The organism is Massilibacteroides vaginae (genome assembly GCF_900178525.1).
GTDB classification, from domain to species: Bacteria; Bacteroidota; Bacteroidia; order Bacteroidales; family Tannerellaceae; genus Massilibacteroides; species Massilibacteroides vaginae.
Map to the genome: position 1 here is coordinate 346,029 of NZ_FXDJ01000009.1, position 57,671 is coordinate 403,699.

The 57,671-nt window shown below is 40.0% G+C and carries 52 protein-coding genes (1 of these 52 only partly in view); 21 read left to right on the forward strand and 31 right to left on the reverse strand.

The window, feature by feature from the left end; all coding sequences use genetic code 11:
• On the reverse strand, nucleotides 1-58 hold the 5' portion of the coding sequence (locus tag B9Y81_RS09955) for a DUF3575 domain-containing protein (RefSeq protein ID WP_085536797.1). Its footprint begins 536 nt before the window's first position; the window shows 58 of its 594 coding nt (coding positions 1-58); it begins with the start codon at nucleotides 56-58; its stop codon lies off the left edge, out of view.
• Between the two features lie 428 nt (nucleotides 59-486).
• Between B9Y81_RS09955 and B9Y81_RS09960 the strand changes: the two genes are divergently transcribed.
• The 5 genes from B9Y81_RS09960 (at nucleotide 487) to B9Y81_RS09980 (ending at nucleotide 6,212) form a co-directional block, all read left to right on the forward strand.
• Entirely contained in the window at nucleotides 487-2,088 is a 1,602-nt protein-coding gene (locus B9Y81_RS09960; protein ID WP_139822913.1) for a DUF6377 domain-containing protein, read from the forward strand.
• A gap of 585 nt (nucleotides 2,089-2,673) precedes the next feature.
• Nucleotides 2,674-3,231 (forward strand): dTDP-4-dehydrorhamnose 3,5-epimerase, encoded by a 558-nt coding sequence (gene rfbC / locus B9Y81_RS09965; protein WP_085537743.1) that lies wholly within the window; start codon nucleotides 2,674-2,676, stop codon nucleotides 3,229-3,231.
• Nucleotides 3,232-3,242: 11 nt separating this feature from the next.
• The gene (rfbB, locus tag B9Y81_RS09970; RefSeq protein WP_085536799.1) at nucleotides 3,243-4,382 is read left to right on the forward strand and encodes a dTDP-glucose 4,6-dehydratase; all 1,140 of its coding nucleotides are present in this window, start codon (nucleotides 3,243-3,245) and stop codon (nucleotides 4,380-4,382) included.
• 3 nt (nucleotides 4,383-4,385) lie between these two features.
• Nucleotides 4,386-4,856 (forward strand): alanyl-tRNA editing protein, encoded by a 471-nt coding sequence (locus tag B9Y81_RS09975; RefSeq protein WP_085536800.1) that lies wholly within the window; start codon nucleotides 4,386-4,388, stop codon nucleotides 4,854-4,856.
• Between the two features lie 93 nt (nucleotides 4,857-4,949).
• On the forward strand, nucleotides 4,950-6,212 hold the full coding sequence (locus B9Y81_RS09980) for a phosphoglycerate kinase (protein ID WP_085536801.1): 1,263 nt from the start codon (nucleotides 4,950-4,952) through the stop codon (nucleotides 6,210-6,212).
• A 70-nt stretch (nucleotides 6,213-6,282) separates the two neighbouring features.
• On the opposite strand, the gene mnmA is transcribed toward B9Y81_RS09980, so the two are convergent.
• From mnmA to B9Y81_RS10060, 16 genes are all read right to left on the reverse strand, one after another.
• Nucleotides 6,283-7,359 carry a tRNA 2-thiouridine(34) synthase MnmA gene (gene mnmA, locus B9Y81_RS09985; RefSeq protein ID WP_085536802.1) on the reverse strand — a complete coding sequence of 359 codons (1,077 nt, stop codon included), beginning with the start codon at nucleotides 7,357-7,359 and terminating at the stop codon, nucleotides 6,283-6,285.
• 75 nt (nucleotides 7,360-7,434) lie between these two features.
• A complete protein-coding gene (gene folE, locus B9Y81_RS09990; protein ID WP_085536803.1) occupies nucleotides 7,435-8,025 on the reverse strand; it encodes a GTP cyclohydrolase I FolE in 591 nt (196 codons plus the stop codon).
• 17 nt (nucleotides 8,026-8,042) lie between these two features.
• Nucleotides 8,043-8,531: a cell division protein gene (locus B9Y81_RS09995; protein WP_085536804.1), complete on the reverse strand. Its 489-nt coding sequence runs from the start codon at nucleotides 8,529-8,531 to the stop codon at nucleotides 8,043-8,045.
• A gap of 94 nt (nucleotides 8,532-8,625) precedes the next feature.
• Entirely contained in the window at nucleotides 8,626-9,381 is a 756-nt protein-coding gene (gene tpiA / locus B9Y81_RS10000) for a triose-phosphate isomerase (protein ID WP_085536805.1), read from the reverse strand.
• A 37-nt stretch (nucleotides 9,382-9,418) separates the two neighbouring features.
• Entirely contained in the window at nucleotides 9,419-10,690 is a 1,272-nt protein-coding gene (locus B9Y81_RS10005; RefSeq protein WP_085536806.1) for a BT_3928 family protein, read from the reverse strand.
• A gap of 2 nt (nucleotides 10,691-10,692) precedes the next feature.
• Entirely contained in the window at nucleotides 10,693-11,238 is a 546-nt protein-coding gene (locus tag B9Y81_RS10010; protein ID WP_085537744.1) for a DUF1599 domain-containing protein, read from the reverse strand.
• A gap of 386 nt (nucleotides 11,239-11,624) precedes the next feature.
• Nucleotides 11,625-12,857: a peptidoglycan DD-metalloendopeptidase family protein gene (locus B9Y81_RS10015; protein WP_085536807.1), complete on the reverse strand. Its 1,233-nt coding sequence runs from the start codon at nucleotides 12,855-12,857 to the stop codon at nucleotides 11,625-11,627.
• 208 nt (nucleotides 12,858-13,065) lie between these two features.
• Complete coding sequence (recG, locus tag B9Y81_RS10020; protein WP_085536808.1) at nucleotides 13,066-15,162, reverse strand: ATP-dependent DNA helicase RecG; 2,097 nt, start codon at nucleotides 15,160-15,162, stop codon at nucleotides 13,066-13,068.
• Between the two features lie 27 nt (nucleotides 15,163-15,189).
• On the reverse strand, nucleotides 15,190-15,855 hold the full coding sequence (locus B9Y81_RS10025) for a 2-C-methyl-D-erythritol 4-phosphate cytidylyltransferase (RefSeq protein WP_085536809.1): 666 nt from the start codon (nucleotides 15,853-15,855) through the stop codon (nucleotides 15,190-15,192).
• Nucleotides 15,855-16,052 carry an exodeoxyribonuclease VII small subunit gene (gene xseB, locus B9Y81_RS10030; protein ID WP_085536810.1) on the reverse strand — a complete coding sequence of 66 codons (198 nt, stop codon included), beginning with the start codon at nucleotides 16,050-16,052 and terminating at the stop codon, nucleotides 15,855-15,857. The genes B9Y81_RS10025 and xseB overlap by 1 nt, the downstream gene beginning before the upstream one ends.
• Before the next feature lie 8 nt (nucleotides 16,053-16,060).
• Nucleotides 16,061-17,338, reverse strand: coding sequence for an exodeoxyribonuclease VII large subunit (gene xseA, locus B9Y81_RS10035; protein WP_085536811.1), 1,278 nt, complete (start codon nucleotides 17,336-17,338; stop codon nucleotides 16,061-16,063).
• Nucleotides 17,319-18,707: a S8 family peptidase gene (locus B9Y81_RS10040; protein WP_085536812.1), complete on the reverse strand. Its 1,389-nt coding sequence runs from the start codon at nucleotides 18,705-18,707 to the stop codon at nucleotides 17,319-17,321. The genes xseA and B9Y81_RS10040 overlap by 20 nt, the downstream gene beginning before the upstream one ends.
• A 152-nt stretch (nucleotides 18,708-18,859) precedes the next feature.
• Nucleotides 18,860-19,327, reverse strand: a complete 468-nt coding sequence (locus tag B9Y81_RS10045) for an Lrp/AsnC family transcriptional regulator (protein ID WP_085536813.1) — start codon at nucleotides 19,325-19,327, stop codon at nucleotides 18,860-18,862.
• A gap of 183 nt (nucleotides 19,328-19,510) precedes the next feature.
• Nucleotides 19,511-20,209 carry a BamJ family beta-barrel-assembly machinery protein gene (locus B9Y81_RS10050; protein WP_085536814.1) on the reverse strand — a complete coding sequence of 233 codons (699 nt, stop codon included), beginning with the start codon at nucleotides 20,207-20,209 and terminating at the stop codon, nucleotides 19,511-19,513.
• 18 nt (nucleotides 20,210-20,227) lie between these two features.
• Nucleotides 20,228-20,815: a BamJ family beta-barrel-assembly machinery protein gene (locus B9Y81_RS10055; protein ID WP_085536815.1), complete on the reverse strand. Its 588-nt coding sequence runs from the start codon at nucleotides 20,813-20,815 to the stop codon at nucleotides 20,228-20,230.
• Nucleotides 20,816-21,148: 333 nt separating this feature from the next.
• Nucleotides 21,149-22,453 carry an alpha-L-fucosidase gene (locus B9Y81_RS10060; protein ID WP_085536816.1) on the reverse strand — a complete coding sequence of 435 codons (1,305 nt, stop codon included), beginning with the start codon at nucleotides 22,451-22,453 and terminating at the stop codon, nucleotides 21,149-21,151.
• 451 nt (nucleotides 22,454-22,904) lie between these two features.
• Between B9Y81_RS10060 and B9Y81_RS10065 the strand changes: the two genes are divergently transcribed.
• From B9Y81_RS10065 to B9Y81_RS10100, 8 genes are all read left to right on the forward strand, one after another.
• Nucleotides 22,905-23,495 (forward strand): RnfABCDGE type electron transport complex subunit E, encoded by a 591-nt coding sequence (locus B9Y81_RS10065; protein WP_085536817.1) that lies wholly within the window; start codon nucleotides 22,905-22,907, stop codon nucleotides 23,493-23,495.
• Between the two features lie 13 nt (nucleotides 23,496-23,508).
• Entirely contained in the window at nucleotides 23,509-24,666 is a 1,158-nt protein-coding gene (locus B9Y81_RS10070; protein ID WP_085536818.1) for a sodium ion-translocating decarboxylase subunit beta, read from the forward strand.
• Nucleotides 24,667-24,699: 33 nt separating this feature from the next.
• Nucleotides 24,700-25,317: an NADH:ubiquinone reductase (Na(+)-transporting) subunit E gene (gene nqrE / locus B9Y81_RS10075; RefSeq protein ID WP_085536819.1), complete on the forward strand. Its 618-nt coding sequence runs from the start codon at nucleotides 24,700-24,702 to the stop codon at nucleotides 25,315-25,317.
• A gap of 7 nt (nucleotides 25,318-25,324) precedes the next feature.
• The gene (gene nhaA / locus B9Y81_RS10080) at nucleotides 25,325-26,656 is read left to right on the forward strand and encodes a Na+/H+ antiporter NhaA (protein WP_095996273.1); all 1,332 of its coding nucleotides are present in this window, start codon (nucleotides 25,325-25,327) and stop codon (nucleotides 26,654-26,656) included.
• Nucleotides 26,657-26,743: 87 nt separating this feature from the next.
• Complete coding sequence (locus B9Y81_RS10085) at nucleotides 26,744-27,403, forward strand: RNA polymerase sigma-70 factor (RefSeq protein ID WP_245832431.1); 660 nt, start codon at nucleotides 26,744-26,746, stop codon at nucleotides 27,401-27,403.
• Nucleotides 27,404-27,497: 94 nt separating this feature from the next.
• On the forward strand, nucleotides 27,498-28,433 hold the full coding sequence (locus B9Y81_RS10090; protein ID WP_176221478.1) for a FecR family protein: 936 nt from the start codon (nucleotides 27,498-27,500) through the stop codon (nucleotides 28,431-28,433).
• A gap of 210 nt (nucleotides 28,434-28,643) precedes the next feature.
• Nucleotides 28,644-31,973: a TonB-dependent receptor gene (locus B9Y81_RS10095; protein WP_085536822.1), complete on the forward strand. Its 3,330-nt coding sequence runs from the start codon at nucleotides 28,644-28,646 to the stop codon at nucleotides 31,971-31,973.
• A 22-nt stretch (nucleotides 31,974-31,995) separates the two neighbouring features.
• On the forward strand, nucleotides 31,996-33,633 hold the full coding sequence (locus tag B9Y81_RS10100) for a RagB/SusD family nutrient uptake outer membrane protein (RefSeq protein WP_085536823.1): 1,638 nt from the start codon (nucleotides 31,996-31,998) through the stop codon (nucleotides 33,631-33,633).
• An 89-nt stretch (nucleotides 33,634-33,722) separates the two neighbouring features.
• Here the strand turns inward: B9Y81_RS10100 and B9Y81_RS10105 are convergent, their stop codons facing one another.
• Entirely contained in the window at nucleotides 33,723-33,983 is a 261-nt protein-coding gene (locus tag B9Y81_RS10105) for a DUF488 domain-containing protein (protein ID WP_317043277.1), read from the reverse strand.
• Between the two features lie 327 nt (nucleotides 33,984-34,310).
• On the opposite strand from B9Y81_RS10105, the gene B9Y81_RS10110 reads away from it, so the two are divergent.
• Nucleotides 34,311-35,504 carry an exo-beta-N-acetylmuramidase NamZ family protein gene (locus B9Y81_RS10110; protein WP_085536824.1) on the forward strand — a complete coding sequence of 398 codons (1,194 nt, stop codon included), beginning with the start codon at nucleotides 34,311-34,313 and terminating at the stop codon, nucleotides 35,502-35,504.
• 56 nt (nucleotides 35,505-35,560) lie between these two features.
• Here B9Y81_RS10110 and B9Y81_RS10115 read toward each other — a convergent pair whose 3' ends face one another.
• Nucleotides 35,561-35,986: an META domain-containing protein gene (locus tag B9Y81_RS10115; protein ID WP_176221479.1), complete on the reverse strand. Its 426-nt coding sequence runs from the start codon at nucleotides 35,984-35,986 to the stop codon at nucleotides 35,561-35,563.
• Nucleotides 35,987-36,473: 487 nt separating this feature from the next.
• Here B9Y81_RS10115 and B9Y81_RS10125 point away from each other — a divergent pair, with 487 nt between their 5' ends.
• Both B9Y81_RS10125 and B9Y81_RS10130 read left to right on the forward strand, forming a co-directional pair.
• Nucleotides 36,474-37,769: a M23 family metallopeptidase gene (locus B9Y81_RS10125; RefSeq protein ID WP_085536827.1), complete on the forward strand. Its 1,296-nt coding sequence runs from the start codon at nucleotides 36,474-36,476 to the stop codon at nucleotides 37,767-37,769.
• On the forward strand, nucleotides 37,753-38,121 hold the full coding sequence (locus B9Y81_RS10130; protein ID WP_085536828.1) for a YccF domain-containing protein: 369 nt from the start codon (nucleotides 37,753-37,755) through the stop codon (nucleotides 38,119-38,121). The genes B9Y81_RS10125 and B9Y81_RS10130 overlap by 17 nt, the downstream gene beginning before the upstream one ends.
• 2 nt (nucleotides 38,122-38,123) lie before the next feature.
• Here the strand turns inward: B9Y81_RS10130 and B9Y81_RS10135 are convergent, their stop codons facing one another.
• The 8 genes from B9Y81_RS10135 to B9Y81_RS10170 all read right to left on the reverse strand — a co-directional run bounded on the left by B9Y81_RS10135 (nucleotide 38,124) and on the right by B9Y81_RS10170 (nucleotide 46,491).
• Nucleotides 38,124-38,786 (reverse strand): M15 family metallopeptidase, encoded by a 663-nt coding sequence (locus tag B9Y81_RS10135; RefSeq protein ID WP_085536829.1) that lies wholly within the window; start codon nucleotides 38,784-38,786, stop codon nucleotides 38,124-38,126.
• A 4-nt stretch (nucleotides 38,787-38,790) separates the two neighbouring features.
• Nucleotides 38,791-39,624: a glutamate racemase gene (gene murI / locus B9Y81_RS10140; protein ID WP_085537746.1), complete on the reverse strand. Its 834-nt coding sequence runs from the start codon at nucleotides 39,622-39,624 to the stop codon at nucleotides 38,791-38,793.
• Nucleotides 39,625-39,704: 80 nt separating this feature from the next.
• Nucleotides 39,705-40,202, reverse strand: a complete 498-nt coding sequence (locus B9Y81_RS10145; protein WP_085536830.1) for an OmpH/Skp family outer membrane protein — start codon at nucleotides 40,200-40,202, stop codon at nucleotides 39,705-39,707.
• Between the two features lie 67 nt (nucleotides 40,203-40,269).
• The gene (locus tag B9Y81_RS10150; RefSeq protein ID WP_085536831.1) at nucleotides 40,270-40,785 is read right to left on the reverse strand and encodes an OmpH/Skp family outer membrane protein; all 516 of its coding nucleotides are present in this window, start codon (nucleotides 40,783-40,785) and stop codon (nucleotides 40,270-40,272) included.
• Nucleotides 40,786-40,868: 83 nt separating this feature from the next.
• Entirely contained in the window at nucleotides 40,869-43,562 is a 2,694-nt protein-coding gene (gene bamA, locus B9Y81_RS10155) for an outer membrane protein assembly factor BamA (protein WP_085536832.1), read from the reverse strand.
• Nucleotides 43,563-43,570: 8 nt separating this feature from the next.
• On the reverse strand, nucleotides 43,571-44,320 hold the full coding sequence (locus tag B9Y81_RS10160; RefSeq protein ID WP_085536833.1) for an isoprenyl transferase: 750 nt from the start codon (nucleotides 44,318-44,320) through the stop codon (nucleotides 43,571-43,573).
• 19 nt (nucleotides 44,321-44,339) lie between these two features.
• Nucleotides 44,340-45,044, reverse strand: coding sequence for a type IX secretion system protein PorG (porG, locus tag B9Y81_RS10165; protein WP_085536834.1), 705 nt, complete (start codon nucleotides 45,042-45,044; stop codon nucleotides 44,340-44,342).
• 79 nt (nucleotides 45,045-45,123) lie between these two features.
• Nucleotides 45,124-46,491 carry a DUF6242 domain-containing protein gene (locus tag B9Y81_RS10170; RefSeq protein WP_139822914.1) on the reverse strand — a complete coding sequence of 456 codons (1,368 nt, stop codon included), beginning with the start codon at nucleotides 46,489-46,491 and terminating at the stop codon, nucleotides 45,124-45,126.
• A 792-nt stretch (nucleotides 46,492-47,283) separates the two neighbouring features.
• Between B9Y81_RS10170 and B9Y81_RS10175 the strand changes: the two genes are divergently transcribed.
• The 3 genes from B9Y81_RS10175 (at nucleotide 47,284) to B9Y81_RS10185 (ending at nucleotide 49,794) form a co-directional block, all read left to right on the forward strand.
• On the forward strand, nucleotides 47,284-48,207 hold the full coding sequence (locus tag B9Y81_RS10175) for an Rpn family recombination-promoting nuclease/putative transposase (RefSeq protein WP_085536836.1): 924 nt from the start codon (nucleotides 47,284-47,286) through the stop codon (nucleotides 48,205-48,207).
• 99 nt (nucleotides 48,208-48,306) lie between these two features.
• Nucleotides 48,307-49,230, forward strand: a complete 924-nt coding sequence (locus B9Y81_RS10180; protein ID WP_085536836.1) for an Rpn family recombination-promoting nuclease/putative transposase — start codon at nucleotides 48,307-48,309, stop codon at nucleotides 49,228-49,230.
• A 72-nt stretch (nucleotides 49,231-49,302) separates the two neighbouring features.
• The gene (locus tag B9Y81_RS10185) at nucleotides 49,303-49,794 is read left to right on the forward strand and encodes a low molecular weight protein-tyrosine-phosphatase (RefSeq protein ID WP_085536837.1); all 492 of its coding nucleotides are present in this window, start codon (nucleotides 49,303-49,305) and stop codon (nucleotides 49,792-49,794) included.
• Here the strand turns inward: B9Y81_RS10185 and B9Y81_RS10190 are convergent.
• Nucleotides 49,769-51,799: an HD family phosphohydrolase gene (locus B9Y81_RS10190; protein ID WP_085536838.1), complete on the reverse strand. Its 2,031-nt coding sequence runs from the start codon at nucleotides 51,797-51,799 to the stop codon at nucleotides 49,769-49,771. The two genes, B9Y81_RS10185 and B9Y81_RS10190, sit on opposite strands and share 26 nt — an antisense overlap.
• Before the next feature lie 94 nt (nucleotides 51,800-51,893).
• Between B9Y81_RS10190 and gltX the strand changes: the two genes are divergently transcribed.
• Nucleotides 51,894-53,411 carry a glutamate--tRNA ligase gene (gltX, locus tag B9Y81_RS10195; protein WP_085537747.1) on the forward strand — a complete coding sequence of 506 codons (1,518 nt, stop codon included), beginning with the start codon at nucleotides 51,894-51,896 and terminating at the stop codon, nucleotides 53,409-53,411.
• 15 nt (nucleotides 53,412-53,426) lie between these two features.
• Complete coding sequence (locus B9Y81_RS10200; protein ID WP_085537748.1) at nucleotides 53,427-54,662, forward strand: 3-deoxy-D-manno-octulosonic acid transferase; 1,236 nt, start codon at nucleotides 53,427-53,429, stop codon at nucleotides 54,660-54,662.
• A gap of 89 nt (nucleotides 54,663-54,751) precedes the next feature.
• Here the strand turns inward: B9Y81_RS10200 and B9Y81_RS10205 are convergent, their stop codons facing one another.
• The 3 genes from B9Y81_RS10205 to B9Y81_RS10215 all read right to left on the reverse strand — a co-directional run bounded on the left by B9Y81_RS10205 (nucleotide 54,752) and on the right by B9Y81_RS10215 (nucleotide 57,532).
• Entirely contained in the window at nucleotides 54,752-56,320 is a 1,569-nt protein-coding gene (locus B9Y81_RS10205; RefSeq protein WP_085537749.1) for a M81 family metallopeptidase, read from the reverse strand.
• A gap of 56 nt (nucleotides 56,321-56,376) precedes the next feature.
• A complete protein-coding gene (locus B9Y81_RS10210) occupies nucleotides 56,377-56,577 on the reverse strand; it encodes a hypothetical protein (protein ID WP_085536839.1) in 201 nt (66 codons plus the stop codon).
• Between the two features lie 409 nt (nucleotides 56,578-56,986).
• Nucleotides 56,987-57,532: an RNA polymerase sigma-70 factor gene (locus B9Y81_RS10215; RefSeq protein ID WP_085536840.1), complete on the reverse strand. Its 546-nt coding sequence runs from the start codon at nucleotides 57,530-57,532 to the stop codon at nucleotides 56,987-56,989.
• Nucleotides 57,533-57,671 lie beyond the last annotated feature (139 nt).

Genomic DNA, 57,671 nt, shown 5'->3' on the forward strand with positions numbered 1-57,671 from the left:
CCTGAGAATAAGCTTGGAAAATAGAAAGGATCGAAAAAACGAATATTAAATGTCGCATTCTATTATGGTTTATAATTAAATTGATAAAGTGTAAAATATTATTTTGCAAATATATCTGATATTTAAAACAAATAAACACCAAAAACACCTACCAAAAGGTCATAGTTATATAGCATATCTTTTTAAAGTCTGTTTATCAGCTATTTACAATACATATAGCATCGTTTTTATTATACTTTATCAGTTCATAAATTCGATGATGTATCTATATTGTATCCTAATATTTTGCTATATATATATTATTTACAACCTTGTTTTACAATTACTTATATATTTTAACACATAATTTATACCCTAACACCCCTTTTATGGATAAATAAAAACAGCTAATATAACTGTAAAAAAAGAATGATTATTAGTGCTTTTTCCCAATCAATCTCACTTAAAAAGTATTCAATTATTAAAAAAGAAAATCAATTATTTTTTATGAAAGAGATAATTTTAATATTTTCCCTCCTTTTTTTCATACCTTCCGTAAAAGCAGCAACTATCGACTCGTTATTATATGAGTTAGACCTTTCAATACAAGAAAGACCTGCTTCTTTTGAGCAAAAAGAGAATACAATCAAACAACTTAAGGAGGATTTATCTAATTCGTCCTCCGATGAGGATAGGTATACATTATTAAGAACGATTACAAATGAGTATAGTTTTTACAAGATAGACTCTGCTGTTTATTATTCAGACCAATGTATCAGCATGGCCACTAAATTAAACAAGGAAGACAATATTACTGAGTTACAGTTGGACAGGATCTATTACTACAGCTTCCTGCGTTTATTTCATGAATCTTTTGAAAAAATGGAAGCAATGGATTATGAGGCACTTCCGGTCTTTCTGAAAAAAAAATACCTGAAAACAATGATTCTTACCTATTATAATAAAGTAAGAGGATTGGAGAGTGCATATTCACGCGGATTTTACAATTCGGAAATCATGAAATACTGTGCCATGTATTTAGCTATCGAACCTAATGAAACAATTGATCGTTTAAGAATAAAGGCATATACCTATTATCTTCAAGAGGATTATGAAGCATCGGAAACATTTATAAAACAGATTCTGAAAAAAAAGGACTTGTCTATTTATGAACGGGTGGAGATGTTAAATCATTTGAACGAATTATATAATGAATTAGGTAAAGAGTATAATAATGAGGCAAAAAAGGTATTGGTAGAAGCGGCTATATTGTCTAACAAATACGCCATTACCAAAAATCCGCCTTTATTAGAGCTGGCTCTGCTAATTTCCGAAGACGATTACAATCGGGCGCACGACTATATCGATATCGCGATGAAAGATGCTTCTGTTTTCAGCATCGATCATAAAATTGGCGTAAGAGAGAAAACATACAATGAAATACAAGACATTTACTATAACAAAATAAATGAGCAAAGAAATGTTTTCCAAGTAGTTTTAGTTATCATCTGCATTTTAAGTATTATCACTTTGTTTTTCCTCGTTATAACGATCAAGTCTAACAATACGTTGCGAAAAACACGTGAAAAACTGGTTAATGCCAACGACAACCTGAAAGAATCCAACCGTATTAAAGAAGTTTACTTCAGTTATTATTTAAATCAGTACTCAAATTATATTGATAAAATAACAGAATATCAAAGACATATCGTGCGGTTGATCAATGCCGGACATTCAACCGATGTAATAAAAAAAGAAGCATTATCTTCGATGAACACCAAAAGTGACCTGAATGATTTTTATAGCGATTTCGATAAGTCCGTTTTAGAGCTATTCCCCTCTTTCATTCAAAAGGTGAACGAGCTACTGCGACCCGACGAAGCGTATAAAATCCGGAGCAACCCCAAAGACACGAATAGCAGGCTGAATACCGAATTAAGGATTTTAGCTCTTTTAAGATTGGGTATATGCGATAACAAAGAGATTGCTTCTTTCTTTAGATTTACGGTACAAACGGTATACAACTACAGAAGTAAAGCAAAAATGCGGGCAATCGATGATGCTTCTTTTGAAGAGAATATTAAAAACATTTGCAATGATGGGTTGTAAAAAAGGTGAATATTCGATCTTGACAACCATAAATATGGGTATACAACGCTATTACCAACGTTTGTTAGCCTAACAACAAAGTTTGCAAGAAGTTTGAATTTCAATACCTACAATCCCAAAAAGGCTAATTTCAAGGCTGAGGCGCCAATTAAAAGCAAAAGAAAACGATTGAATAAGATATCTTTGTAACAATTGAGAACAAGTGAGTAAAATTGAGACTGCGGTTGTCGCGAGACAATTTATCTCAGTAAATAGATTTCTTACAAATAAGAAATTTAATCAAGTCAAATAGTTTAATCAGAGTTTGAATTACGTTGGTTGTGAAACCGGCGTAATTTTTTTTTATCCCTCAAAAACAGCATTTTTTACCCCCAAAAAACAGCATTTCTACATCGCTGATAATCAGCCACATAAAAAGCCCAAAAACATAAAGGTTATTTTTCGAAAAATAAAGGATATATTTTGAAAAATAAAGGATATATTTTTTTTTATATAGTATTCAAAAAAAAGCTCGCCTTACATTTGCTTGCAGAAATCGCAAAAATGGGTTTACTTTGTTTATTGTACTATCCAAATTACAACTGTATGAATTTTATCAAAACAGAAATACCGGACGTCTGGATTTTAGAGCCTAACGTATTTAAGGATACCCGGGGTTATTTTATGGAGGCGTTCAAGATGGAAGCGTTCAGCGAGCATATCGGCAACGTGAATTTCATTCAAGATAATGAGTCGTGCTCCACCAAAGGAGTTCTACGGGGGTTACACTACCAGTTGGCTCCTTATTCGCAAGCGAAATTGGTGCGCGTGATAAAAGGGAATGTGCTGGATGTAGCCGTAGATATTAGAAAAGGCTCTCCTACCTTCGGCAAGCATATTGCTATTGAACTTTCCGACAAAAACAAAAAACAGTTGTTTGTGCCCCGTGGGTTTGCGCACGGTTTTCAGGTGTTGAGCGATGAAGCCATATTTATGTATAAGGTAGACAATCCCTATACGCCATCGAGTGATCGCTCCATTCGCTTTGACGATCCGGAAATAAACATCCAATGGAGGCAATTTGATGATCTGTTGCCCGTTCTATCAGATAAGGATAAGCATGCTCCTTTATTAAAAGAAGCTGAGATCAATTTCACGTATTAAATTTAGAATCTATGAAAACATACCTCGTAACCGGCGGAGCCGGATTTATCGGCGCTAATTTTGTAAAATATATGCTGTCTTCGTATAATGATGTAAAAATTGTTGTACTGGATTTGCTCACTTATGCAGGTAATTTAGGCACGATCGCTACAGATATTGATAACGACCGCTGCTTGTTTGTGAAAGGGGATATTTGCGACAAGGCACTGGCCGATCAGCTTTTTGAAACGCACAAGTTTGACTATGTGGTAAACTTCGCAGCCGAAAGCCATGTAGACAGGAGTATCGAAAATCCGCAATTGTTTTTAATTACCAATATCCTGGGCACACAAAATCTGCTGGACGCAGCGCGTAAAGCCTGGGTTACAGGGAAAGACGAAAACGGTTATCCTATCTGGCGTGAAGGGGTTCGCTTTCATCAGGTTTCGACCGACGAGGTATACGGCAGTCTGGGTGCGGAAGGATTCTTTCATGAAACTACCCCACTCGATCCGCGCAGCCCTTACAGTGCCTCTAAAACAAGCGCAGACTTGTTTGTTAAGGCTTATTTCGAAACCTACAAAATGCCGGTAACCACTACCCGTTGTTCAAATAATTACGGGCCTTTCCATTTCCCCGAAAAGTTAATCCCCCTGATTATAAAAAACATATTGGAAGGCAAACCCCTTCCGGTTTACGGAGATGGATCGAACGTAAGAGACTGGCTCTATGTGGAAGATCACTGCAAGGCAATCGACAAGGTGGTAAGAAACGGCAAAAACGGCGAAGTATATAATGTAGGCGGGCATAACGAAAAACAAAACATTGAGATCGTTAAACTCACCATTGCAACGATTCATAAAATGATGAGCGAAAAACCGGAGTTGCGAGCGGTGCTGAAAAAGAAAGAAACGGATAAAAACGGCGAAATAGCAATCGACTGGATCAATGACAGCTTAATCACATTCGTGAAAGACCGGCTCGGGCACGACCACCGTTACGCGATAGACCCGACAAAGATCAGCACGGAATTAGGCTGGCTGCCGGAAACGTCTTTCGAAGTTGGTATTGTAAAAACAATAGAATGGTATCTCGCCAATCAGCAATGGGTAGCCGACATCACCGGAGGCGACTATATGAAGTATTACGAACAAATGTACACCAATAGATAAACTATGATAGAAGCGGCAACAGGCCTTAGCGACAACATTAAAGATCACGCCAACCCGGCCATGCATACGGCCGAACATATTCTGAACCAAACCATGGTTCGTATGTTTGGCTGCCCTCGTTCCATGAACACGCATATCGAACGAAAGAAAAGCAAATGCGATTATCTCTTGTCCGAAGATCCGGGAGCAGCAAAGATGGCAGAAGTAGAACAAATCGTAAACGATGTGATAGATCGCCATCTACCCGTAACGGTTCATTTCATGACTAAAGAAGAAGCGGCAGCTATTGTTGATATGAACAAGCTGCCCGAAAATGTAGGTGATACATTAAGAATCATACGCGTGGGAGATTATGACGCTTGCGCATGTGTAGGCGCCCATGTAGAAAACACTTCTACCATCGGACATTTCAAGCTTCTAAACTGTGATTACACGCCGGGAAGGCTGCGTGTCCGATTCAAACTGGTGGAATAATTACCGGAAAAGGAATTTCGGATTGGATATTTTTATGTAATTTTGAAAGCATTTTCCAAGAAGATATTACTTCAAAACATAAATATAAAAGTTATGCAAACTATTGACAAGTTCAATTTTGCCAACAAAAAGGCATTCGTTAGAGTTGACTTTAACGTTCCGTTAGATGAAAACTTTAATATCACAGACGACACACGTATCCGTGCCGCTCTACCAACATTGAAAAAAATTCTCTCTGATGGTGGAAGTGTAATTATCGGTTCTCACTTAGGACGTCCGAAAGGAGTTACTGATAAGTTCTCATTAAAGCATATTTTGAATCACGTTTCTAAATTGTTAGGCGTAGACGTTCAGTTTGCCGGCGACTGTATCGGTGAAGAAGCAGGCTTGAAAGCAGCTGCCCTAAAACCGGGAGAAGCTTTATTACTGGAAAACCTTCGCTTCTATGCTGAAGAAGAAGGAAAACCAAGAGGTTTAGCTGAAGACGCTTCTGATGAAGAAAAGAAAGAAGCGAAGAAAGCGGTTAAAGAAAGCCAGAAAGGTTTCACCAAGAAGCTGGCTTCGTATGCAGACTGCTATGTAAATGACGCTTTCGGCACAGCACACCGTGCACATGCTTCGACCGCATTAATCGCGGCTTACTTCGACATCAATCACAAGATGTTCGGTTACCTGATGGAAAAAGAAGTAAAAGCCGTTGAAAAAATCCTGAACGACATTGCCCGTCCATTTACAGCAATCATGGGTGGATCAAAGGTTTCTTCTAAAATTGAAATCATTGAAAACTTATTGAATAAGGTAGACAACCTGATCGTAACAGGGGGTATGACGTATACTTTCACGAAAGCTCTTGGTGGAAAAATAGGTAATTCCATCTGCGAAGACGACAAGCTTGATCTTGCTCTGGAATTATTACAGAAGGCTAAAGACAAAGGCGTAAATCTGGTATTAGCTGTTGACACAAAAATAGCGGATAGCTTCAGCAACGACGCGAAAACCGCCTTTGCAGAAGTAAATGAAATCCCCGACGGATGGGAAGGCCTTGATATAGGTCCTAAAACGGAAGCAATCTACGCGGAAGTAATCAAGAAATCAAAAACAATTCTTTGGAATGGTCCTACAGGAGTATTCGAATTCGAAAACTTCACACACGGTTCTCGTGCAGTAGGCGAAGCAATAGTTGAAGCAACCAAAGAAGGTGCATTCTCATTAGTAGGTGGAGGTGACTCGGTTGCCTGTGTAAACAAATTCCGTCTTGCCGACGGTGTTTCTTACGTATCTACCGGTGGTGGAGCATTACTGGAAGCTATCGAAGGAAAAGTGCTTCCCGGTATTGAAGCGATCAGAGGATTCTAACAAATCCTTTAAACATAACAAAACGGGGTGAGTTCCTTTAATGAAACTCACCCCGTTTTTATTTTCCTGATCAGGTGTTTTCGTCAATAATCATTCCGCTACCGAGGCAGAGCCGGCTCTCTTTGTCATACACAACGCCATATTGACCCGGAGCTACGCCTTGTATCTTTTCGTCTGATTCAATACGGTACAGATCTCCGATTTTACGAAGTCGGCCGGTTGTAAACTCCGGTGTATGCCGTATCTTAAAGGTGATGTCTTTTGTTCCTTCAAAATCGCCCCAGGGATCTTCGGTTATAAAGTCAAACCCTTGCATATTCACCACTTTATTATACTGCGTTTCGGGATCGTATCCGTTAGAGACGTAGATAATATTCCGTTTAATATCTTTCTTGATTACAAACCAGGGGCCACCGCTCAGTCCGAGACCTTTACGCTGTCCGATAGTATGAAACCAGTAACCATTGTGTTTGCCAACGATCTTGCCGGTTTCTAACTCTACAATCTTGCCGGTTCTTTGTCCTAAGTAACGCCCGATAAAATCATTGTAGTTGATTTTACCAAGAAAACAAATTCCCTGACTGTCTTTTCTTTGTGCGCTCGGCAGCTTTTCTTCAGCCGCAATAGCGCGCACTTCGCTTTTCAGGAGATTCCCGATAGGGAACATCAGCTTTTGAATTTGCAAACGGGTTATTTGTGCCAAAAAATCTGTTTGATCCTTGTGTTTATCTTTTGCAGTAGAAAGCCAGACTTTTCCATCTATTTCGGTGGTAGTCGCGTAATGACCGGTTGCTATTTTATCGAAATCTTTTCCCCATTTATCTTCGAAGCAACCAAACTTAATGAATCTATTGCACATCATATCGGGGTTTGGGGTTAAGCCTCTCTTTACAGATTCGATCGTATAACTTACCACTTTTTCCCAATATTCTTCATGCAAAGAAACTATCTCCATCTTACAGCCGTATTTTCTGGCGATGTATGACGTGATTTCAATATCTTCTTCCGCAGGACAATCTATATAACCATCCTTATCTTCCATTCCTATCCGGATATAAAAGATCGTAGGATCATACCCCGCCTCTTTTAGCTGGTGTACGACTACGGAGCTATCTACTCCTCCCGATACCAATGCCGCTATGTTCATGCTTATTTCCTCTGTCTTAATACAGTGGCAAAGGTACGAAATATTGTCCGAAAAAATCAGGTTAAGGGGATGCGGTTACCTGGTATGCTTTATCAGGTTCATAAATTCTTCACGGGTTTTAGCTTGTTGGAAAAAGCCGGTAAAGTCTGAAGTTGTGGTTAACGAATTTTGTTTTTCTACCCCACGCATTTGCATACACATGTGTTGTGCTTCAATAACAACCATCACACCCAACGGATTCAATGTCTGCTGAATACAGTCTTTAATTTGTAGCGTCATGCGTTCCTGTATCTGCAGCCGGCGGGCAAAAATATCCACGATACGGGGAAGTTTACTAAGTCCCGTGATGTACTTATTGGGAATATATGCAATATGGGCTTTACCAAAGAAAGGCAGCATGTGGTGCTCACAAAGTGAAAAGAAATCGATATCCTTTACGATAACCATCTGCTTATAACCTTCTTCTGCAAACATAGCCGATCGCAGTATGGCTTCTGGATCTTCACGATAGCCTTTGGTTAGGAATTGCATCGCTTTAGCTACACGTTCGGGCGTGCGGATGAGTCCTTCACGGGAAGAATCTTCGCCCAACAGATTTATAATACTTTCATAATGAACTTTTAATTCTTCGCGAGCGGCCAATTGCTCTTCACTACTTTCTTTCATCTCTTTATCTGTGCATTTTAATACAACGGTATCTTTACATCTTCTCTCACGATATACATTTCTTTGGCATAAGACGGAAACGCGTCCATTAGCACACGCATTGTATGGTATGCCTCTTCATGCGAACGATAATCGCCTATACGCAATCTCCAGAATGGTGCCACATAAGTAACGTATGTTATCAATTCCGGGAAAAGGTCCTTGATTTCTTTTTCCTTCTTAAACGCTTCGTCTTTAGAGTTTTTCAGATTACCGGAAAAAACTTGCGCACGAAATCCCGGCATTTCCAGGTATTGCGTTTCATCGTTTACGGAAGATCTGCGCGTTCCCAACAGATTCCGTATTGCAACAGACTGGTTGATCTCCACTTCGCCCTTACCCGGTACGGATTCCTGCAACGCGTCAATAATTGAAAAAGCTTGTCCTCTAAATTGATCCTGAGCGTATACCGGATAAACTGCCAACAGCAATAAAAAGAGCGATGACCTTAAAAGTATTTTTCTCATGCCTTATATAAAAAAGAAAAGGGGAATACCCCGGATGATGATCTCCTTAAAACAGAAATCATCCCTTCAGGTATTCCCTTTTTTTGAGTTATTATCAAAATGCTTCAATAATCGGAAGGAATTTATCTACACCTAAAGATGCTCCGCCGATCAAACCGCCGTCAACATCCGGTTTTGAGAATAATTCTTTCGCGTTAGAAGCGTTACAGCTTCCACCGTAAAGGATAGAACAATCGTTAGCAACAGTTTCGCCGTATTTCGCGGCAACAACCTTACGGATATACGCGTGTATTTCCTGCGCCTGATCTGAAGTAGCAGTTTTACCGGTTCCGATAGCCCAAACCGGTTCGTAAGCCAATACTATTTTACCGAAATCTTCAACAGAAAGATCGAATAAAGAAGATTTGATTTGTTCTTCAACAACTTCAAAATGCTTTCCGGCTTCTCTTTCTTCCAACACTTCACCAATACAGAAAATAGGAGTTAATCCGTTAGCTAAAGCCAAAGTTACTTTTGTTTTCAGGATTTCAGCAGTTTCGTGGTAATACGCACGTCTTTCAGAGTGACCTAAAATTACATATTTAGCGCCTGTTGAAGCAACCATCGCTGCAGATACCTCACCTGTGTAAGCACCTTTATCCTGATCAGCGCAGTTTTCAGCAGCAACACCGATCTTTGCCGTATCAATAGCTGCGGCTACAGTAGCCAAATGTGTGAATGGCGTACCAATTACAACATCACAGTTTACTGTTTTACCTTTCAACGCTGCATCAAGTTCTTTCGCAAGAGCCAGACCTTCAGGAAGTGTGGTGTTCATTTTCCAGTTTCCTGCAACAATATTCTTTCTCATAAGTACAAATTATTTAATATGTTATACATAAATTATTTTACGCTTTTTTTCTTCGTCTGTAACGGAAAAAGTCATACAACCAAACGAACAACAAAGGTACGGCAAAAGAGATTAAGCAGATGGCTATTTTCCGATCTTCTTTGCGCGGTTCTATCGTATCTTTACTTAAAAGATCTGAAAGAACCTTTTCTAAATTCTCTTCTTCCGGCATATCGTTGTAATGCCATTTTGCGAAAACAACCCCATTTTTCAACAAAACCAGCCCTGGATTGGAACGGATTATTGTTTTGAGTATTGTTTCGTCACCCATCAAAAACGGATATTCAGCACCGGTTTTATCAATCCAGTCTTGCACCATATCATCCGATGAGGCAGTAACACAGTAGAAAGCTATCCCCTGTTCGTTTGCGTAATCGAAGAGTGCGTTTATCTCATCAATACGTTGGTCTTTAGATCGTTCCAACTTAGGAGCGATCAGCAGCAAAACCCCAGTATCGTTTGTCAGCAACTCGTCTGTTACGTTTTGATCCTCATCGTCAAACAAGACAAAGTCTTTTATTAACGGAACATATCCCTGCTTAACCAGTTCGGTTTTAGATTCCACAAAGCTCCACGACGGATCGTCGGCAGGGTAATCATTCAACGAGAACTCTTTCTGCACCCCGTCTTTCTCATAAATGAATGTGTATTTATATTCATCCTCTTCCGCACCTTCGGGCGTACTCATCAAAGCCGAAATATCGGCTCCTATCTTATACGGGCGAAAATCCTTAACCGGCAAATGCGAATAATTATGGTAGGAGAAAAACATACACATACAATAAGCATACACCACTACAAACCAAATGGATTTATACGTAAACAAAGGCTGTATCCGTTGGTTATAGATAAACAAAAAGACAGATGCCGCCAGCAACACAATGTTTTTATAGAAAGTATCCCAGTTTGAAATAACCAGCGCGTCGCCAAAACACCCGCAGTCGGATACCGGATCAAACAAGGCCAGATACAGGGTTAGCGGCGTCATGAAAACCATCATCAGCAATACGAAAAAACCTGAGTAGCGACGATAGGCTCCCAACAGCACACAAATGCCCAACGTAAATTCGATGGCAGCCAGATTGAAAGAGATAAGTCCTGAAAACAGTTTAAGCCCATCCCAGCCAAAGGCACCCAGGTATTCGTTTATCTTAATAACCCCACCAACCGGGTCGATCGCCTTAACAAAACCTGAAAACGCAAAAACCAATCCGATCAGCAACCTGCAGAGTTCGGCTAAAACCTTTATCGATGTTTTTTTGCAATCCATTTTTATTCGTCTCCGAATTCCATTTTGATCAATCCGAAAAGCGCATAATTCACCATATCCATATAGTTTGCGTCAATACCTTCGGAAACAAGCGTTTGCCCGGAGTTGCTTTCTATTTGTTTGGTTCTGTAAATCTTCATCAATATCAGGTCGGTATACGAACTAATACGCATACTACGCCACGCTTCATCATAGTCGTGATTCTTGGCATACATCAGTTCCTTCGTTTCAGTCATATACTTATCGTAAAGCGTCAACGCTTCTTCCGAAGAAAGATCGGTTGTATCTGAAAACCCCAATGATAATTGTATCAACCCTATGATACCATAGTTTACGATCGCTATAAACTCCGGTAGAATACCTTCGCCTACCAGGCTTACCCCCTTGGTTTCAAGACTTCGAATCCGGTTTGCCTTAATAAATATCTGGTCTGTAACTGATTGAGGACGCATAATACGCCAGGAAGGACCGTAGTCGTGAAGCTTCTTTTCAAACAAATCTCTACACAAAGAAATTACTTTCTCAAATTGTTCCTTAGTATCTACCATATTCTTAGCCATATAACGTGCTACAAACTTACTCAAAAACCTCCGATTATTTACCCCCTCGCATAGAAAATGGCAGAACTTTCTTGCTAATATCAAATTAACAATTCAAATTTCCCTAAAAAAAGAGTGTTGCTCCGGCTGCATCCTTTATGTTTTTAATTATATCCTTTATTTTTCGAAAAATAAAGGATATTTTCCGGAAAATAACCTTTATATTTTTCAACCTTAAAAACCTTTGATTTTCAAGGTCTTAAAACCGGCGGTTTTTCTGACCAATTTTACCCGATTTTAACTTAAAATTGAGAAATAATGACGTGCCGATTTACAAAAAAAACGGGGTTGCTCTTTGTAGAACAACCCCGTTTTTTTGTAATTTCTTAATTTTATTATGAGCAACGTATTTTACGTCCTAATTTCAAAACAGTTGTGCGGGAGATATTATTCAACTGACACAATTTGGTTACGGTTGTACCATATTTTATCGCGATAGCACCAAGCGTATCACCGGACTGAATATGATGATAAATCGGATCTGCATTACCGTTTACCGAAGCAACAGCCTGAGGGGTAGCTTCTACCGTAGTCTTCACCTGCTTAACAGCTTGTTTTACTTCCTGCGGTTTCACCTCTGCTTTAGCAGTATTCTTGGTTGGCTCTACGCCTGCACTTACACGGATAGATTGCCCGATTCTAAGAACAGAAGTTTTGCTTAGCCCGTTTAACCGGCAAAGCTCATTAACACTTGTACCATATCTGCGGGCAATTCCTCCAAGCGTTTGCCCTGAGGTTACTTTATGATAAACCATCTGCGCGTTTGAAGAGGTGTAGATATTGCTTTTACGCCCGTTTATCTTCATATTACGGAACACATACTGATCTTGATGAGGAACAGCATTTTCGAAGTCTATAATATCCGCCGGATTAATCGGCTGACCTAAAAAGCGGGTTTCAAAATGAAGGTGAGAACCTGTGGAACGTCCCGTATTACCTCCCAATCCGATAGGTTGGCCCGAACGTACTATTTCATTTTCCTCTACTAAATAACCGGATAAATGCCCGTAAACTGTTTCAAGTCCATTGGGATGACGCAAAACAAGGTACTTGCCATACCCTCTTCGTTCGGCGCTACGAATACGTACTTTTCCATCAAAAGCAGCGCGAATGGTGTCACCAATAAAAACTTTTAAATCAATACCGTTATGCATACGACGGCGACGAGGGCCGAATTTGGAAGTAATTTTTATATCATTATCTATAGGGATGGCGAAGCGGGAGCAGTCTATTGAAGCGGAATCGGGAAATTCTATCTTTGCGTTTCTATACGGGTTAACCCATTTATTTTCCCAGTGGGATCCGTAAAGTTCATCAGCCGGATACATCAGTTCCTCGAGTGCTAACTCTTCTTCAAGCATAATATCTTCTATGCTTTCCAGCTCTTTCAGAAGGATGTCTTTTTTAAAGCCTACCCGGTCTGCCATTAATTCAGACACGCGTATATCCATCAATTGAGTCTGTTCTTCAGTTTGTTTTTTTATTTTTGATTCTTTGTCTTTTGCCATCGTAGCTGATGCAAAAAACATAGAACAACCTATCAATAATACTGTTTTAATATTGTTCATCACAATAAAATTTGCTCCTTATAATGTTTCTGAAATGATTCGGAGAGGACCTCCCCAAATCCGAATTTTGCCAAAGTTCGTATTTTTGCCTAACGAGACAAAAATTATAACGAAAAAAATCCTTAATAAATAGGTATATGCGTTTAACGATTCCGCTGAAAATGATAGTATATCTCATCAGAAGAACGATGGTATGTTGTACAACACATCAGCTAATGAGTCCCCAGTTAGTCTTTTTTCTGAAGATTTTGCTCAAACGTTCGTTCAGTATACGGTTGGTTTCGTCCGTCAAATCGGGGTCTTTGTCCAATAATTCATTTGCTATATCCCGCGCGTATTGAAGTATCTGACCGTCTGTAGCCAAACTGGCAATTTTCAGATACACCCCTTCCCCGCTTTGCTGCGTTCCATCCAGATCACCGTGCCCTCTTAAGCGAAGATCGGCCTCGGCTATTTCAAAACCATCGTTAGTGCTAACCATGATTTCCAACCTTTTTCGGGTGTCATTGCTCAGTTTGTAAGAGGAAACCAACACACAATAAGACTGTTCGGCTCCTCGCCCAACCCGTCCGCGCAATTGATGTAACTGAGAAAGCCCGAAACGCTCGGCACTTTCTATTACCATAACCGAAGCGTTCGGCACATTTACGCCAACTTCAATAACCGTGGTAGCCAACAACATATTTGCTTCGCCTGATATAAACTTTTGCATTTCCGCGTCTTTATCCGCTGCCTTCATTTTGCCATGCACCATGCAAACCTTGTATTCAGGAAAAACTTCTTTAAAAATCTCGAAGCCCTCTTCCAGGTTTTTATAGTCTAATTTTTCACTGCCCTCAATCAAAGGATAAACAACATAAACCTGACGTCCTAACTGAATTTCCTTTCTCAGGAAATCATACAACTGCGCCTTTTTATTATCATATCGATGCAAGGTTTTAATCGGCTTTCGCCCGGGAGGCAGTTCGTCTATCACCGAAACATCCAGATCACCGTAAAGCGTCATGGCCAATGTGCGCGGAATAGGTGTTGCGGTCATCACCAACACATGGGGGATGACCGAATTCTTTGTCCACAAACGCGCGCGTTGTTCAACACCGAATCGATGTTGCTCATCGATTATGGACAGTCCCAACGATGAAAACACAACCGTCTCTTCAATCAAGGCATGTGTTCCTATCACAATTTGTATTTCTCCGGAAGCAATCGCGGGCAATATCTTTTCTCGTTCTTTTTTCTTTGTCGAGCCGGTCAACAAAGCAACTTTGATAGGCATATCCTTGAGAAACTCCATAATTGTGACATAATGCTGATTCGCCAGAATCTCGGTCGGAGCCATTATGCAAGCTTGATAGGCGTTGTCTACCGCCAGTAACATGGATAATAAAGCAACCAAGGTTTTTCCGCTTCCTACATCACCTTGTAACAAACGATTCATCTGCCTGCCACTCCCCATGTCCGCGCGTATCTCACGCACAACACGTTTTTGCGCACCAGTCAATTCAAACGGCAGATAGTCTTTATAAAAGGTATTGAACATCTCTCCCACATTGGGAAACACAATCCCTTTCAGTTTTCTTTTCCGCATCGTAGCCGTACGAAGCGTGTTTAATTGCACAAAGAAAAGCTCATCAAATTTCAGGCGGAGCTGAGCAGACTTTAAGGCTTCGGCCGAGTCAGGAAAATGAATATTACGTATAGCTTCCGGCAACGACATCATACCTACCCGATCGAGCAGATGCCGCGGAAGAGTTTCAGGAATATCCCAGTTCAACGATTTAAGCAGTGAGTATTGCAGGTTTTGAATCGCTTTGGAATTCAGAAAAGATTTCTTCATCTTTTCTGTTGTATTATAAAATGGAGTGAGCCCTCCTGCTACTTGTCCGCCTTGCTCTATCGGATCAATCTCGGGATGTGCTATGTTATAACTGCGTCCAAACTCGGTAGGCTTTCCAAAAACAATATACTCCTTATTCAGTACGTATTTATTCTTAACAAAGGCCACTCCTTTAAACCAAACCAGATCAATCACACCCGATCCGTCTGCAAAGCGAGCAACAAGCCTTCGTGTACGCCCTTCACCCAGTGTTTCAAACGAAAGAATACGTCCTTTCAATTGGATATAAGGCATTGATCCGTTAATCTCGGCCACCTGATAAAAACGACTACGATCTACATAGCGGTAGGGAAAGTAATACAACAAATCTTCATACGAAGATATGCCGGCCTCCTTTACCAGAATATCCGCTTTCTTAGGACCTACTCCCGGCAGATAGGAAATCGAACGTTTATCCAGATCAAGCATATAACATAATTCCCCTTTATTATCAGACTATATATCCAGTAACATTTTAGCGTATAACAGATCAGTCGCTGTTGTTATCTTAATGTTTTCACGATTACCTTCCACTAAACAGATTCGTCCTCCGGCAGCTTCTACAACTGAAGCGTCATCGGTAAACGTATCCACGTAAGGTTGCTTGTAAGCCGAATGTAAAAGCGCAGACACAAACACTTGCGGAGTCTGCACTGCGCAATAAGAATTCCTATCCACCGGAAAACTATTCTCTCCTTCCCGCTTACGGATAGAATCAACAAGAGGTACAACCGGTATGGCAGCACCTGAGGTAGCCGCTTCTGCAAAACAGGCCGATATGATTTCGGGCGTAACAAAAGGACGTACACCATCATGCACCGCGATCAAACCGGGTTCATGTATCTCCTTTAGTCCGTTCAACACAGAATGAAAACGGGTTTCTCCCCCAGTTACTACCCGATGAGGGACTGTAAAGTTTAATTCCGCGCACAACATCCTCCAATAGGCTTGATGCGATTCGGGCAATACCAACAACAATTCAACGGTGGCATCCCATGAATAAAACACATTCAGCGTATGCATCAACAAAGGCTTATCTTTTAGTGGGATAAACTGCTTAGGGAGGTCGGCGCCCATTCTAAGCCCTTTGCCACCGGCAACAATCAGCACATATTTTTTCATTACTCCAGCTCTTCCAGTATCTTTTTCACCTCTTCGTCCACTTTGAAAAGTTTTTCTTTGCAAAGTTTTATCAATCGGGCAGCCTCTTTTACGCGTTCGGCAAGAAGATCTACATCCAGCTCTCCTCTTTCTATATCGGCAACGATTTCACGTAATTTAGCAACTGCCTCATTATACGTTTCATTTCCTTTTCCCATATATTGTTTTATTTTTTATTTATCGTAGTAACCACTCCCTCTACTTCGCCATCGGCAAAGCGAGTAACAATTGTTTCGCCCGGAGCAAAGGCCGATGCGGATTTAAGTATTTTCCCCTCTTTCAACGTCAGCGTATATCCCCGTTTGAGAATATAATCGGGAGAAGCCATTGTAACAAACTGCTCCGTCAATTGCAAAAACTTTTTATTTTCCGCCAAATGCTCGTCTGCCAATCGCTGAATCTTTCTGAAACGGTCATTGGTCGCTGTTTTATGAGTTGCCAGAATATTCAATGCCATAACAGGCAATCTGGAAAACAAAAGCTGCATCAACGTTTTTTGTTCTGCAAGTTTCTTATCAGTACTATAGATCAATCGATCTTCCAAATCGCTCACTTCATCAGCGGCAAGCTTCATTTGTCCGATAAGAAATTCGGCCACGGCAGTAGGTGTTTTCATACGAGTATGCGCTACCATATCCAACACCGTTTCGTCGCGCTCATGTCCGATACCCGTAATAACAGGCAATGGAAATTGGGCGCAATTGGCGGCCAACAAGTAGGAATCAAAACAACTCAGGTCTGAGCTTGCTCCTCCTCCACGGATAATCGCGACCACATCGAAACAATCCGCATTGGCATAGATACGGTCTAATGCGGAAATAACAGATTCTTCGGTTTTATCGCCCTGCATCAAGGCCGGAAACAGCTTAATATAGAATGGAAACCCCGGCTTGTTGTTTGACAGCTGATTAAGAAAATCCTCATAACCGGCAGCAGTGGGCGAAGTAACCACCGCGATACGCCGCGGCAAAACGGGAAATTGCAATTCTTTATTTAAGGTAAATATACCATCCGCTTTCAGCTGATTGACAATTTCCATACGCTTGCGGGCCATATCACCCAAAGTATACGTCGGGTCGATATCATAAACCGTAAGACTAAAGCCATACAACTCATGAAACTCGACGGATACGTTGACCAACACGGTTAGTCCCGACACAAAAGCCTGACCCGTTTCCTTTTCAAAATAAGGCTTCAACATACCGAATGTTTTCGCCCAGATGGATCCCCGGGCTTTAGCTACGATCTGTCCGGTCTGCTCATTTTTTTCCACAAATTCCAGATAACAATGCCCTGAGGCATGATTAACCCGTACGTCACTCGTTTCTGCACGCAACCAGTAAGTTTCAGGGAAACTCTTCTGCACCACCAACTTGAGTTGCAAATTAAGTTCACGCAGCGTAAGAGGCTTACTTTCCGGCTGATTATCTGGATAAGGAAACATGATTATGTTCTATTTTATAGGCTTTAAACACATCCGGAATACCATATCCAAGTTCGGCGTCTGGACGTTTATATTGACTGGAAGATTCTCTTAACAGATCGATTATTTCATAATTGCTCAACCAAGGCAGCGCCTGCCACAGGCAAACACCCAACCCGGCAAGAATCGGTGTGGAAAAAGACGTTCCGTTCGCATATCGTATATCTCCCAAAGGACCAATCACACAGCTACCTGTTCCCAAAGCCACCACGTCGGGTTTCACACGATAGTCTGACGTAAAACCGATAGAACTGAAAACACTTCTTTTTTTATCCGAGGTAATCGACCCTACAGTAAGAATGCCCGCAGCATCCGATGGAAAAGTAATTTTACCCCAACTTCCGTTCCCTTCATTTCCGGCACTACAAAACAACAGGATACCTTTTTCAGACGCAAGTTGCGCCACACGACTTATCAATGCGGTGTTGCCATCCAATGCAGTCTGGCAATAGCCCATTCCTTCCGCATCATACGAAAAATACCCTAAAGAAGAAGAGATAACATCTACCCCTGCGCTATCTGCAAATTCAACAGCCGCTGCCCAATAATCCTCCTCAACAGGAAATTCGGATCTACTGTCTTCACTCTTTATTAACCAATACGACGCTTCGGGCGCGGTTCCGATCATTAATCCGGTTGTATTCGCTGCCATGCAAGACAGCACCTTTGTGCCGTGATCATCACCCACATAAACGCTCTCTTCGGGCAGAACAAAATTGCGGGTTCCCAAAATATTCAATGATTTAAAAACATCGATTGTATTTACATTCAGAAAGCCGGCATCTATAACAGCAACCATCATATTTTTTCCACGGTAACCTTTTTCATGCAGTTTGATTCCGTTCAGCATTTTTATCTGATTATAGGCATAGCCATAAGGTTCGTCCAGCAGTTCGTCTTTAGCCTCATTCCCTCCGGCCGGCGTTTCCGGAATTTCGCAAACTCCTCCGCCAATTTCGCCTTTCCACACCCATTTCACGGAGTCTACTATTGATAATTCTTTCACCTTTTCAACCGCAAGGCTATCCATACATTCTACCACAACCGTGGCCAACCAACGGCTGTGCACCACCGGAACTACTCCGGCAGACACTAAAGAGTCAATATATAGTTGTGAAACAGGCAGATCAACTTCTGTTACGGCAATATTCCGTTTCAAACGACGGGCAATCGCTTTTTCCGAAAGAAACTCTTCCGGCCGGTCAACTGAAAACTCGCTTGCACCTTTGTCTTTCAGATAAACCCGAAAACGATACATCTCATCCGCTCCGACTTCAAGTGTTAATAAAGTCAGAAGCAACAATAATCCCAAACCCCTTATACTACTCATCCTACCAGTTTAACTTATATGGTTTTCACGACAAAGATAAACATCCTCCTGAAATGAAACAATTTAAGAATCTCTTTTGATTTTTATTAGCATAAAAAAACCCGGACTCTCATCAAGCCCGGGTTTTTCTTTTTAAACAAAAAAGATGCCTTTTATTCCGGATTAACCACAATAGGTATCTCTCTTTTAACACTCTGGCGTAAAGAGATTAATGTTTCGGTAGCATTTACCCCATCTATTTCCTGGATTTTCGAATTCAACAACTCCATTAGATGCTCATTATCACGGGCATACAACTTAATCAACAAGGTATATGGGCCTGTAGTAAAATGACATTCCACTACTTCCGGTATTTTTTCAAACTCTGGAACTACATCTTTATACATAGAACCACGTTCCAATTTCACACCAATATAAGTACATGTGTTATAACCCAATATTTTCGGGTTGATATGATAACCAGAACCCGTAATCACATTCATGTCAACCATACGTTGAACACGCTGATGAATAGCGGCTCTCGAAACACCACAATCTTCAGCTACGTCCTTAAACGGGATACGGGCATTTTTAGATATAATATTTAATATCTGTCGGTCAAGCTTATCTACTTTTTCCATATAAAGAAAATTACAATTTAATATACTATTGGTTAATAGTATCAAAAGTATATATAAAATCCAAACTTCACAGCATTGTGTAAGAAAAAAAAGTTAATTAAACGATAAAAGCAGATAAAGCACCCCTTATTCGGCAACTTTATCTGCTTTTAAAATAGAACGTCCCGTTAGGGATATTCGTTTTTATTTTAAAATTTCAAGTAGTTCTACTTCAAACTTCAATGTGCTGTTTGGTTTGATATCGCCACCTGCACCACGTTCGCCATAAGCCAGATCAGAAGGGATCCAGAATGTATATTTAGAACCAACAGGCATAATCTGAAGTCCTTCAGTCCATCCGGCAATTACCTGAGTAACGCCAAATTCAGCAGGTTCACCACGTTCCAAAGAGCTGTCAAATTTTGTTCCGTCCAATAAAGTACCTGTATAATGAACTTTCACACGATCTTCGGCAGTTGGCTTCGCGCCTGTACCTTCTACTTCTACTTTATATTGCAATCCGCTTGGAGTAGTGATTACGCCATCTTTTGTTTTATTTTCTTCAAGGAAAGCAACTCCTTCTTCTTTCGTTTTAGCTGCTTCTTTTGCAGATGCCTCAACGAAATAAGTTTGCAGATAAGCTTGTGCGTCTGCCGGTGACATTTGTGTTGAATCCCCTTTAATTGCCTGAACAAATCCGGCGATCAATGCATCGATATTAGCTTCACCGCCAGGCAAAGTTTTTAGATTTTCTTTATAGCTTGCTCCGGTATTAACACCAATAGCATAGCTTGCGCTATCTGCTCCGGTTTTGAGGTTAGCACTCTTTTTAGAGTCGCATGATGTGGCCGAAACGCCCAATGCTACAACAGCAGTAGCAATTAATACACTCATTTTTTTCATGTTCTATCTTTATTCTTTTTATTTTATAATATCCAATAATTCTACATCGAAGATCAATGTGCTATTAGGACCGATCGAGCCACCGGCTCCTTGTTCTCCATAAGCCAGATCAGAAGGAATGAACAGTCTCCATTTCGAACCTACTTCCATTAATTGAAGCGCTTCAACCCAGCCGCGAATTACTTGCGAAACACCAAAAACAGCAGGTTCGCCACGTTCTACCGAACTATCAAACACTTCGCCGTTAATTAATGTACCATGGTAATGACACTTCACGCTATCTGTAGCAGTAGGCTTAGCTCCTGTTCCTTTTGTTAATATCTGATATTGTAATCCACTGGGCAGTGCTACAACTCCAGCTCTTCCTTTGTTAATTGTTAAAAATTCCTCTCCGGCCTTTTTATTGATTTCCAAACTCTCTTGTTGAAGTTTCACAAAAAAATCATTGATAACTTGTTTCGCTTCATCGTAACTGATTTCAGGTTTTTCATCCGATAAAATGTGTTTCAAACCTCTTACAAAATCTTCTACATTTAATTCTTTAATGCCGGAGTTTTGGAAATTATTCCCAATACTTAAGCCAAGAGCATAACTTACTTTATCCATTTTTATTATCCTACTAATTATAAGCCACAAAAGTAATGCTTTTAATCACATAACGTTACAATTAAGTATTCTTTTTTAGAACTTGGGTTGTTTAATAAATAAAATTTCACGGCTAATAATAAGAAAACGTGTCCTTTGTTATTTCATTTATATCCTTTCCTTTTTCACATATAACCTTTATTTTTCTTTTTCCACAGTTGTCGTCATGTTTTTCTATATCTGTGGTAAAGTTTTTCCACAACTGTAGAAAGCTTTTTCTATATATATGGAAAAAGGAAAATAAAGGTTATAAAAGTTATTTGGTTCTAATCATTTTCCTCACGGAAAGTATGTTCAGAAAGTCAGTTCCACAACACAATCGATTTCCGCAGGAACCGCGCCAAGCTTTAAAACCAATCCGTCTTTATCTTGTGTAAATTTAACGGCTGTTTTGTCCTTAAACAAAACCGCTTTTTTTATTTTTTTATCGGCTAAAGGGATAAACAACGCATTATCTTTCAGGTTCAGGATGTGAACATAGAGCTTATTTCCCTTCATTGTTGTTACACCCCAATCTCTTGGTGATACCAAACCTCCTCGCGTACCATAAATAGATTCACCGTAAACGTTCATCCACGCTCCTACTTCTTTTAACCGTTCGATGGCCACAGCCGGAATTCTACCATCGGGTTGTGGGCCTACGTTCATTAATAGATTGGCGTTTTTGCCGGCCGCTTTTACTAAGTAATGAATCAAATCCTTGGTAGACTTATAGTTTTGATCGGTCATTTTATACCCCCACATGCCATTCATGGTTTCGCAGGTTTCCAACGGAAGAGCACTAATTCCGGATTCGCCCGAATATCCGGCTTTGTTCTCGCCCGGAAGGTCGCGTTCAAAGATTTGAATATCTTCGCCATCAAAGGGAACCACATGATGATTATTGCCGATCAGACAGGCGGGCTGAAGCTTGTGTATCAATTTATACTGTTCGGGAAGTTCCCAGTCGAACCCCGGATTTTGATCCTGATCCCAAAGTCCGTCAAACCAGATCGCGCCCACAGGGCCATAATTGGTTAGCAGTTCGGTCAGCTGGTTGTTCATAAACTGATAGTAGGTTTTCCACTCTCCGGTTGTAGTCCGCTCGGTGCCCAGTCCGGTTCTTCCACGCGGCGCATAATCATCCCGATACCAATCAATATGAGAATAATAAAAATGGAGTTTGATTCCTTGTTTATGGCATTCGTCGGCCAACTCTTTCATCACATCACGTTTAAAAGGAGTTGCCTTTACTATATTATAATCCGAATATTTCGTGTCGAACATCGAAAAACCATCGTGATGCCGACTGGTGAAGCAAATATATTTAGCTCCGGAAGCCTTAATGGCAGCTACCCATTCTTTGGCATCAAATCCGGCAGGATAAAAACCTCCGGCTTGTTTTGCGTATTCCGCGAAATTCAAATTTTTATTATGCATAACCCATTCTCCATCAGCCATCATGCTGTAAAGCCCCCAATGAATGAAGATTCCGAATTTATTATCCCTGAATGTTTCTCTTGCCTTCAGATTTTCTTCGGCAGGTTGATACTCAGACTGTGCAAAGGTTGGCAACAAACAAATCATGCCGGCCAACATACTCCATATAAAACGTTTCATAGGCAATAGTTTAGAATTTATTATATAAAGGTAAACAGTATTCAGATGCCTTTTAGTTCACATTCAAACTAAAATTATTTTCACGAAAGAGATAATACGGATTAAAAAAACCACTATCTTTACCGCGAATATTATTCAAGAGCTTTGATGAAGAAAGTGAAAATAACAAAATTCCATGCTCACGACCTGGTTAATAAAAAAAGCAGGCGTATTATACATGGACCTACTTTTACTGAAGATTAGATCATACTCCTCCCTTTTAGTTAGAGGAATGTAGGTAATGTATGTCTGCTTCACACAAAAATGAGGTATGTCATATTCATTCCTTCACAGTCACTCTATATTTCTTATTTAATAATTATTTATTTACACCATATTTATTCTCACACAGAATTGATATTGTAAGTGCGCATGCATGGTGTACACAAACGTGTATAAATGTGTCTAAATCATGAGTAATCTCAGAATATTATTAAACGGAATCATTAAAGAAAATCCAATATTTGTTTTACTGTTGGGTATGTGCCCCACTTTGGGAACCACAACATCCGCAATAAATGGTTTAGCTATGGGAGTAGCGACCACTTTCGTTATTATTTGCTCAAATTTCACAATTTCGGCCCTTAAAAATTTGATTCCGGACCAGGTTCGTATTCCCGGTTACATTGTCATTATCGCAACCTTTGTTACAATGCTTCAATTGTGTATGCAGGCATTTTTGCCTTCGCTATACGCCAGTCTCGGTATATTCATCCCGTTGATTGTTGTAAACTGTATTGTACTTGGACGTGCGGAGTCTTTTGCCGCTAAAAATAAACTAATCCCTTCAATCTTTGATGGCATCGGCGTAGGATTGGGCTTTACTTTTGCCCTTACCCTTCTCGGAGCATTAAGAGAATTGCTTGGTACAGGCAAACTCTTAAATTTCAAAGTAATGCCGGAAGAATACGGTTCCCTTATTTTTGTTTTAGCACCGGGTGCATTTATTGCACTGGGCTACTTAATTGCCATTGTAAACAAAGTAAAAAACATAAAAGCTTAAAAGCCACACGAACATGGACACACACATTTTTGACTTTCTTTTAAAAAACTTAGGTGAATTCTACAGTTATACAGGTTTTGCAAATGCTACACCTGGGCACATAATCATGATCCTGATCGGGTTAGTTGCTCTGTATCTTGGTATCGGGAAAAAATTCGAGCCTATGCTGCTCGTACCCATTGGGTTTGGTATAATTGTAGGAAATATCCCCTTCTATCCCGGAATGCAAATCGGTATATACGAAGAGGGATCTGTGATGAACATTCTTTATTACGGTGTAATTTATGGTGTTTATCCTCCATTGATATTCTTAGGCATTGGTGCGATGACAGACTTTTCATCGCTTATTTCCAATCCGAAACTGATGCTAATCGGTGCTGCTGCCCAAGTAGGGATATTCGCAGCCTATATGATGGCCTTGCAGTTCGGATATACAGCTCCTGAAGCCGGAGCAATCGGTATTATTGGGGGAGCCGACGGACCTACCGCTATTTTCCTCTCGTCCAGACTTGCTCCGGACTTGATGGGTGCTATTGCCATCTCGGCTTATTCTTACATGGCACTTGTACCGGTAATTCAGCCTCCTATCATGAAAATGCTGACAACAAACAAAGAACGCTTGATAAAGATGAAACCTCCCAGAAGCGTTTCTCGGTTAGAAAAGATAACATTCCCTATTGTAGGTATTATAATTACTTGTTTCATTGTTCCTTCCGGTTTGCCGCTGTTGGGAATGCTATTCTTCGGAAACTTACTGAAAGAAAGTGGCGTTACGAAACGATTGGCTGTTACGGCAAGTAATTCATTGATCGACGTTGTAACGATACTTATCGGACTTACGGTAGGAGCTTCAACCCAAGCTACTACATTTTTAACGGCTAAGTCAATTACGATCTTTGGTCTTGGAGCCGCTTCGTTTGTGGTGGCTACATTCTCCGGAATCTTATTTGTCAAGTTTATTAATATCTTCTTGAAAGAAGGAAACAAAATAAATCCGCTTATTGGAAACTCGGGCGTGTCTGCTGTACCTGACGCTGCAAGGGTATCGAATGAAGTAGGACAACATTACGATAAATCAAACTATTTGTTGATGCATGCTATGGGACCAAATGTTGCCGGTGTGATTGGCTCTGCAGTAGCCGCCGGTATCTTGCTTGGATTCCTCGCATAAGGATATAAAACAAGTATTAATTTAATTATAAAAATGGAAGAGTTCTTAAGCACTTTTATCAGGGCGATTTTTATTGACAACATGATTTTTGCATACTATTTAGGTATGTGCTCCTTTTTTGCGATCTCAAAGAATGTAAAAACCTCTCTGGGATTAGGCCTAACGATAGTATTTATTCTTGGAGTTACTGTTCCGATCAACTATTTGTTAGAAAAATATGTTTTAGTTGAAGGTGCGTTAGTATGGTTGGATGAGAGTTTCGCGGATACCGATCTTAGCTTTCTCTCATTGATTTTATTTATCACCGTAATTGCCTCATTTGTTCAATTAGCAGAGATGGTTATCGAACGTTTTCTCCCTTCTTTATACGCATCGCTGGGGATCTTCCTTCCCTTACTTGCGGTAAACTGTGCTATTTTAGGGGGTTCACTGTTTATGCAACAACGTGCTTTCCCAAATATCGGTACAGCTACCGTATATGGTTTAGGTTGCGGTATAGGATGGTTATTAGCGATTCTGGGAATGGCTGCGATCAGCGAAAAGATAACTTACTCTAACATCCCAAAACCATTAAGAGGGCTTGGTATAGCCTTTGTCATTACCGGTTTAATGGGATTAGGATTTATGTGTTTTTCAGGTCTTAAAATTTAATTATTGAGTGAACGAACAAAAAAAGTATCCCATAGAAAAAGTTATTTATCCCGTCCAACGCTTTATGCAACAGCAAAAAGCGGGCGGGATAGTTCTGGGAGTAAGTGTTTTAATTGCATTTATACTGGCAAATTCCGCTTGGTCGGATGCGTATTTCTCTTTTTTCGATTATAAACTTGGTCTTCAGTTTAATGATGTTTCCTATTTGACTTACAGTATCCATCACTGGATAAACGACGGCTTAATGGCTGTATTTTTCTTTGTAGTAGGGCTTGAACTTAAACGAGAAATTATTGCAGGAGAATTATCAAATCCACGCAAAGCATTATTACCTATATCGGCAGCCATTGGTGGAATGCTTATGCCTGCCGCAATCTATTTGTTGCTAAATCCGACAGGAGCGGCCAGTACCGGCTGGGGTATTCCGATGGCAACAGATATTGCTTTCGCATTAGGTGTGCTGTATCTGTTTGGCGATAAAATACCTTTATCTCTTAAAGTTTTTTTAGCAGCATTGGCTATTGTGGATGACTTGGGAGCCGTTTTGGTTATCGCCTTCTTTTACACCTCTGAAATATCTATTTTCAACTTGTTTATCGGACTTGGATTTGTTGCCACAATGTATATCGGCAACAGATTAGGTATACGTAATGTCTTTTTTTATATGATCTTGGGGATTGTCGGTGTATGGACAGCATTCTTATTATCCGGTGTGCATTCAACAATCGCAGCTGTTTTAGCAGCATTTACAATACCGGCGGATGTTGCTCTGGATGAGAACAGTTATATTCGTAAAATCAGAACAAGCATTGACCAATTTAAAGAAATCCGTCCAAATGGAATGCCCACGTTGACTGATAAGCAAATGGCTCTATTGGAAAAGATAAAGGAAGATACAAGACTGGCAACGCCTCCACTTCAATTGTTAGAGCAGGCAATGCATAAATTCGTGATTTTTCTTGTCATCCCGATCTTCGCATTTGCTAATGCCGGCGTTTCATTCAAAGAGCTAAACTTAGAAACGCTATTCAACAACAATATTATGATTGGTGTAACGGCGGGATTGTTCTTAGGTAAAACAATCGGCGTCTTTTTCACTTCCATCATTTTAGTGAAACTGCGTATCGCTTCTTTTCCGGCAGGAATGAACACCCGAAACCTGTTTGGCGTAAGCTTATTATCATCAATAGGTTTCACAATGTCATTGTTCATAACCTCGCTTGCGTTTACGAATCCCGATTATATTATGCAATCCAAAATCGGTATTTTCGTTGCATCGCTAACCGGAGGATTCTTGGGCTATTTCGTTCTTAAAAAACAGAAGAACGCTACTCCTTAATACAATCAGTGGTTAGTTGTCCATTGAACAAACACAACTCGAAAAAGAATACTCATTAACCTCCACGCTTTGATAAACACGCAAAGCATGGAGGTTAATTATTTTCCGGCTTTTTATGTAAGTGCATCAAAAGAACAGTTACCTGATTTGTTTTTTTGTACATTTGCCGTGTATATGTCAATAAATTCCTCTAATAGAAAGTCGTTAGGTGCTCTATTTGAACAATACCGAGAACCTTTTATTTTATTTGCCAGGTCGTATGTAAAAGATATACCAACGGCAGAAGACATTTACATGGATGCTTTTATGTCTTATTGGGAAAAAAGAAATGAATTGCCTGAGGAGACCAATATTCCGGCTTATATTTTAACAAGCATCAAGAACAAAGCCTTAAACTTCATGCGCAACCAACAAACCAGAAACACGATACAGGAAGAAATTACGGAACATACTCAGCGAGAACTGGCTTTTCGAATCTCAACTCTTGAAGCCTGTCATCCGAATGATCTGTTCTCGAGCGAGATCAAACTAATTGTTCAAAAAACCTTACAGGAACTTCCGGAACAAACACGTAAAATATTCCTTAAAAGCAGAAAAGAAGCTAAAAGCAATAAAGAAATAGCTTCAGAATTGGGAATCAGCAGTAAAACGGTAGAATTCCATCTAACCAAAGCCTTGAAACTATTCCGTGCCCGACTAAAAGATTACCTACCATTTCTGGCGCTTATTATCCGTATCTATTGCTAAAAACAGTGTTGTTTAAAAAAAAAGAAAAATCACGCCAGGGTATATGCGCTGTCGCGTGTTATTATATTATAGAAAGAATGCATCAAGAAGAATAATGGATAAACATATATTAATAAAATATTTCTCTGGTAAAGCAACCCCGGAAGAAGAAGCCCTTATCATTGACTGGGCTGAAGCCTCTCCCGAAAACTATCGCCATTACTTAAACGAACGCAAATTGTGGGACGCATTAACTGTAAACAGTTTTGTTTCAATTCAGGATCCCAAAGACAAATCACTATTATTTTGGAAAATAATTGGGGTTGCTGCCTCTGCTTCTCTGATACTGCTCCTTTCCTGGCAGCAATATCAGAGAAGAGAGGTTTCTCTTTACTCAGGTATACAAACAATAACGGTTCCTCCGGGACAAAGAGCGCACCTAATGCTTGAGGATCATACAAGTATATGGCTCAACTCCAATACAACCCTTACTTATCCAAAAACATTTTCGGCAGAAAAAAGGGAAGTAACCCTCGACGGTGAAGCCTTTTTCGATGTTTCTCACAATAAGGAAATTCCTTTCATTGTTAAAACACACCGATATAACGTAGAAGTAACAGGTACTACATTTAATATATACGCCTACAACAAAGGAACTGAGTCGTTCGAAGCCGCACTACTCAATGGTTCAATCCATGTTCATAATTCAACGAATAATAACGAGCGTATTGTTTTAAGCCCGAATCAGAAAGTAACAGAAGTTGAGGGCGTTTTAATACAGTCGGAGATTGACTATCCGGATCATTTCCGTTGGAGAGAGGGCCTTATCTGTATGGACGATATGCCTTTTGATATTTTGATGCGGAAATTTGCCATTTATTATGACATGAACATAGTTATAGAAAACAAAGCGTTAAACAGCTATCGTTGTACAGGTAAGTTCAGACAGAGTGATGGAATTGAGTATGCATTGAAAGTCATTCAAAAAGATTTAAATTTTACCTACGAGCGTATTGGCACAGACAATAAAGAAACTATAATAATCCGTTAACCTAAAAATTAAATTTCATGAAAAAAGGACCTTGAAAGAAATCAAAAAAACCGGAAGATGTCCCCACATCTCCCGGTTTGTAACAGCTAATACTAATAAAATGTTAATAACTCAGTATTAACCATCAAGCTATACAAATTTATGACAAAAAAGTTATCCCGGATTTTATTCCAACGAAAAAAGAATAAAATCAATCATTTAATGCGATCTATGAGAATATCAGTAATTTTAGCATTTTGTGTTGTCGTGTGTGCATTTGCGAACAATGCTTCTTCCCAAAATGCCTCGGTCACAATCCTCAAACAAAACACGACTATCGGCGAGGTTCTGAATCTGATTGAAGAACAAACTGATTACCTGTTTTTGTATAACAAAAGCAATGTCGATATTAGCACACAAGTCAATATCACAACGAACAAGCAAGAGATTGAAGCTGTTTTAGACAATATTTTCAAAAACAGCAATATCTCTTATACCATTGAAGGCAAGCATATCGTGCTTACCACTAAAATCATGGCTGATAAAGCAAATAGCAGTCTACAACAACAAAAACGAACAATAACCGGAGTTGTTAAAGACGACCTTGGAGAGCCTATTATCGGAGCAAATGTTGTTATATCAGGTACAACCAACGGTACGATTACTGATTTTGATGGAAAATTCAGTCTTGCGGATGTTTCTGAAAAAGACTTGATCAATGTATCCTACATTGGTTATCTGACCAAAGAAATAAAGATTGCGGGAACTACCGTTTTTAACATAATCCTGAATGAGGACACACAAAAACTGGAAGAGGTGGTAGTTGTAGGTTACGGAACGCAACGTAAAGCAAACCTCTCCGGAGCCGTTGCGCAGGTGGATAGTAAAGAACTGGCTAACCGCCCCATCTCAAACGTGTCTTCAGGATTACAAGGACTTATGCCTGGTGTTACGATTACTTCAGGACAAGGTCGCCCCGGTCAGGACCAATCTACAATTCGAATTCGCGGAGTAGGTACGCTAAACTCTTCTAATCCATATATTCTGATTGATGGTATTGAAAGTGAATCAATGAACCAAATCGACCCGAATGATATCGAAACTATTTCCGTTTTGAAAGACGCCTCTTCTGCTGCTATATATGGTTCTAAAGCATCAAACGGGGTTATCCTTATCACCACCAAAAGAGGTAAAACGGGAGCAACAAAGGTTTCTTATAGTGGCAATGTAGGTATTCAGAATCCGACAAAAATGGTAGACCGTTTAAATTCTGCAGACTATGCTACATTATTTAACAGGGCATTAACCGAAAATGGGAAAGCCGCTCGTTTCAGCAATGAAGATATTCAAAAGTTCAGAGACGGTTCTTCTCCTTATACGCACCCCAACACAGACTGGTATGATGAAGCCTATAGAACAGGACTTCAACATCAGCACAATGTGAATGTAAATGGTGGAACAGAAAATGTAAAGTATATGGCTTCTCTTGGGTTCCTCGGACAAAACGGTATTCTGCCAAACTCCGAAAGACAACAAGTAAATGCCCGTACAAACTTAGACATGAAGTTTTCTGAACGCCTGTCCGGTCGTATGAGCTTGGCTTATATCAAAAATGACTACAAAGACCCGAACAGTTCTTATGCAGGAGGTAGTTCTGACCAAATTATCAGACAGCTGAATATTGTTGCTCCATGGATCGTTAACAAATACGAAGACGGAAGTTATGGAACAGTATCAGACGGAAATCCGATTGCCTGGTTGGATGTGGATCAGACGGTGAACCGCAACAATCAAAACTTCACAGGTATTGTGGCTTTGGATTATCAGATTTTTGATGCGCTAAAGGCAACCGTACAAGGATCATTTGTAAGTAATGGACAACATTATAAGGCTTTCCAAAAGTACATCAAGTACAATGAAAACAAGGAGTCTGAACCTAACAAGCTGGATGAAAGACATTACAACTGGAATCGTACAAATTTTGAGGCTTTATTAAACTATGACAAAACTTTTGGTAAGCATGGCTTTAAAGCTTTATTGGGTTGGCATACGGAAAAATACAATTACACTTACGAAAAACTTTCACGTACAAATTTCCCGAATAATGACCTGACAGATATGAACGCAGGTGACCCTGCAACACAGCAAAATGAAGGATTAACAAGAGAATTGGCCATGGTATCCTGGTTTGGACGTGTTAACTACGACTATGCCGGCAGATATTTACTGGAAGCTAATATTCGTTCGGATGCATCTTCTCGCTTTGCAGATGGGCATCGCTGGGGTTATTTCCCTTCTTTCTCCGGAGCTTGGAGAATAAGCGAGGAAGCTTTTATGGAAAATTCAAAAGATTGGTTGAACAACCTGAAGATTAGAGGTTCATGGGGACTTCTTGGTAATCAGGATGCATTGAGTGGAAGTGATAATAACAGCACCGACTATTATCCCTGGATGAACACCTATGAACCTTCCGGTTCCTATCCTTTCGGAGGATCTTTATCAAGCGGTTATTTTCAGAAATATTATAAGAAAAGAGAGATTTCCTGGGAAAAATCACGTACTTGGGGTGTTGGAGTAGACTTTAATGTATACAACAAGATCAGCGGGTCTATTGACTACTACGACCGTAAAACGACCGATATCATTATGGAAGTGGCAGTACCCGATGAATTCGCTTTGGAACCTTACAAAGACAATGTGGGTTCAATGTCAAACCGTGGTATAGAACTTAGCCTGGGATATGCGAACAAATGGAATGACTGGAGCCTCTCGGTTAACGGAAACTTCTCCTACAATAAGAATAAAATGCTGGAATTAGGAGGAGCTCAACATGTTCTCAACCCAAATAACGACAACAAACGTAGCGTATTGGGAGAAAGAGTTAACGCTTATTATGTATATAAAACAACAGGATTTTTCCAGTCTGATGCAGATGCACAAGCATTTATGGATAAATATGCCGGAAAGGAAGGATATCCTTTCTCAAGAAAATTTAAAGCCGGAGACTTAATTTATGCGGATGCAAACGGTGACGGTAAGATAACAAGTGACGACCGCGTTATTTGTAACTCTACAGATCCTGCGTTCACATTCGGTCTTAATATCAATACGGCTTATAAACAGTTCGATTTATCACTGATCTTTACCGGGGCAGCAAAAGTTAGTACACTACTTAACAATGGAGCCTTTGGTGATTTCACCGGAGATAATTCTCATCCTGCAACAATCTGGCTTGATGCATGGACACCGGAAAATCCCAACGCGAAGATGCCGCGTGTAGCAGAAAGTACTACTTCTCCGAGTCACCCGAATACAGCTTCTACATTCTGGCTACAGAACACAAGTTATCTGAGATTAAAGAACTTGCAGTTCGGATATACATTCCCGAAAAATTCGCTTAGTTCACTTGGCATTTCCAACCTGAGATTGTATTACTCAGTTGAAAATCTATTAACGTTTGATTCAATGCCAATAAAACTTGATCCGGAAGTAAGCAGCGAACGCGCCTCTTCCTATCCTTTAATTCAAACACATTCTTTCGGTGTTAACATCACTTTTTAATACGCATTAAATGAAAAAAGACATGAAACGTTTAGCATTATATATAACAACAGGGGTAATGATATTAGCCTCTTCGTGTTCAGATTTTCTGGATACCGCGCCTAAAGATGCCTTGTCTCCTGCAACAGCATGGTCGACCGAACTGGATGTCGAGAAATTCCTGGTAGGTTGTTACGACGAGTGGGTCAAAGGATCTGATCTTCTTTATTGGGATTGCGCGTCGGATTTTGGTTACAACAACTTCCCTTGGGAAGGATGGACAGTGATGGGAGACGGTAGTTTAACTCCGGCAAATTATGGTACAAAGTTCTATAATTTCAAAACAATACGCCGTTGTAACACATTGCTTGAGAATGTTGATAAAGTTGTATTCCTCGATGAAGCCAAGAAAAAAGACATCATAGCTCAAACACGTGCAATACGCGCTTACTCGTACGCTATATTGAACTTCTGGTATGGAGGTGTTCCTATCATTGATTCATACGAAAGCGCCCAGGAAGCACAAGTTCCCAGAGACACTGAAGAGAATGTGAAAAAGTTCATTTATGATGAGATTGATGCGGCAATAGTGGATATAAACACAACTCCTAAAGCAAGAGGTTATGTGGCTAAAGGAGCCGCGCTCGCTATTAAAATGAGAACGGCCCTTTACTGGGGAGATCACGAAAGAGCTGCTTCAGCATCTAAGGCAATCATGGATTTAGGTCAATACGATCTTAATCCGGACTATGCGAACTTATTTACGTTGTCCGGACAAACTTCTAATGAGATCATCCTTGCGTCGCAATACCTGGAAGTCTTAAAAAAATTAGGAACAATCGGACAAATGTATAATAACGCGGATGGCGGATGGTCATCTATCGTTCCTACTCAAAATTTAGTAGACGCGTATGAGATGATAGACGGCAAAACGAAGGAAGAATCTGACTTATACGACCCGAAATATCCTTTTAACCAAAGGGATCCACGTATGGAAATGACTGTTCTCTTCCCCGGACAAGACTGGCAACCTAAAGGTAAAGAGTCTCAGATACTGAATACATTAGATCAGGTATTGCCGGACGGAAGCAGCAACAGTAACTTTCCTACAGTTGCAGATAACGCTTCGAAAACAGCGCTGACGTGGGCTAAGTATTTAGCGCCTATGGATCAATATAGCGATATATGGAACACAAGTGCCAGCCCAATTATTTTCAGATACGCGGAAGTTCTTCTGTCTTACGCGGAAGCAAATAATGAAATGAACGGACCTGCAGCAGATGTTTATGAAGCATTAGACAAAGTACGTGTACGGGCAGGTATGCCGGTTGTAGACCGTGCAAAATATGCGACTAAAGAAACCCTTCGCGAACTGATTCGCCGTGAAAGAGGCGTTGAGTTGGCAGGAGAAGGTGTAAGAAGAGCAGACATTGTAAGATGGAAAGATGCAAACGGGAAAATGGTTGCCGAAACAGTAATGAATGGAGATTTACTTCGTGTTGTAGGACACATCGATTACAAAGAGACTAATCCATACAAACGTGCGGTTATCAACACGGCAGCTTCACAGACAGATCGTAAGATTGAAACAAGGAAGTTCGCCCCTTATAATCGTTATCTGCCAATTCCACAATCAAGCAAAGACAAAAACCCCAAAATAAATCAAAACCCGGGTTATTAATCAGGTGTTTATTAAATAATAAAGGTGTGTCAAAAAGCATAACTGCTATTGGCACACCTTTTTTGTTTGATCCGGCAAGGGAATCAACTTCAATACTTATTGATTAACCGATCGAGAAGCTGTTTTAACACCACTGTATAATTTCGGGTTTCATCTTTTGTTGCCGTAAGGAGTGTTATTGTTTTATGTTTCTTCACCGTTTCCACAAAATCTTCGAGAACAGCTGATTGCTTTAATTCCTCCTTATAAAGAACAACAAACTGCTCCCATCGCTGTTCCTTGTCTTCGTGAAACCATTTTCGAAGGTGATGGGAAGGAGCTAAATCTTTAATCCATAAGTCCGATTTCAGATTTTTTTTTCAAGCCTCTTGGCCATAACCGATCTACTAACACACGAAAGCAAACCAATGCTTCCATAACTGTATGCAGTAAAAACTTAAGTTATTATAATATAGAAAACACCCTCGAAAAGAACTATTCGAGAGCAAACGAAAGGACAATCTATAATAAACACAGATTGTTTACTTCACCAAATCCGTAGTAGGTACTGTTTTTAACATGCTGCAAAGATATATAAAATACTCATATCGTCTTGGAACTTTAAATAAATAACAGGAACGCAAAGGGATTCTTCTTCTAAATGGCTAAATTTGTCTATTATTTGAATTAATTGAGAAATGAGACTGTTTACTTGTTGGAGATGCCTGCTGTTTGTTTGTGTTGCGTCGTTTAGCTTGAATATTCAGGCTTCGCAAACAGAAAATCTGGTGCTTGGGGCACAACGGACTGATGTTATTTTGCGTAATATTGCGGATAAACGTGTTGCTCTTGTTGTAAATCAAACGTCTATTCTTGAAAATCAGGAAAAGCATTTGTTGGACGTGCTGTTGGCGCAAGGGGTTAATATCCGTAAAGTGTTTGCTCCCGAACATGGTTTTCGGGGAACGGCAGATGCCGGTGAGACTATAAAAGACAGCAAGGATCAGAAAACAGGACTTCCGATTATCTCATTATATGGAAAGAATAAAAAACCAACGGCCGATCAATTAGCTGATGTTGATGTTCTGATATTTGACATCCAGGATATTGGTGCGCGCTTTTATACTTTTATCAGTACGATGCATTATGTGATGGAGGCATGTGCGGAGAATGACAAGGAATTATTGGTGCTCGACAGGCCGAATCCGAACGACTTTGTAGATGGTCCGGTGCTTAAGCCCGGCTTTGAATCTTTTGTTGGTATGCATCCTATACCGGTATTGCATGGCCTCACGGTTGGCGAGTTGGCTTGGATGATTAATGGTGAAGGTTGGTTGAAAAGTGATCCGGATTCGTGTAAATTAAAAGTCATAAAGATGGAAAACTGGCGTCATGGTGATCCTTACTGGTTGCCGGTCAAGCCTTCTCCTAACCTACCGAACGACCAATCTGTTCGCCTCTATGCTTCACTTTGTTTTTTTGAAGCAACTAACGTTAGCGTAGGGCGTGGCACTTATTTCCCCTTTCAGGTTCTTGGCGTTCCTGATCCAAAATACGGTGAATTTACATTTACCCCCATATCGACTCCGGGGTTTGATCTGAACCCATTGCATAAGAATAAAACTTGCTATGGGGTAGATCTGCGTGAACTTCCTTTTGAAGGTGGGTTTACACTTCGTTTCTTTTTTGATTTCTACAAGAAGGCCGGAAAAGATCAGGCATTATTTTTTACGCGCGCCAATTGGTTCGATCTTTTGTCGGGCAGCAAGGAATTGCGAACCCAAATAATTAAGGGGCTGGGTGAAGAAGAAATAAAAGCCTCCTGGCAAAATGACCTGGAGGCGTATAAAAAGCTGCGTAAGAAGTATCTTTTGTACGAAGACTACCGTTGAGCCTAAATTACTTTTTTCTGATTGCTACACAGTCGGTTGGAATTTTTATCTTCCTTTTATAATGCTTTCTCTAAGAGATAAACCACAGCACCTTCTTTATCCAACAATTGAAGTGCGCTTCCGGCTTTTTTCACAGAAGATACACTTTCCAAAGCCCGCATTACCTTAGTTTCCGTATCCATATCGGGGCAAGCCATCATGGTGGAGGCAGCCGGCAATAACTTAAGAGATAGCGGTTTGGAAGGGTCTAATTTGAAGGCTGTGTTAAAATTATTACATCCTGCATTTCCATGCACTCTTCCTTCGGCAGTGTTAAATTCAATAAAAGGCGTTTTCTCACCGGTAACTTTCTCGCCGTTCACTTCGGCGATATTCCAACGTCCTGAGATTAAAGACGATAAACCTTGCTTTGAAGATCCGCAAGAAGCCATTAAAAGAACACTAACAAACATAGCCAAAATGCCAAATAATCCTTTTTCCATAAATCTTTTTATTTTAAACATGTAACTTTACAATAAGACGTGAAATCCGGCCTAAATGTTCCCCGAAGCCCATCTGTTTAGCAATTATTAACTATTGGCGGCAAGCTTGTGCGCAAGTGAAATAATCGGTTGAAAAATCTGATTTTCCGCTCTGAATTAACATTTCAATTTTAGCGCATAAAAAGGATGGGATTTTTATATCCTTTATCAAAAAAAATATGTCCTTTATAATTGAAAAAATATCCTTTATTTTCCGAGAAATAACCTTTATATTTTTCGCTTCATTAACGCCCTGATTATCAGACATCTTTTCAATGCTTATTTTTACACCGAATCCCCTTAATTTTAACATAAAAAAAGCAAAAACAACCTACTGAATAAAAACAGGCAATATGATAATCGGTCTGCCTGAACGCAAACCGGACTATGCTTTGGTTGTATTTATTTTTATCTTTGTTCGAAAGAATGATTCAACCTACTTTTAGATATGTCTATTTCAGTTTTTAAAACGTGTGTTTTGTATATTTTGCTATCCTCTTTCGTCGGGCTACTGTCATGTAATCCGCAGAAAAAATCACAAGAGGAAGACCTGACCACCGAGTTTACCGACACGATTCAATATGTATATCAATATGGTGTCTGTGTCGATACGTTGGACATAAGCGAGTATTTAATAAAGAATGGTGATAATCCGGCTTCTATTTTCGCTTCGCTTGGTTTTAGTGCGGCAAAAGCGGATTCTATCAGTCGTTCCGCAGCGTCTGTTTTAGACCCGACTAAAATTCGGGCAGGGCGTAATTACTTTACCTTCACTACGCAAGATAGTGTGGCGAATATTCGTTACATGGCTTTTGCTAAATCATTGACGGATTATGCGGTTATTGATCTGACGCAAGACACTGTTTGTGTTACCGAATTTTGCAAACCGGTAACCTACAAACGGGAGTATATAGAAGGCACATTGAATTCTTCCTTGTGGAATGCGATCAGTTCGCAGGGTGCTGATCCTCAATTGTCCATGAAAATAGCGGATGTATATGCCTGGCAAATTGATTTCTTCGATGTGAAAGAAGGAGATTCGTTCAAGGTTTTATATGATGTGGCTTATATCGATGATACAACAGCCCTGAATATCGATGCGGTTCATGCGGCGGTATTTACACATCAGGGAAAAGACTTTACCGCTATCCCTTTTGTGCAAGACAGTGTTTTTGAATACTTTGATCCCGAGGGGAATAGCTTGCGGAAGGCTTTCCTGAAGGCTCCGCTGGATTTCTTCAGAATAACTTCTCGCTTTACCAATGCCCGGTTCCATCCGATTCTGAAACGTTACCGAGCGCATCATGGTGTAGACTATGCTGCTCCTGTTGGTACGCCGGTTAAAAGTATTGGTGCCGGAACTGTGATTGCGAAAGGTTATGAAGGTGGAGGGGGAAACTTCCTGAAGGTAAAGCATAATTCGGCCTACACCACAACGTATATGCATTTAAGTAAGTTTGCGAAAGGAATAAAAATCGGCAGTCATGTTCAACAAGGTGAAGTGATTGCTTATGTCGGATCAACCGGCTTATCGACAGGACCGCATCTCGATTTTCGGGTTCATAAGCATGGGCAGCCAATCAACCCGTTACACATGGAGGCTCCTCCTTCTTTACCGGTAAAACCAGAACTGAAAGATAGCTTCTTAATTGTAAAAAACACTATCTTAGCAGCGTTAGACAGTTGTCATAACCTATCTAAAATAGAACCTGAAACAATAAACGAATATGAAACTTTTAGGTAACATCATTTGGCTCCTTTTCGGAGGTTTACTTACGTGCATAGAGTATTTGGTTGCCAGTTTTGTGCTGATGATCACCATAATCGGCATTCCATTCGGATTGCAGACGTTAAAGCTGGCGGCATTGGCACTTTCGCCTTTTGGCAGAGAAGTGACCAGCGACCCGTATTCCGGCGGTTGTCTTTCTCTTGTGATGAACGTGATCTGGATATTGATCGGAGGAATCTGGATTTGTCTTACGCATTTGGTGTTCGGCCTGTTTTTATGTATAACGATTATCGGTATACCTTTTGGCATGCAACACTTCAAAATGGCTGCACTTGCGCTTTCTCCTTTCGGTAAGAATATTTCGTAAAATCAGTCGATCAGCGGATAATTCCTTCTGGCCTCTTCGCGTGAACAAGCGTTGAAGTGCCACCATTCGTACATTATTGTGCGAAAGCCGGCCTGTCGCATCACTTTTCTAAGCAGCAAGCGATTGCTTAATTCTTGAGAGGTTATTTTCCCTTCCCGCACCAAGACTTCTTCTGCTGTTATATGCGCTTCTTCGCCTAAGAAATCGAAAGATGTTCCCATGGGAAGTTCTTTTCCCTGTGCATTAAGGATTGTTACATCCACTGCCATACCGTAATTATGGAGGCCGCCTCCTTTTGCGGGATTGCTTACATAGTTTGTTTTATCAGTACCCCGTACTATATTCCACATAATTCGTTGAACGGACATTGGACGTGCCGCGTCAAAAACTAAAAGAGAATAGGAAGGATGTTCTTTTTTGAGTAGTTCTTGCGCCTTAAGTAGTTTTTTCGCCGCATCAGGATGTAGCCAGATTCCTGTTATTCCCTCGTATACTGCCTTCCCCATCAGGTTATTGGGCGTTGCGTACTTCAGGCAAACGCGAATTGTTGAATCCACCTCAGCAACATTAACCATTCCAATCCGGGCTAAGTAAGCATCAAAATCTCCGGCATTGCTGTTAACTATACAGAATAAGAAACAAAGAATGGTTATTAGCTTTTTCATTAGCTCAATCAATGGAGATTTGTTCTACGCTGATTGATTCCGAAAGAAAAACAGCGGCAGCTTCAGAAAACTTATCGGCTGATTCTGTGGTAAGAAAGCGTGTGTTATGTCCTCTTGTTAAACGGTTTTCCATTTCCGGATGCCGTTGCAGATAGTCTTTCAGGCTTTCCGCTACCCGTTCGCCTTGCGAAAACAAATTTACCCCGGCAGGCAGATAGTGTCTGATCTTATCAATAAGCAGTGGATAGTGTGTACACCCAAGCACCAACGTGTCTATTTGCATATCCACACTAAACAGCTCATCTAAGTATTTACGAATAAAGTAGTCTGCTCCCGGTGAGTTAAATTCATTGTTTTCCACTAAGGGAACCCACATTGGGCAAGCTTTACCTGTAACCTTAATATGCGGAAACATTTTGGCTAATTCAAGCTCGTATGAACGGGATGTGATAGTGCCATTTGTGCCTACTACGCCGATATGCTTTGAGTGGCTTAAGCTATCCAGTACCTCCACCGTAGGACGTATAACTCCGAGCACACGTCTTTTCTCATCCCATTGGGCAAGATCATTTTGCTGGATTGTGCGTAACGCCTTTGCAGATGCCGTATTGCAGGCCAAAATCACTAAATGGCATCCCTCTTCAAATAAGCGGTAAACGGCCTGACGGGTAAACTTATATACAACCTCAAAAGAACGAGGCCCGTATGGCGCACGTGCGTTATCTCCTAAATAAATGTAGTCATATTCAGGTAATGCATTTCTGATTTCGTCCAGTATGGTAAGTCCTCCGTATCCGGAATCAAAAACGCCAATTGGTCCTGCCTTTTTCGAAAGCATAATATCTTGATTAAATAGAATAAAAAAAGGATGCCTGTCATGATCTGACCGACATCCTTTCATTTATAAATATCTTACGATTATTTCAATCCCAATTTCGTTTTCACGAAAGAAGTCGCGTCGATAGAACCATTACCAATATGCAGTATCGCAGCCGGGTCAATAATGTAAGTGTAACCTTTTTCATTACCTACAGCTTTAATCGCGTCTTGCAATTTCTGTTGGATTGGCATCATTAATTCTTGTTGTTTCTTTTGCACATCTTGTTGAGCTACCTGCACGAAGTTGTCCATACGTTCACGGATATCTTCTATTTCAGACATTCTTCTCAACTTAATGTTTTCAGTCAACGAATCTTGCTGAGCAATATAAGCTGAATATTTGTTTGTGTATTCATCCTGCATTTGCTTCAGTTCAACTTTGTATTTCTCATTCAGGTCAGCCATTTGTGTTTCCATAGCTGATACTTCAGGCATAGCCATAAATACTTCCTGGGTGTTTACAAATGCAATCTTAACTTCCTGAGCAAAGGCTCCCAATGGGAGGATTAAAAACAATAAGATAATAAGTTTCTTCATCTGTTTATTCTGTTACGTGTTATTATTCAGCTATATAAATGTATTAAAAGCGCACAAATGTAAGCAATTATTTTGAATATCCTAAACGAATCAATACTTCATTGCTTATATCAATTTTTGGCGAGGCAAAAATAATACTCATCGCAGAAGCTCTATCTATAATTAATTGATATCCTTTCTGTTCGGAGATTTCTTTTACCGCGTTATATACTTCATCCTGTATGGGTTTCATCAGGCTTTCTCTTTTCTTGTAAAGTTCTCCCTCTGCTCCGAAATATTTACGTTTTAGCTCCTGAGCTTCCTGTTCTTTCTTTACAATTTCCTCTTCGCGCTTTGTTTTCATTTCAGCAGAAAGGAAAACAAGATCGCTTTGGTATGTTTTGTACATATTCTGAGCCTCCTGTTGAATTGCTTCAACTTCGTTTTGCCATTTCTGAGAAACTTGACTCAACTGTTCGTTTGTCATTTCGTATGACGGAATATTTTTGAGAATATATTCCATATCAATCAATGCGAACTTCTGAGCCGAAGCTGCAAAAGTGCATAGCAAAATAACGCTGCATAAGGCAATAACTCTTTTCATATTCTTTCTCTTTTAATGATCGTTCTCTCTTATGACTACAAATATAAAGGAGCGTTTATTACTAACTCACTAAATTACGTTAATTAAAACTCCTGACCTATAATAAAGTGGAAATTACCTCCACTACGTTCAGTTCTATTCGTGTAATTAGGCGTGTCAAATCCATATGCCCAGTCAATACCCATCAATCCAATCATTGGAAGGAAGATACGAACACCTACTCCGGCAGAACGTTTCAGGTTGAACGGATTAAAGTCTTTCAACTCTGTCCATGCGTTACCTGCTTCAATAAATGCCAATCCGTAAATTGTAGATGAAGGCTCAAGTAGGAAAGGATAGCGCAGTTCCATAGCCAAACGTGAATAAGCATATCCGGGATTAGAGTAATCGGCAATACCTCCGTTTTCATAACCTCTTAGTCCAATAGTTTCTGTGGAGAAGCTACTTGAATAACCGCTCATTCCGTCTCCACCCATATAGAATGTTTCGAAAGGTGAGCGTTTATGTTTGTTGTATTCACCTAAAAATCCATATTCAACACGAGTCATTAATACCGGTGTACGCTTTACTGACGTTGGAGTTAATGGCGAGAATATCTTTGCTTTGAACTTCCATTTATGATACTCGATCAATCGATATTTGTTATCTGCTTCAGTTGTCATCGAAGCATAATCCTTTCCATCCCACAGTGAGTAAGGAGGAGTTGCTGCTACAGATAATGAGAATTGAGATCCGGAACGAGTATAGAGCGGATTATCAATAGAACTACGTTGCAATAGCAATTCCAAATTGATATTATGGCTTGTACCGTTACGCATATTCAGATAGTAGTTCAGATAATCCCAGTCTTTTAATATATAAACCTGATAGTTTAGCGTAGCCATGAACTGGAAATAGTCATCCGGCCAATTCAAACGCTTTCCGTAACCTACAGATGCTCCTAACATCATAATGTATTTATCCGGATTGTAAGCAGCTTCGTAGTTATAATAACCATTGTTATATCCACCACCATAACCGCCATAACCGCCGTAACCACCGTAACCACCATAACCACCAAGTCCACCATAATATGGGTAACCTCCACTGTTGTTACTCAGATATTGACTGCTGATATCGGTTTGTTTAGAGAAATACGCGCTGACAGATAATGTGTTCGGACGTTTTCCTCCAAACCAAGGATCCATAAATGAAATACTGTACGCTTGATAATAACGACCGTTTGTCTGCCCACTTAACGTAAGTGTTTGTCCTTCTCCCTGAGGAAGAATTCCTTTATAGCTTTTTGGATTCAGGAAATTGCTCATCGAGAAGTTTGTAAACCGTAAGCTTAACTTTCCGATCACACCTGTTTGCCCCCAACCAGCAGAGAACTCAATCTGGTCATTCGCTTTAGACGTCAGATTGTACTCTATATCCACTGTTCCGTTTTCCGGATCAGGGAGTGGATTCGGCGACATATTTTCCGGGTCAAAGTGTCCCATCTGTGCGATTTCACGAATAGAACGCATTAAATCTTCGCGGCTGAACAGCATCCCGGGTTTTGTTCTTAGCTCCCGTCGTACGATATCTTCATACAACCGGTCGTTTCCATTAATGATAATACGATTGATAGTAGCCTGTGTACCCTCGAAAATACGGATTTCCAGTGAAATTGAATCATTATGAACATCCACTTCTACCGGATCGGCATTAAAGAATAAATAACCATTATTGAAATATACGTTAGATACAGCATCCTCATCGGTTGATAAACGTTCACCTAATTTTTTCTGATTGTAAACCTCACCCGGCTTCATGTTAAGAACGGCTTCCAGGTAATCAGTTGGATAATGCGTGTTTCCAATAAAGCGAATATCCTTTAGGTAATATTTCTGACCTTCTTCAACACTGAGGTATACATTCACTCGTTTTTCGTCAAAGTTAGTAACGCTATCCGCAATTAGAACAGCATCACGATATCCCTTTTCGTTGTATTTAGAGATGATATTCTTCTTGTCGTTTTCGTACTCTTCAGTAGTGAATTTTTTCGTACTGAACATTTCACGGATACTTGTCCTGAAGTCTCGTTTCAGCGAGAAGCGCTCGTTAGTCTTCTTCATGGCTTTTTTAAGCTCATAATCATTCAAAGCTTCATTACCCGCGATGTAAATCTGGTTAATCTTTGTTTTCTCGTTTTTATCAATATTTATGTCGATAATAACCTCCCCGTCTTTGGATATATCGTCTTTTTGGACAATGTCTATATCCACATTTTTAAACCCTTTCCCGTCGAAATACTTTTGTATATAGATTTTCGCACGATCCATCAGGTTAGGAGTTACTTGATTTCCTTTCCTCAGCCCAAGTTTGGCTTCCAGGTCCTCGCGTTCACCTTTTTTAATTCCACTATAATTGATTTCCGAAATACGCGGACGTTGTTTTAACTGAATCTCGATCCATACCTGATCGCCCTCAATCTTTGTGGCTAAAATTTTAACATCAGAGAAAAGACCATTTCTCCAGAAACGTTTGATGGCTGCCGTGATTTCTTCACCCGGAACAGCCACTTCATCACCAATTGACAACCCGGACAAGCCGATTAATACATAATCCTCATAATTATTTTTCACACCCGTTACCGCAATATCAGCGATTTTGTACCGTTTAGGAGATAACGAGTATGAAATTACCGGCACTTCAGCCGGCGCATCAACCTGGGTAGTGTCATTTTCCTGGGCAGAAACCCCATAGGCAAAGCCTAAGAAAAATAAGAATAGCACTAATCTTTTGTACATACTAACAGCTATTGTTTATAAATTATTTGCTCACTTGTTTTACCAAAACGTCTCTCTCGTTGTTGATAATACAATATAGCTCCATACAACTCTTCTTCTCTGAAATCCGGCCAGTATACATCTGTAAAATAAAGTTCTGCGTATGACAATTGCCAAAGCAGGAAGTTACTGAGACGTTTTTCTCCACCTGTTCTTATCAAAAGGTCAGGGTCGGGAATGTTACGGGTCGTTAAATGGTTTGACACCACAAGTTCCGTAATATCTTCCGGATGCAAACTATTTTCGTTCACCTTTTCTGCCAATTGCCGTATTGCGTCTGTCAATTCCCAACGAGAGGAATAACTTAGGGCCAAAACAAGCGTAGTGCCTGTGTTGGCTGAGGTCTGATCGATGCAATCCTGTAAGGTGACACGTGTCTTTTCCGGCAGTTGAGAAAGATTCCCGATTGCCATCAGGCGCACATTGTTTTTCATTAAATCAGGCGTTTCTTTATAGATTGCTGAAACGAGCAAATCCATAAGCGCGCGTACCTCTTCTAATGGACGACTCCAGTTTTCGGTCGAAAAGGTATAGATCGTAAGATACTTTAACCCGATAGCAGTAGCTGCCTCAACAACTTTACGAACAGAAACAACGCCTTCCTGATGACCAAAGCTGCGGTCTTTTCCCTGCGCTTTAGCCCATCTTCCGTTTCCATCCATAATAACCGCGATATGTTGCGGTAAACTACTTAAGTCTATTTTATCTTTTAGTGACATTCGTCTTCTTAATTTCTTTTTAAAAGTCGGAAAATTCCCTGATGTTATTACAAGGTTTTTTCCTTGGACCAAAGTCCCACGTGACTGAGAAAACCAACAAAGAATACCAATCATTGTTTTTTAACCAGTCCGAATTCAGATTGTATGGATTGTCGAGCGTGTTGTTTCCTTCAAAATTGTCTCCAAACAATTTACGAACCGTAAACTCACAACCCAAATTAACTCTGTTCTTTAGTTTATACTTTAAGCCTACTCCTAAAGGAATATTAGGCCCTACAAAAGCATCACCTCCTCCGCCAGCAAAAGTAAGACCAAGACCCAATGTAACGTAAGGACTTAATCTCCGCGTATTCATATACGCATATTTATCACTATACGGAAAAAAGTTAAACTCCACCTGTCCACCCAAATCAATGATGTTGCGGTCGAATTTAGCTTGTGCATTATCCGGAAAAACATTGTCTAAACCATCCGTGTTTCCTGTAACTCTTGCCCAGGCAAGATTTCCTTTAAAAGCAATCCTGAAATTGGCATTATACCGGAATACACCTCCAAATGCCGGATTGATACCCTTAAAAGGGGATGTTTTATTCGCATCACCCATGTAAGATGAAGCACCGACAAATCCTCCTATTTCATACTTGTACTCCTGAGCACAAAGCACGAAAGGAAAAACCAGTAAAAGGATTATTGTTGACAGCCGTTGAAAAAAAGTCGAAGTCATATCTTATTACTTATAATTCCATACCTTCTTTTTTAAACGGCAAAAGCCTCATAAAATTATACTTCACCAAACGGAAGTTCTATTTCTTAAATCCTAATCGGTTGATTCGTCCTATCCAAAGCTCTTCCAAATCTTTTTTCCCCTTTGCTTCTTTTCCGCCGAAAAGATGCATGTTATCCGCTTCGTCCACAATCATCGAAGTATAAGCACGTGCTTTATAATCGTTGGGCATCACTACTACAGAGTCGGATAATACCCAAGTGATACCATTATCTTTTGAACGATATATGTCTTTTAATGCTTGACCTTTTTCATCAAACCCTCCTACTATGAAAAATGTTGAATCATATAATGCGATCGAAGCTCCTTCCCTACTACTAAAGCCTTTTGTGGGATTTGTTGATACCCAGTTTAAACCATCCATGGTTGACCATGTATCTGATAAAACACTGCCTCCTGTTGTTTTTCCACCGGCAAGAAACAAGCGCTCACGATACATAAGATTGTATGATAAAGGTGCCGATCCTGATATAGGAAATTGTGCCGGAACTACTTTCCCATTCGACCATACGCCTGATTTATCCATGCTTGCAAATTGTGATGTGCCGTCTAAAGAGGCTATTATGGCAAGAGCCGAAGGCTTTTTAGCAGTTGTTTCTTCTTGAAGTACGCCGAGTATCGAAACAACAGACGGAGCGTTTTCAACTAACGTCCAAGTGTTTCCATCGGAAGAACTATATAGTTTTTGGTCGGAAGAAGGAACATACAGGTTGTTTTCGTATTCCGTCAGCATTTCCCATTTCACCGGGCTTTCCGGCAGACCATTCAGTTCCTGTGATGACCATGATCCTAAGTCGGAAGTCGAAGCTACGTACAGATGATTTCCGTCTGCCTCTTTTGTATACATGTGATATCGTTCCGTATCGTTTGTAGTAAAGACAACAACTTTTCTTTCGGACACAGATGCCCCCGGAAGAGTTACATTATGTTTCGCCCAAACCATTGAGTCCGGAACTACCTGATGTACGTTCAACTTTGTTTCGTATGCTTTTTTAGTAATCCCGTCATAGGCGGTAATAAAGAACCTTACAGGCTTGGAGTAGTCTAATGAATCCGTTCCGTTCCAATATAAAGTATCCCCCACCGCTTCTTGAATTACTTCAATCTTTCCTAAACTAATAGGCGACATATACGTAACAGACGCTACAACCTTGTCTACTACAGTACCGTACGGTAGAGAATCTTGGTTGAAGATTCGTCCGCTAATCTGATCAATCGTGAATTTAGTTGTAGTTAATTCGGGAATCGAATCGTGCTTTAAGGTAAAAGCAGAAATCTGACAATTTTTCGCGATTTCATTACTATAATCTGTATCATCAGAACCCAAGCAAGACGATAGTAACAAAGTGAAACAGCCCGTAAAAAATAAAATTATTCTATTTTCCATCAAAACATAAGTTTGTTGCATACAAAGGCACAAAAGTAGAAACATTTTTCGCTTTCTCCCCTAAAGCTTCTATTATTTATAATATTTTAGTGACAAACATACTGTTAATTATCTTTTTTAAGAGGAGAATTCTCTTTTTTTTCGCCCACAGATATGGTTGTATGCTGGTCTGCCGCCTCATCGTGGCTGACTATTTGATTCCGATAAGAACAAAATGGTAACAGTCTGTATTTGCGAAGGTTTGATTAAATCTTTTTACAGGAAGTTTTAGCAGAGACAAATAGTGAAATCAGATATAAACATCCTTTATTTCTATTAAAACAACCCTCGTTTCTGTTTTATACTTTCCAATGTATTTCCAAAAGACATAGTAATGATAATTTCCGCATATCCTTTATCTTTTAAAAAATATCCTTTATGTTTAAAAAGATATAGTAATGCGTTTTTTGGGGGATTAACCCAATTCCCGACAGGCGCTTTGCAAGCATTCTGGAGACATTTATCACACAAACGGGACTACCTGTCGGCTAACTGATTTAAGTCGCCGATTCCTCACCAAATTAAGCCGTGTCAAAATGGAGCCAAAGCGCCATTTTAGCTTTCAGATTGTTTTTTTGTTTTACACATTAAAAAAACGTACTACTGTATTTTAATGATTGTTCTCTTTCATTTTAATCGGCATGCCGTATCAAATCAACACAATCAGTTCAAATTAAAAGAGCGTTAATACAAATTTTGCATTATTTTTGCAGGCGAATAACCATTAATAATCAAACCGAAACCTTTGCCTACATGATAAAGAAAGATCCCTTTTGCTATATCAATCCCTTGACGGATTTTGGCTTTAAGAAGCTGTTTTTTAACGAGCTGAATAAAGAACTACTGATCGATTTTCTGAACGAGATTCTTCCTGAACCGGACAAAATAGTCGATTTAAAATACGAGCCCACCATTCTTCATGGCGAAGATGAAGCGGAGCGTAAAGCTATTTTCGACATTTTCTGCACGAATGCGGATGGGGAATATTTTATTGTAGAGATGCAGCGGGCTAAGCAACCTTATTTTCGCGACCGCAGTTTATATTACGCCTCACTCCCAATCCAGAAGCAGGCACCGACAGGGAAATGGGATTTTCATCTGAAAGCGGTATATTTTATCGGCGTACTTGATTTTGTGTTATTCAACGAAACGGCAGATGATCATGAGCATTATTTGGAATATGCTCAATTAATCCGTCAAAGAACAGGTACTGTTTACTCTAAAAAGATTAATTTTGCCTTTATAGAACTTCCGAAATTCACAAAAACAGCAACCGAACTTCGAACCAATACCGATCGTTGGTTGTTCTGTTTACGTAACCTGTCTCGTTTAGACAGTCGCCCGGAAGCCGTTCAGGGACGAATCTTTGAACAATTATTTAAAGCAGCAGAAATCAACCGACTAACAAAACAAGAAATGACAACGTACAAAAAAAGCATATTAGAATACGACGACGTCCGCAGCGCAGTAGACTATGCTCGTGAAGAAGGCGTTGAATACGGACTTCAAAAGGGGCGTGAGGAAGGGCGAGAGGAAGGTGTTGAATACGGACTTCAAAAGGGGCGTGAGGAAGGTGTGATAAATATAGCCGTAAATTGTTTAAAAAGAGGAATGTCCGTTGAAGAAGTCTGTACGATAACCGGCTTGAGTGAGGAAATAGTACGGAAGTTAAAATAAGGAGTGTATGGACCACTCCGGTTCTTNGCGTTAATACAAATTTTGCATTATTTTTGCAGGCGAATAACCATTAATAATCAAACCGAAACCTTTGCCTACATGATAAAGAAAGATCCCTTTTGCTATATCAATCCCTTGACGGATTTTGGCTTTAAGAAGCTGTTTTTTAACGAGCTGAATAAAGAACTACTGATCGATTTTCTGAACGAGATTCTTCCTGAACCGGACAAAATAGTCGATTTAAAATACGAGCCCACCATTCTTCATGGCGAAGATGAAGCGGAGCGTAAAGCTATTTTCGACATTTTCTGCACGAATGCGGATGGGGAATATTTTATTGTAGAGATGCAGCGGGCTAAGCAACCTTATTTTCGCGACCGCAGTTTATATTACGCCTCACTCCCAATCCAGAAGCAGGCACCGACAGGGAAATGGGATTTTCATCTGAAAGCGGTATATTTTATCGGCGTACTTGATTTTGTGTTATTCAACGAAACGGCAGATGATCATGAGCATTATTTGGAATATGCTCAATTAATCCGTCAAAGAACAGGTACTGTTTACTCTAAAAAGATTAATTTTGCCTTTATAGAACTTCCGAAATTCACAAAAACAGCAACCGAACTTCGAACCAATACCGATCGTTGGTTGTTCTGTTTACGTAACCTGTCTCGTTTAGACAGTCGCCCGGAAGCCGTTCAGGGACGAATCTTTGAACAATTATTTAAAGCAGCAGAAATCAACCGACTAACAAAACAAGAAATGACAACGTACAAAAAAAGCATATTAGAATACGACGACGTCCGCAGCGCAGTAGACTATGCTCGTGAAGAAGGCGTTGAATACGGACTTCAAAAGGGGCGTGAGGAAGGGCGAGAGGAAGGTGTTGAATACGGACTTCAAAAGGGGCGTGAGGAAGGTGTGATAAATATAGCCGTAAATTGTTTAAAAAGAGGAATGTCCGTTGAAGAAGTCTGTACGATAACCGGCTTGAGTGAGGAAATAGTACGGAAGTTAAAATAAGGAGTGTATGGACCACTCCGGTTCTTGCAATGAAGCGTTATTGCTTTTATCTTTGTGATAAAAAATGAAAATATGACAAAGAAAAAAAAGCATAGCATATTATTTGTCTGCTTGGGTAATATTTGCCGATCTCCGTCTGCGGAAGCAATCATGAAAAAAATAGTAGGTGAAGCTGGGTGTGGTGATCTGTTTTTTATTGATTCGGCCGGAATCCATGGTTACCATGAAGGAGAATTGCCTGATTCAAGAATGCGTATGCATGGTGCACGCAGAGGCTATAAGCTGGATTCTCGTTCGCGACCCGTAAAAACCGATGACTTTTATGATTTTGACATGATCATCGGGATGGACGACGGCAACATTTCGGATCTACGGCGAAAAGCACCGGATGTAGAATCGCTTGAAAAAATACATCGGATGACAGATTTCGCCCGTAATAAATTATATGATCATGTGCCCGACCCGTATTACGGTGGAGCTTCCGGTTTTGAATTGGTTCTCGACCTATTAGAAGATTCTTGCACCGGTTTGTTTGAAACTATTTCTTCAACTCAGGATAACTGATCCTTGTGTGATACATCGTTTTTAACTTATCAATAAATACCTGCTTCACTTCTTCCACATCACGGAAAGTAAGTGGAGCATTTTTTAGCAGCCCATCTTCAAGCTGCGAATCGATCAACCTGTTTACTAACGCATTGATTCCTTCTTCTGTATGTTCTTTCAAACTCCGGGAAGTGGCTTCAACAACATCGGCCATCATAACGATTGCAGTTTCCTGTGAAAACGGATTAGGTCCCGGATAAGTAAACATAGCTTCGTCTATTTCTCTGTTCGGATACTTGTTTTTGAAGGAATTATAAAAGTATTTCACCTTGCCTCGCCCGTGGTGAGTACGAATAAAGTCTATAATGGCTTCCGGCAGCATTGCTTTTTCAGCTATTTTGACACCTTCTGTAACATGTCCGATAATGATTTGAGCACTTTCTTCGAAAGGTAATTGGTTGTGAGGATTGACACTATTCTGGTTTTCAGTAAAAAACGCCGGGTTAACCATTTTCCCAATATCGTGATACATGGCTCCTGTACGTGCTAATGGTCCGTTAGCACCAATTTTAGTAGCTGCAGCTGTGGCGAGAATAGACACCTGAAGCGAATGCTGGAAAGTGCCCGGAGCAGTTTCTGATAGTCTCCGGAGTACCGGTGTGTTGATATTTGATAATTCCACTAAGGTAATACTTGAAATATAGCCGAATGTTTTTTCAAGAAAATAAACCAATACATAGGTAAACATCAGCAAGATGAAATTAATACCAAAATACAATATCATATTCCAGTTTATCTTACCAAAGTCAGCCTCTTGATATACGGTTATAGATAAGTATGCTATTGCATAAGCCAGAAAAATGAACAACGACGAACTGATTAATTGAGAACGTTGTGATAACTCCTTCAGGCTGAAAATAGCTACCAGACCGGCGATAATTTGAAGGCAAAGAAACTCAAAAGGAAATGGAGCCATTAACGAACAAAGCAGAGCAATCATCAGATGTGTGAAAAATGCTGTACGTGAATCGAAAAAAGTCCGGATAACGATTGGAACTATACCAAACGGAATGATGTAGATATTGAAAAGTCCCTGACTAATACATAATTCTGTTAGTATTGACGGAATCAGGATACACAGTAATAGGAAAAGAACATCTTTTCTTCGTCCCAGCAGCTTTGGGCGGAAAGAAAAAAGATACATCCAAAGGCAGAGCATTATAATCAATACATAGGTGAACTGCCCCATGATAATGATGTTTTGCCTTGCGCCTCCTCCGGATTTGGACTCGTGTACGATCTTTAAAGACCTTAACACATTAAATGTATGGTTATCTATGATTTCTCCTCGGTCAACAATACGCTCTCCGGCTTGCACCATTCCATTAGCTATAGGAACGCTTTTTAATAATTCCTCTTTCACCCTGTCGGTCGTTGCCTGATCATATGTGACGTTTTCTGTCAAAAAATTATTGATGTTACACGATTGCAACAGCACTTTATTGAAACCGGTCGGTGCATTATTTAAGATAAATTCATAAGCTGTTTTAACGGTAAAGAGATCACTCGCGTAATTTAATTGACCGACATTAGACTTTAATAGATTTACCTGTGAAACGGAATTTTTTTGTAAATTTTCAAACTCCACCGGCGAAATAATTCCCCGTTCATATAGATCTACCAGACTTTTTTCTATGTATTGCATGTATTCCGTAGGGACTGTATTCGACAATTGTTTGGCGTAAGCTTCACGAAGTTTGTTTTTTTGTTGATTTATTAACTCCGTGTCAAATCTGTAATAAGGGGAGAAGTTTTTTAGAACACTGTCTTTTTCCGCATCTACTTCTGCATTTGTTTTATAAATAGGAAAGTCTTGTGGAGCTGTTAACAATCCGTATCGCCAGGGTTTTCCTTCAAAGAACTGATATCTGAAAAGCCCTTCTCTCGGAAAAAAATACGCGATGATAATAGTCGTGATCAGAAAAAGGAAAATGGTGGGTATGTTGTTTTTTTTTAGCTCCATAACTACTCGTGTTTAAAGCCGAAATGTACGTAAAAAAGTTTAGTATGCGAAAAAAAAGCTCTACTTTTGCCGCATTACTATTCAAAAGAAGATGATGAATCAAAGAAAAGTCAGAGTTCGTTTTGCGCCAAGTCCTACGGGGGCGTTACATATAGGCGGTGTTCGTACGGCATTATACAACTATCTGTTTGCCAAACAGCATGGAGGTGACATGATTCTCCGTATAGAGGATACGGATTCCCAACGATTTGTTCCGGGAGCGGAAGAATATATTATTGAATCGCTTACTTGGTTAGGACTGAAATTTGATGAAGGTGTTGGTTTCGGTGGAAATTACGGCCCTTACCGTCAGAGTGAACGTAGAGAAATATACAAACAGTATGTTGATCAACTGTTGAATGACGGAAAGGCGTATATCGCTTTTGATACACCGGAAGAACTGGATAAGAAACGTCAGGAAATTTCTAATTTTCAATATGATGCTTCTACACGTATGCAGATGCGTAACAGCTTGACTCTTTCAATAGAAGAAGTGCAATCATTAATCCAATCCGGGAATCAATATGTGGTTCGAATGCAGATTGCGCCAAACGAAGATATTATTGTAAATGACCTGATTCGTGGAGAGGTAGTGATCAACTCCTCTGTTCTGGATGATAAGGTGTTATATAAATCCGCTGATCAGCTACCTACTTACCATTTAGCGAATATAGTTGACGATCACTTGATGGAAGTGTCTCATGTTATTCGTGGTGAAGAATGGTTGCCCAGCGCGCCATTGCATGTACTGCTGTATCGCGGCTTAGGATGGGAAGATTCCATGCCCGCCTTTGCTCATTTGCCTTTATTGTTAAAACCGGAAGGAAACGGCAAACTCAGTAAACGTGATGGAGACAGACTTGGTTTTCCGGTATTTCCGTTGGAATGGAAAGATCCTAAAACGAACGAAATATCTTCCGGCTATCGCGAAAGTGGTTATTTTCCCGATGCTGTGGTGAATTTCCTTGCTTTATTAGGATGGAATCCGGGGGATGATCAGGAAATCATGGATATGGATGACCTGATTCGCAAGTTCGACTTGAATCATTGTAGTCGTAGTGGCGCAAAGTTTGATTATGAGAAAGGGAAATGGTTCAACCATCAGTATATTCTGAAAAAAGACAACAAAGAAGTTGCCGCTCAGTTTATTCCTATATTGAACGCAAAAGGAGTGAAAGCCGATGTTGCTTACGTTGAGAAAGTTGTCGGAATGATGAAAGAACGTGTTTCTTTTGTAAAAGAATTGTGGGATCAGACTTCTTTCTTTTTTATTGCACCGGATAGTTATGACGAAAAGACGGCTAAAAAACGTTGGAAAGAAGATTCCGCTATGCAGTTAGGCGAACTTGTGGAAGTACTTCGCACACGTGCACCTTTCGATAGCGAGGGAACAGAAGTTGAAGTAAAAGCTTGGATAGAACAAAAAGGATACCATTTGGGTAATATAATGAATGCTACCCGTTTGGCCTTGGTCGGAGAAGGTAAAGGACCTCATATATTCGACATTACTGAAGCATTAGGTAAAGAAGAATCAATCAAGCGTATACAGCGTGCGATTGAGGTTTTGAAATAAAATAATACCGTAATGATATATACTCTGATTATCCATTTGTACGCTTTTATGGTAGAGTTGATCGCACCTCTTCATAAAAAAGCGCGCTTGATGCGGCTTGGACAGTGGAAAACAAATTCAATTCTTCGGAATAATATAGATCCGGATGCGAAATATATTTGGTTTCATGCTTCTTCATTGGGAGAATTCGAACAAGGTCGTCCGGTTATTGAAAAAATAAAAGCGGAACATCCTGAGTATAAGATTCTACTTACCTTTTTTTCTCCTTCGGGATATGAAGTACGAAAGAATTATGAAGGAGCGGATGTTATTTGCTATCTTCCGTTTGACACACCCTATCGTGTAAATAAATTTCTGAATCTGGCCAATCCGGCTATCGCTGTTTTTATCAAATATGAATTCTGGGCCAATTATTTAAAAGAATTAAAACGGCGGGAAATTCCTGTATACATTATATCAGCCATATTCAGGCCACAGCAAATTTTCTTCAAATGGTATGCTCGATCTTATCGTAAGGTGCTGACGTGTTTTACTCATTTATTTGTGCAGGATGATTCTTCACGTGATTTGTTGGCTTCTTTTGGTATTAAAAATGTGACAATTGCCGGAGATACACGTTTTGACCGAGTGCTGGATGTACAAAGAAAAGCGCGTGTGATTGAAGTTGTCCAACAATTTGTTAGTCATCCAGAAAATGAGAAACAAACAGTATTAGTTGCCGGGAGTTCTTGGCCACAGGATGAGGAGCTTTTTATCAATTACTTTAATGAACGTCCTGAAATGAAGCTTATCATCGCTCCACATGAAATACATAAAGAGCATTTGTTAGGAATAGCGGCTTTGTTAAAAAGGAAATCTATACGATTATCCGAAGCCACATCCGGAGAAAGCATGGAGGGTGTTGATTGTCTTATTATTGATAGCTTCGGACTTCTTTCGTCTATTTATCGTTATGGAGAAGTGGCATATATAGGCGGAGGCTTTGGTGCCGGAATCCATAATGTGTTGGAAGCAGCGGTTTATGGAATTCCTGTAATTTTCGGTCCTAAATTTCAAAAATTCAAAGAGGCAAGAGATCTTTTGCAAGTAGGAGGCGCGTTTACGATTTCAGACAAAGAGTCTTTTGATAGTTGCATGAACAATTTACTTACTTATCCCGAACTGAAGGCAGAAGCCGATAAACAAGCACGAGACTATGTACGTAACCATGCCGGAGTAACGGATCGTATTATTAAAGAACTCCCCTTGTAATAATAATAAAATTTCGCGTGTATTTTTGCCCGCAAAAAACAGCCTTACCCGATTTACGGATAAGGCTGTTTTTATATATATGGATTTGTTTATCTGCCATATAGGTGCTTTGCCGAAGGAACAAATATTACATTAAGTTCCGGCTCCGGCATATTATCCTTGTCGATGGGATACATAGGTCTGATGATATTCTTATATGGAACACTCTTGAAATCTTGGTCAACACCACCACGAGTGAGGGCCATTACCCAATCTGCCTTCATATTGTACCACTGGTTCACTAAATAACCCTGCTTTGGCATAACAATATCCATCTCACGAGGATCTACTCCCGTATTTTCCAGAGGAGGTGTTGGTGAAGAAGTTCCTACCACTACATAAACACTCCCTGTTTTGATGATGGCTATGTCGCTTTGTCTTCTTCCGTAGGGTGTACTGCTTTGGGATGCTTGGTCTTGCTCCGGACTGACATATACTACTGTTCCCGATAATAAAACAGGAGGTTCATAGGCGTTATCAGTCATTGCTCCCACATAAGCTTCGGCTTGACCGCCAACGCCTACTTTACGAGCTGCCTTAACCATTTCTTCTCCCGGAATTGAACAATAAAGCAGGCTTTTGCCATTTGGAGACTGAAACTCCGGACGTTTTAATACGCGAGCTAATGTCCAAGTAACTTCTCCTGATCCACCACCACCGGGATTATCTCCCATATCACTTATAAAGAAAGGTTTCTTGTCACTTGCAATAGCCAAGTCAAGACATTTTTCGAGCGGATAACCAGGTGCCTCTAAAGAGAATTGGTCGCGAACATCCCAAAATTTTTGAGCAAGCTTTTTCGCACCGGCACCAACTTGTTCCTTATCATCACCATATACCATTACTACTCCTTGGTTACGGCGGTCATCTCCCCAAACATAACCAATCCAGATACCGGCGTCTATCACACCCGGCATTGCCTCCACTTCGGGCACTAAGGCATAAAGTGATTTGGCAGGTTCAACCCGAGTACTTGACCATTCGCCGGAAACAAGTACCGGAACTGCTACCCAAGCCTTATACGCAGGACGTCCTTTTCCGGATGAAATACGCTCAAGAAGATTAACCACTCCACGGCGATGAGACTCCCGGCTGTCATCATGGGGAGCTTTACGATAGGTAGTGATCAAGTCTGAATTCAGCGCAACTTTCAATGACGGATTACCATGAAGATCCATTGTTGTAGTTGTAAGAATATCGTTACCAATTATTTGGCGTATCTTTTCCATGAATTCTCCTTCCGGATCCTCAACACCTTCCACGCTACACGCTCCATGCATGTAAAACCAGAAAGCATCGTAAGGCATGTTTTCCTTGATCATTTCAAGTGTTTTATCCACAAACTCATTGTACGATTCACGTGTAACCGGTCCACGTCCACTACCGCGCCCCATCAATGTAGGAAACCATGTGGCTGCCTTTCCCAAGGTTGAGTCCGGGTTCAGATAATCCGGCATATAGATCGGATTTCCAACCATTGCCTGTCGGTTAGGCATAAAAACACTGTTTTCAATTTGTATACCTGCGATGCCGATACGAGGTTTTTTTTGAGCCATAACATGGCTGCCCAACGGTACAGATAACAAACAAGTAAGCAAAAACAAAATACTTTTTTTCATACGATTATAGATTATAATATATAATTTCACCTTTAGCTTATATTATGTGCAAGGTCTCACTCTATTGACCAGAAGGTGCGCAAGTTTCCTGATAGTTCGGATTCTTCAATTTGCCATAGGGATATATCATACAACTTTCGCATAGACAGTAGTTTTGTTTTATGCGCGGTGTCTGATTTAACCCAAGCGATGACCTGCTTCTTTTCCTCTGTAGAAGCATTGCCCGAAAGATATTTATTTAATAGTTCTTGGTCCATTTTTATTTTAACATTGCATGATAGTACCCTCTAACTATTAAAGACGATTCACGTTGAAATAACCCTAAACTGGCTCTTAATTGTTTTTTGGGGAAAACAGAAATAACGGCAGGTTGCATGGGGCAAATGGATTATCCGGAGGGAATTATTTTCTTCTTGTTTTGACGTTAAAAATCGGGGTTAAATTGCTGTTTTTTCGGCAACTTCTATATTGTTGATAATCAGCGGCCTGAATCCCTCGAAAAACATAAAGGTTATTTTTCGAAAAATAAAGGATATCTTTTCAAAAATAACCTTTATGTTTTTATTTATATAGTATTGCGAAAAATCACCCTCTTTTTTATGCTGTTTTGGTTACCCGGATTTGTAGCCGAAATAAAAATAAAATAATACCACCAATCGAAAAAATTTATTTAACCTGATAGTCTTTCAAATTAGTCAACAAAGCCTTTAATACTTTTGAAATGTGGTATTCAATACTTTTTATGGATAGACCTAATTCAAGTGCTATTTCTTTATTGCTTTTATTACCAAAACGGCTTTGTTCAAAGATTAAACGGGTTTGCGCTGAAAATTGACGTAATGTATGTTGAACAATCTGCTGTATCTCTGCCGTAAAAATTTCTTGCGGATCACATGCTTCCAGCATGGAAATACGTAATTCAAGCTCCTCTTCGTAACTGTTTTTTATTTCGTAATGCGCATTTTCTCTAATAGCTTCATGCTTCAGATAGTCAAGCGATTTGTTTTTAAGTATAGTTAAGAGAAGAGCCTCGGCAGACCTTATATGCTCCCTTCGCAACTGTTCCCATGTCTTTATTAATGATTCGGAAACAATATCTTCTGCAGCAAACTCATCGTGCACATAAGATTTTGTAAAGAAAAAAGCTCTCTTATAATATTGTTTATAGAGAGATTCGAAACTAGTGATTTGTGTTGAATTTACATTCTGCATCTATGCTCTTGTCCTATTGTAGACAAATATAAATACTTTTCTTTAGCGAATAGAAATCTTTTTTTATTGTTTCTAACTTTCAATATCATTTATCGGATGATAAGCAATTTCTATGTTTGATTTGTTCCTTTGGAAAATA

Bases quoted from the DNA above. Each gene is read 5' to 3' on its own strand.
- B9Y81_RS09960 (WP_139822913.1), top strand. From the start codon at position 487: ATGAAAGAGATAATTTTAATATTTTCCCTCCTTTTTTTCATACCTTCC.
- rfbC (WP_085537743.1), top strand. From the start codon at position 2,674: ATGAATTTTATCAAAACAGAAATACCGGACGTCTGGATTTTAGAGCCT.
- rfbB (WP_085536799.1), top strand. From the start codon at position 3,243: ATGAAAACATACCTCGTAACCGGCGGAGCCGGATTTATCGGCGCTAAT.
- B9Y81_RS09975 (WP_085536800.1), top strand. From the start codon at position 4,386: ATGATAGAAGCGGCAACAGGCCTTAGCGACAACATTAAAGATCACGCC.
- B9Y81_RS09980 (WP_085536801.1), top strand. From the start codon at position 4,950: ATGCAAACTATTGACAAGTTCAATTTTGCCAACAAAAAGGCATTCGTT.
- mnmA (WP_085536802.1), bottom strand. From the start codon at position 7,359: ATGAACATAGCGGCATTGGTATCGGGAGGAGTAGATAGCTCCGTAGTC.
- folE (WP_085536803.1), bottom strand. From the start codon at position 8,025: ATGAAAGAAAGTAGTGAAGAGCAATTGGCCGCTCGCGAAGAATTAAAA.
- B9Y81_RS09995 (WP_085536804.1), bottom strand. From the start codon at position 8,531: ATGAGAAAAATACTTTTAAGGTCATCGCTCTTTTTATTGCTGTTGGCA.
- tpiA (WP_085536805.1), bottom strand. From the start codon at position 9,381: ATGAGAAAGAATATTGTTGCAGGAAACTGGAAAATGAACACCACACTT.
- B9Y81_RS10005 (WP_085536806.1), bottom strand. From the start codon at position 10,690: ATGGATTGCAAAAAAACATCGATAAAGGTTTTAGCCGAACTCTGCAGG.
- B9Y81_RS10010 (WP_085537744.1), bottom strand. From the start codon at position 11,238: ATGGTAGATACTAAGGAACAATTTGAGAAAGTAATTTCTTTGTGTAGA.
- B9Y81_RS10015 (WP_085536807.1), bottom strand. From the start codon at position 12,857: ATGAACAATATTAAAACAGTATTATTGATAGGTTGTTCTATGTTTTTT.
- recG (WP_085536808.1), bottom strand. From the start codon at position 15,162: ATGCTTGATCTGGATAAACGTTCGATTTCCTATCTGCCGGGAGTAGGT.
- B9Y81_RS10025 (WP_085536809.1), bottom strand. From the start codon at position 15,855: ATGAAAAAATATGTGCTGATTGTTGCCGGTGGCAAAGGGCTTAGAATG.
- xseB (WP_085536810.1), bottom strand. From the start codon at position 16,052: ATGGGAAAAGGAAATGAAACGTATAATGAGGCAGTTGCTAAATTACGT.
- xseA (WP_085536811.1), bottom strand. From the start codon at position 17,338: ATGTTTCCTTATCCAGATAATCAGCCGGAAAGTAAGCCTCTTACGCTG.
- B9Y81_RS10040 (WP_085536812.1), bottom strand. From the start codon at position 18,707: ATGAGTAGTATAAGGGGTTTGGGATTATTGTTGCTTCTGACTTTATTA.
- B9Y81_RS10045 (WP_085536813.1), bottom strand. From the start codon at position 19,327: ATGGAAAAAGTAGATAAGCTTGACCGACAGATATTAAATATTATATCT.
- B9Y81_RS10050 (WP_085536814.1), bottom strand. From the start codon at position 20,209: ATGAAAAAAATGAGTGTATTAATTGCTACTGCTGTTGTAGCATTGGGC.
- B9Y81_RS10055 (WP_085536815.1), bottom strand. From the start codon at position 20,815: ATGGATAAAGTAAGTTATGCTCTTGGCTTAAGTATTGGGAATAATTTC.
- B9Y81_RS10060 (WP_085536816.1), bottom strand. From the start codon at position 22,453: ATGAAACGTTTTATATGGAGTATGTTGGCCGGCATGATTTGTTTGTTG.
- B9Y81_RS10065 (WP_085536817.1), top strand. From the start codon at position 22,905: ATGAGTAATCTCAGAATATTATTAAACGGAATCATTAAAGAAAATCCA.
- B9Y81_RS10070 (WP_085536818.1), top strand. From the start codon at position 23,509: ATGGACACACACATTTTTGACTTTCTTTTAAAAAACTTAGGTGAATTC.
- nqrE (WP_085536819.1), top strand. From the start codon at position 24,700: ATGGAAGAGTTCTTAAGCACTTTTATCAGGGCGATTTTTATTGACAAC.
- B9Y81_RS10085 (WP_245832431.1), top strand. From the start codon at position 26,744: ATGGAGGTTAATTATTTTCCGGCTTTTTATGTAAGTGCATCAAAAGAA.
- B9Y81_RS10090 (WP_176221478.1), top strand. From the start codon at position 27,498: ATGGATAAACATATATTAATAAAATATTTCTCTGGTAAAGCAACCCCG.
- B9Y81_RS10095 (WP_085536822.1), top strand. From the start codon at position 28,644: ATGAGAATATCAGTAATTTTAGCATTTTGTGTTGTCGTGTGTGCATTT.
- B9Y81_RS10100 (WP_085536823.1), top strand. From the start codon at position 31,996: ATGAAACGTTTAGCATTATATATAACAACAGGGGTAATGATATTAGCC.
- B9Y81_RS10110 (WP_085536824.1), top strand. From the start codon at position 34,311: ATGAGACTGTTTACTTGTTGGAGATGCCTGCTGTTTGTTTGTGTTGCG.
- B9Y81_RS10115 (WP_176221479.1), bottom strand. From the start codon at position 35,986: ATGGAAAAAGGATTATTTGGCATTTTGGCTATGTTTGTTAGTGTTCTT.
- B9Y81_RS10125 (WP_085536827.1), top strand. From the start codon at position 36,474: ATGTCTATTTCAGTTTTTAAAACGTGTGTTTTGTATATTTTGCTATCC.
- B9Y81_RS10130 (WP_085536828.1), top strand. From the start codon at position 37,753: ATGAAACTTTTAGGTAACATCATTTGGCTCCTTTTCGGAGGTTTACTT.
- B9Y81_RS10135 (WP_085536829.1), bottom strand. From the start codon at position 38,786: ATGAAAAAGCTAATAACCATTCTTTGTTTCTTATTCTGTATAGTTAAC.
- murI (WP_085537746.1), bottom strand. From the start codon at position 39,624: ATGCTTTCGAAAAAGGCAGGACCAATTGGCGTTTTTGATTCCGGATAC.
- B9Y81_RS10145 (WP_085536830.1), bottom strand. From the start codon at position 40,202: ATGAAGAAACTTATTATCTTATTGTTTTTAATCCTCCCATTGGGAGCC.
- B9Y81_RS10150 (WP_085536831.1), bottom strand. From the start codon at position 40,785: ATGAAAAGAGTTATTGCCTTATGCAGCGTTATTTTGCTATGCACTTTT.
- bamA (WP_085536832.1), bottom strand. From the start codon at position 43,562: ATGTACAAAAGATTAGTGCTATTCTTATTTTTCTTAGGCTTTGCCTAT.
- B9Y81_RS10160 (WP_085536833.1), bottom strand. From the start codon at position 44,320: ATGTCACTAAAAGATAAAATAGACTTAAGTAGTTTACCGCAACATATC.
- porG (WP_085536834.1), bottom strand. From the start codon at position 45,044: ATGACTTCGACTTTTTTTCAACGGCTGTCAACAATAATCCTTTTACTG.
- B9Y81_RS10170 (WP_139822914.1), bottom strand. From the start codon at position 46,491: ATGGAAAATAGAATAATTTTATTTTTTACGGGCTGTTTCACTTTGTTA.
- B9Y81_RS10175 (WP_085536836.1), top strand. From the start codon at position 47,284: ATGATAAAGAAAGATCCCTTTTGCTATATCAATCCCTTGACGGATTTT.
- B9Y81_RS10180 (WP_085536836.1), top strand. From the start codon at position 48,307: ATGATAAAGAAAGATCCCTTTTGCTATATCAATCCCTTGACGGATTTT.
- B9Y81_RS10185 (WP_085536837.1), top strand. From the start codon at position 49,303: ATGACAAAGAAAAAAAAGCATAGCATATTATTTGTCTGCTTGGGTAAT.
- B9Y81_RS10190 (WP_085536838.1), bottom strand. From the start codon at position 51,799: ATGGAGCTAAAAAAAAACAACATACCCACCATTTTCCTTTTTCTGATC.
- gltX (WP_085537747.1), top strand. From the start codon at position 51,894: ATGAATCAAAGAAAAGTCAGAGTTCGTTTTGCGCCAAGTCCTACGGGG.
- B9Y81_RS10205 (WP_085537749.1), bottom strand. From the start codon at position 56,320: ATGAAAAAAAGTATTTTGTTTTTGCTTACTTGTTTGTTATCTGTACCG.
- B9Y81_RS10210 (WP_085536839.1), bottom strand. From the start codon at position 56,577: ATGGACCAAGAACTATTAAATAAATATCTTTCGGGCAATGCTTCTACA.
- B9Y81_RS10215 (WP_085536840.1), bottom strand. From the start codon at position 57,532: ATGCAGAATGTAAATTCAACACAAATCACTAGTTTCGAATCTCTCTAT.